This is a genomic window from Collinsella sp. AF23-2, assembly GCF_003459245.1.
In the GTDB taxonomy this organism is placed as follows: domain Bacteria; phylum Actinomycetota; class Coriobacteriia; order Coriobacteriales; family Coriobacteriaceae; genus Collinsella.
The window spans coordinates 1-57,671 of the sequence record NZ_QRVG01000003.1 but is presented as its reverse complement, the minus strand read 5'-3'; the positions used below and the strand labels follow the sequence as shown (position 1 = coordinate 57,671).

Sequence of the window (57,671 nt, the reverse complement as noted above, 5' to 3'; positions counted from 1 at the left end):
GCTGGGCATCGTTTCCATTCCGCGTGCGACCGATCGCCTCTATACCGCTGCGACGCGTTTTGGGCAGTATCCCATCCATAAAGAATATGTGCTCAAGACTATCGGCGTCATGCACGAGATTGTACGCGAAAACCCCGGCGAGCCCGATCATCCGCCGTATCGCCTGCTAACCGAGGAGTTTTTCGATGCAACGTTTACCGAGGTCATCGAGCTGACCGAGGCGGGATTTGCGGCTCGCGTTGCTGCTTCTGACGTTCCCGCAGTCCCCCTGATCGCTAGCTGCTAGCCGGCCGGCTTAACGGTGAACAGTTCATTCCAATTGACCAACGGCTCCCGTCGCAGGGCGTCTTCGGTGGTGCGCTCGGCATCGGAGAGGCTTGCGACTGAACACAAATCGATGATGCGGGGGTGCGGAGAAGGTCTAAAAAGGGCCCGGAAGGCAAAGCCTTCCGGGCCCTTTTGCAATGCAAGCGTGCTTGCAAGTGCGATTTAGCGCACCTGAGCGACGTAAGCGACGTTGGTCGAGGAGACCTTGTCCTCGAGCTGAACACTCATGCGGGGATCGCCGGCGGTAGCGACGGTCAGATCGCCGGCCTCGACGTAGCCGAGCTCCTTAGCGGTCTCGATCGCCTTGACGATCGTGCCGTTGACGGTGCCCTGGGTAATCTCGGCCTGGTGCGGGATAACGCCCCAGTACATGATCATCTGCTGGACGGCCCACTCGTGGCGGGAGAACGCGCAGATCGGCATGTTGGGACGGAAGTGCGAGATCAGGCGTGCGGTACGACCGGTGGTCGTCGGCACGGTGATGCACTTGGCGCCAACGGTGGTGGCCATGTTCACAGCGGACATACCCACAACGTTGTTGACGACGCGGGTGCCGTGAGCGTCGGCCGGAACCTCGAGCGGAGCGTGGGCCGGGAGGTACTTCTCGGTCTCGAGAGCAATGCTGGCCTGCATCTTAACGGCCTCGACCGGGTACTTACCGGCAGCGGACTCGCCAGAGAGCATAACGGCGTCGGTGCCGTCGTAGATGGCGTTAGCAACGTCGGCAACCTCGGCGCGCGTCGGGCGCGGGTTCTGCTGCATGGAGTCGAGCATCTGCGTAGCGGTGATAACGGGCTTGTAGGCCGCGTTGCACTTGGCGATGATCTCCTTCTGGATGTGCGGAACGAGCTCGGGCTTGATCTCGATACCCAGGTCGCCACGGGCGACCATGATGCCGTCGGAAGCCTCGAGGATCTCGTCGAAGTTCTCGACGCCCAGGGCGCACTCGATCTTCGGGAAGATCGTCACGTGCTCGCCACCGTTCTCGCGGCAAAGCTTGCGGATGCCGCGGACGGACTCGCCGTCACGGATGAAGGAAGCGGCGATGTAGTCGATGTTCTCGGTCAGGCCAAAGAGGATGTCCTGACGATCGCGCTCGGTGATGGCGGGCAGCGAGATGTTGACGTTGGGCATGTTGACGCCCTTGCGCTCGCCGATCAGGCCGTCGTTCTTAACGACGCAGGTCATGTCCTGGCCGCTGACGGACTCGACCTCGAGGGCAACCAGGCCGTCATCGATCAGGATGAGGGAGCCCTTCTCGACCTCGGAAGGCAGAGCCAGGTAGTCGAGGGAGATGTGCTCAGCGGTGCCGTGGAAATCCTCGGACGTGGGCTGAGCGGTGACGACGATCTTATCGCCGGTCTTGACGGCAACCTTCTTGCCGTCGACCAGAAGGCCGGTGCGGACCTCGGGGCCCTTGGTGTCGAGCAGGATGCCGACAGGCAGACCGAGCTCCTTGGAAATACGGCGGACGCGCTCGATGCGACCGTGGTGCTCGTCGTAGGAGCCGTGCGAGAAGTTAAAACGGGCGACGTTCATGCCCGCCTTGATCATCTCGCGGATGGTCTCGTCGCTATCGCAGGCGGGACCCATGGTGCATACAATCTTAGTGCGCTTGTACATTCAGACCTCCATCTGACATCGTCTTGCGCTGATAGATAAACCATAAGAAATAAAACCGAGATGATTATAACGAAATGCCGACCGAATACCCCAAAAAATCGACCGTATGCCGAAATGGAAGTTCATTTTTTGCGGGAAAAACGGTATATGAAAAATCTTTACCAACCACTCCAACCGCTGCTATCTGGGAGATATGTCAGTTTGGCGATGTGCCGAAGAAAAAACGTTTTACCAATGTTGAGCATCACACGGTCTGCACCGTTGCGTGCGGACCATATTTCCAAACCGATTGTTTTGGCTAGACGCGTCGCTTTGGGGTACCATAGCTCCACTATCAACTGCCGCTCAGCACGGCAGCCTTGATGAGCCCTTGCCCTTCTCCTGGGAATTATGATCGGGCATCAATCTGCTGAGTGGCCCGAATCCCAGGAGGGGACTCTATATGCAAAAGGAATACCTGTCCGCCGCGGCGGAGGTGCTCAGCGACCAAGGTGTCGATGAGAACCTCGGCCTGAGCAACGACGAGGCGTCTTCGCGCCTCGCCAAGACAGGCCCTAACAAGCTCGAGGAAGCCGAGAAGACACCGCTGTGGAAGCGTTTCTTTGAGCAGATGGCCGACCCCATGGTCATCATGCTGATCGTTGCCGCCGTCATCAGTGCGCTCACGGGCATGGTCAAGGGCGAGCCCGACTTTGCCGATGTTGCCATCATCATGTTCGTCGTTATCGTCAACTCGGTGCTGGGCGTGGTCCAGGAAGCCAAGAGCGAGGAGGCCCTCGAGGCCCTGCAGGAGATGAGTGCGGCGCAGTCCAAGGTGCTGCGCGACGGCAAGCTCGTGCACCTGCCGAGCGCCGAGCTCGTGCCCGGCGACGTGATCATGCTCGAGGCGGGCGACTCCGTCCCGGCCGACTGCCGCGTGCTCGAGAGCGCCACGATGAAGATCGAAGAGGCCGCGCTCACCGGCGAGTCCGTGCCCGTAGAGAAGCACGCCAACGTGATCGAGCTCGCTGCGGGCACCGATGACGTGCCGCTCGGCGACCGTAAGAACATGTGCTATATGGGCTCCACCGTCGTGTACGGCCGTGGTCGCGCCGTCGTGGTCGGCACCGGCATGAACACCGAGATGGGCAAGATCGCCGGCGCCCTGGCCGAGGCCAAGGAAGAGCTCACGCCGTTGCAAGTGAAGCTCGCCGAGCTCAGCCGCATCCTTACCATTATGGTTATCGTCATCTGCGTCGTCATCTTTGGCGTTGATATCATCCGCCACGGCGTGGGCAACGTTCTTACCGACCCGACCGCCCTGCTCGATACCTTTATGGTCGCCGTCTCGCTCGCCGTCGCTGCCATCCCCGAGGGCCTGGTCGCCGTCGTGACCATCGTGCTATCGCTTGGCGTGACCAAGATGGCTAAGCGCCAGGCAATCATCCGCAAGCTCTCTGCCGTCGAGACTCTCGGCTGCACGCAGACCATCTGCTCCGACAAGACCGGTACCCTTACCCAAAACAAGATGACCGTCGTCAAGCACGAGCTCGCTGCGCCCAAGGAGAAGTTCCTGGCCGGCATGGCGCTGTGCTCCGATGCTCAGTGGGACGAGGAGCTGGGCGAGGCCGTGGGCGAGCCGACTGAGTGCGCGCTCGTCAACGACGCCGGCAAGGCGGGCCTCACTGGCCTGACTGCCGAGCATCCGCGCGTGGGCGAGGCCCCGTTTGACTCGGGCCGCAAGATGATGTCCGTGGTCGTCGAGACCCTGGATGGCGAGTACGAGCAGTACACCAAGGGTGCGCCCGACGTGGTGATCGGCCTGTGCACCCATATCTACGAGGGCGATAAGGTCGTCCCCCTGACCGAGGAGCGCCGCGCCGAGCTCGTGGCGGCCAACAAGGCCATGGCCGACGAGGCCCTGCGCGTACTGGCGCTGGCAAGCCGCACCTACACCGAGGTTCCCGACGACTGCAGCCCCGCTGCGCTCGAGCATGACCTGGTCTTCTGTGGCCTGTCCGGCATGATCGACCCGGTCCGTCCCGAGGTGGCCGACGCTATCCACGAGGCGCACGACGCCGGTATCCGCACCGTCATGATCACGGGCGACCACATCGACACCGCCGTGGCCATCGCCAAGCAGCTGGGCATCGTCGCCGATCGCAGCCAGGCCATCACCGGTGCCGACCTCGATCGCATGAGCGACGAGGAACTCGACGCGCACATCGAGGACTACGGCGTGTACGCCCGCGTCCAGCCCGAGCACAAGACACGCATCGTCGAGGCTTGGAAGTCGCGCGACCAGATCGTGGCCATGACGGGCGATGGCGTCAACGACGCCCCGTCCATCAAGCGCGCCGACATTGGCGTTGGTATGGGCATCACCGGTACCGACGTCACCAAGAACGTCGCCGACATGGTACTTGCCGATGACAACTTCGCTACCATCATCGGCGCCTGCGAAGAGGGTCGTCGCATCTACGACAACATCCGCAAGGTCATCCAGTTCCTGCTTTCGGCCAACCTTGCCGAGGTGTTCTCGGTGTTTATCGCCACGCTCATCGGCTTTACCATCTTCCAGCCGGTGCAGCTGCTGTGGGTGAACCTGGTCACCGACTGCTTCCCCGCGCTTGCGCTGGGCATGGAGGATGCCGAGGGCGACATCATGAAGCGCAAGCCGCGCAACGCCAAGGACGGTGTCTTTGCCGGACATATGGGTCTGGACTGCGTGGTCCAGGGCCTAATCATCACCGCGCTGGTGCTGGCGAGCTTCTTTGTGGGCGTGTACTTTGACATGGGCTACATCCACATCGCCGATATGATCGCCGGCAATGCCGACGAGGAAGGCGTGATGATGGCGTTCATCACGCTCAACATGGTCGAGATTTTCCACTGCTTCAATATGCGCAGCCGTCGTGCGTCGCTGTTCACCATGAAGAAGCAGAACAAGTGGCTGTGGGCTTCCGCCGCGCTGGCACTGGTGCTGACGGTGATCGTGACCGTGCAGCCGACGCTTGCCGAGATGTTCTTTGGCCCCGTGACGCTTGAGCTCAAGGGCGTTGTCGCTGCCCTGGGCCTGGCCTTCCTGATCATCCCGCTGATGGAGATCTACAAGGCGATCATGCGCGCGGTCGAGAAGGAGTAAGTTAACCTGTCCGGGCCCGCCCCTGCGTGTTTTCTTCTTCGCTGGTCCTCGCGCTTCGCGCTGCGGGATCGCTCAGAAGAAAACACTCCCAGGGTGGGCCCTACGGTATCCTTACTGGCTTTTCTCCCGCGCGGATGAAAAAGGGCTGAGGGAAAGAAGGTGAGCGGCCGAGCAATTGCTCGGCCGCTCGTTTTGAATAAAGGATGTGCCCTTTGGAAACCCCTCTCGGCGGGCGGGCCCTGCGGTGACGTTGCTGACTTTTCTCCCGTGTGGATGATAAAGGCTGAGGGAAAGTGTGTGAGTCGGTCGAGCATTTGCTCGACCGACTCTTTTTTGTGGGAAAATACCTGCTCAGTTGTGATTTTTGGTGCTGGGAGGCGTTTGTGGCTAAGGCTAAGGCTAAGGCGAAGAAAAAGACGACGGGGGCGCGGGCTAAGCGCAATCGTCGTCGGAAGCTCGCGACCGAGGCTCCCGCACCTGCTGAGGAGCTGCTGGCAAGCGTGCCGGGGCTCGACGCGCTGCAGGATGTTCCGGCGTTTGATGACCTGCCGGTCGATGAAGCCCAGCAGGCTGCCTTTGATGATTTCTGCGCACATGCCGAGGAGCCCGAGCAGATGCAGCTTGGCGCCGTGGTGCGCTTGGATCGCGGGTTTCCACTGGTGGCGACTGCCGATGACACGTTTCGTGCCGAGCATGCTGTGGGGTTTGCCAAGTCACGCGGCGAGGACGAGGTCCTGCTGCCTGCCGTGGGCGATCGTGTGGCGGTGCGCCGCGCTCCCGGGCACGATATGGGCGTGATTGAGTGCGTGCTGCCGCGCCGTACGAGCTTTGAGCGTTGGCGCGGCCGTGCCCGCGGGGAGCGTCAGGTGCTCTGCTCCAACGTGGATAGCGTGCTAATCGTGCAGGCGCTCGGTGCCGGCGAGGTGCTGCTCGACCGCGTGGCGCGCTCGCTGGTGTTGGCGCTCGACTGCGATGCCGAACCGGTGGTGGTACTCACCAAAGCTGACCGCTGCGATGCCGAGGAACTCGAGCGCGATCTGGACCGCGTGCGCCGCCTGGTGGGTCCGGACGTGCGCGTGATCGTGACGTCCTCTGCCGAGGGCCGCGGCCTGGACGAGGTCCGTGCCTGCGTGCCCGCCGGGAGCTGCGCCATGATTCTGGGCGAGTCGGGTGCCGGCAAGTCGACGCTGCTCAATGCGCTGCTGGGCCACGATACGTTGGCGACCGGCGGTGTGCGCGAACGCGACGATCAGGGCCGTCACACTACCGTCGCGCGCGTGATGGTGGCACTGCCGGGCGACGCCGGCGTGATCGCCGATGCCCCGGGCCTGCGTAGCCTGCCGCTCGTGGGTCACGAGCGGGGTCTGGCGCGCGCTTTCCCCGAGATTGTCGAGGCATCGCGCGCGTGCCGGTTTGGCGATTGCACGCATGTCCATGAGCCGGGCTGCGCCGTTCGCGAGGCCGAGGACGCCGGGCAGATCGATAGCCTGCGTCTGGAAACGTTCCAAAACCTGGCGTCATCCATGCGCGTGAGTGCTCAAATGCTCGATCCCGATGTCCATCTGTAATTGATTTTTCCTATGACAGCCGTCTCCCAACTGTTCGGGAGACGGCTTTTTTGCTGTGGAAAAGCCTCGAAACATGCAGTTTGCTGACGTGCTGACCAAAACCTTGCCACGAGCTTGACGGGCTGGTCAGCTTTTGGTCAGCGATTGGTTTGACATCGAAAACCAAGATTGCGATTGCGCCGCTTTGCACTCTGACCGCCCAGACAATGGTGGTACGGGCATTCGCCCGGCACTGCCATGAGAGGAGCGGCCGTGAACAAGAGCAAGCGCATCGCCATCAGTCTGGTCGCGGGCGTGCTCGCTGCTCTGCTCTGCATGGTTTACGGCTCGTCGATCCGCTCGCAAGCCGAACAGGTCCAGGCTGAGACCTTGGCCAAGTACGGTGGCGATCGCGTCGAAGTTTGCGTCGCGGCGCGCGATATCGATGTGGGCGAGACCCTCGATGAGACCAATGTCATAACCCAGGAATGGCTGACGAGCCTGCTGCCGCGTGACGCAGCGACCGAGCTGCGCCAGGTGCGCGGCGACGTGACGACTTCGCGTATTCCCAAAAACGCCGTGATCTGCAATGTCTACACCAAGGCCGAGAGCCGCAAGCTCGAGGTGCCTAAGGGCAAGGTCGCCGTTTCGGTGGCGGTCGATGCCGAGCACTCGGTCGGCGGTGCTACGGGCGTGGGCAGCTACGTGGATGTGTATGTGCAAAAAGACGGCGTGACCGATCGGCTGTGCGGCGCGTACGTGATCGATACCAGTGAGGATTCCGGTGCCACGCGCGAGGGCAAGATCGAATGGGTGACGCTGGCGGCTGACCCCGAAGACGTCAAGGAACTGCTGGGAGCCTCGGGCAAGGGAACGGTCAGCTTGACGATTCCCGCCACGGCGCGCGGCAAAAAGAGCGGAGGCGACGAGTGATGAAGGCGATCTGGCTTGCGTGCTGCGCGTGCGGCGATTACGGGCTGTTGCAGCGGGAAGTCGAGGGCCGTGATGCGGGTGCACAGGTGCTTCGCGTGGGTGACCTGGACGGGCTGGTTTCCATGGCGCGGGCGTTTCCGTCGCGCCGCGGGGCTGCCATCATCGCGGCGTCTCTGTTTGATACCGAAGATGTGCGCAAGACTGTTGCGCGCCTGACGGCCGAAGGCCGCGTGAGTCGCGTGGTCGTGTTGATAGAAGCGCTCGATCCGTCGGATATCGAGGGGCTGTTTCGCGCGGGGGCGACCGAGGTCATCGCTGCACACAGTATATGCGGCAACGGGCGCGCGGGCGAGGGAGCGGTTGATTCCGATCGGCGCATGACGATTGAGCCCGATGCTTTTGTTGATAGGGAACCCGGGGCGCCTCGCGCTACAAGAGGCCCGCGTGTTGATGATTATGGAAAAGCGGAAGCCGAGCATGGTCGGCGCCCCCGGAACCCCCTTGTATACGATGACGCTGGAGGGCCGGCGCAGCATGCTGGCGACTCCCCGGCAGTAGATATGGGATACGTGCACGGCGTGAATCTGGCGGATGAACTCGACGAAGTTGAGGGCCTTGCCGGGTGCGGCGAGTTGTCGCTGATGCAGCATGAGCAGATTGCGCAGAACGAGCCTGCCTCGCAGACCGAACAAGCAGCCATGCCGGCTTGGACGCAGCACGTGGTTGCGGCGGGGGAGACGGGGACGCTGTCACCGACGCCCGCCCCGCCGCCTCCGATGCCGCCGGCAGACGCTACCGCTCCGCCGCATCGAGCTCCAGTCATCTGCGCTATTTCGGGTTCGGGCGGTTGCGGCAAGTCGACGATCGTTGCCGCCATGGCACACACATCGTCGCTGTTGGGCTTGCGTGCCGCCGTGCTCGACCTGGACCTGATGTTTGGAAACCTTTACGACTTGTTAGGCGTCGATGCTCCGCGCGATATGGCGGCACTTATCGAGCCATCGGCGGCGGGCGCGCTCACCGAGCCGGATATCGTAGCCACATCGATGCGCGTGGCGCCGGGCGTTACGCTCTGGGGTCCCGTCGCGGCGCCCGAGCAAGCCGAGCTCATGGCACGTCCGGTGGAGCTACTGCTTGATGTCCTGCGTCGCGAATCCGACGTGGTCTTTATCGATACCTCGGTCTTTTGGGGCGACGCCGTGGCGGCTGCGGTGGCGGCGAGCGACCGTTGCCTGGTCGTTGGCGATGCGGCGGTGTCGTCCGCGGCATCGGCGTCGCGCGTCATTGAACTGGCAAGTCGAGTAGGTGTGCCGCGCACGCGTATGAGCGCCGTGTTCAACCGGTTCGGTGCGCGCGGGGCAGACGAGGACGTCGCTATGCGCTTTGAGATTGCCTGTGCGTTGAGCTCCAAGATTCGTATCGCCGATGGCGGGCAGGATCTCGCCGCGCTCATGGCGTTTGGGCGTGCTGACGAGGCAGTGGGGCAGACCAGCGCTTTTGCGACCAGCGTGCGCGAGGCCACGCGCGAGATGCTCGTGGAACTGGGGTGCGCCGTCGGCCCTTGGAGCGATATGGTCGCCGACCGTGCAATGCGCACCGAACGCCCGCGTATCCGCCTTCCCTGGTCGCACGAGGGTGATCAGCGATGAGCCTGCAAACGAGGATTAAGGCTGCCGGCGCTGCGGCGGCGGCAGCGCCTGTAGATGCGGGGCGTCGCCGCGCCGTGAAACGACGCACCAAGCGCGCCGTGATGGACCGCATGGGTTACGACGAAGTGGCGCGTATCAGCGCCTATATCGACCCGGCACTTGCCCGCTCGGAATTGCGTCCTGCGGTGGAGGCGGCGCTCAATGTTGAGGAGCCGACCGATCTCGCGACGCCCGAGCGCGAGGCCATCATCGACGAGATTTTGGATGACGTGGTGGGCTTGGGGCCGTTGCAGCCGCTCATCGAGGACGACACCGTTACCGAGATCATGATCAACGGCTGCCGCTCGGCTTTCTTTGAACGCGGCGGCGTCTTGTACCCCATCGAGCATGCGTTTGAGGATGATGAGCAGATCCGTGTGCTTATCGACCGCATTATCTCGCCACTTGGCCGCCGTATCGACGAGCGCAGCCCCATCGTCAACGCCCGCCTTAAAACGGGCTATCGCGTCAACGCGGTGATTCCGCCTGTGGCGATTGACGGACCGATTCTCACCATCCGAAAGTTCTCGGACCGTATCTGCTCGCTGGACGAGCTCGTGGGGTTGGGATCGCTGCCGCTTTGGTATGCGCAGCTGCTGTCGTGTGCGGTGTCGCTGCGACAGGACTTGGCGGTTGCGGGAGGCACGGGATCTGGTAAGACCACCCTGCTCAACGCGTTGTCATGTGAGATTTCCACCGGCGAGCGCATCGTGACGATCGAGGACTCTGCCGAGCTCAAGTTTGCGCATCATCCGCACGTTGTGCGCCTAGAGGCGCGCGAGGCTTCAATTGAGGGCGAGGGCGCGGTGACGATCCGCGACCTGGTGACTAATGCCCTGCGCATGCGCCCCGACCGCATCGTGGTGGGCGAGGTGCGCGGTGCCGAGTGCTGCGACATGTTGCAGGCCATGAACACGGGCCACGACGGGTCGCTCACCACGCTTCATGCGGGTTCAGAACAGGAGACCGTGGTGCGTCTGACGTTGCTTGCACGTTATGGCATCGATCTGCCGAGCGAGCTCATCGAGGAGCAGATTGCCATGGCACTCGACGGTATCGTGATGTCCGAGCGCCACGCCGATGGCAGGCGCTTCGTCTCCTCGTATTCGGGGGTGCGACGCGCCGCATCGGGCGGCGTAGAGCTCGAGCGCTATGTGACGTTCGATGCCGCCGAGCGCACCTGGACGCTTGACCGCGAGCCGCCGTTTATCGCAGAAGGCCTGCGGTCGGGGACGCTCACACAAGAGGAGGTGGACGAATGGAGATCACTGTGCCCCTCGTCGTAGGGGGCTTGGCAGGGCTTTCTGTCGCGACGGCGTGCGGGGCGGAACCTCGTGTGCCGCAGGTACCGCCGGCGGAGCTGGCACGTCAGGCGCTCGAGACGGTGGCAGAGAAGCTGCCGCGTGAGCTGGTGGAAAACGATCTGCTGAAAAAGATCGCCCGTTCGTGGGCATCGCTGGCTCCGGCGCATCGCCTTGGCCTCGTGATCGAAGATGCTTCGGGACGTTTGGCGTTTCTGCTGCTATCGAGCGGTGTCTGCTGCGTTTTACTAACGATGGTGTCGTTATCGCCCCTCGGATTTGCCTTGGGACTTGTTGCTCCGTTTGCCGTTGGTGCCGCCCGGGATGGCTTTGAGAGCCGGCGCGAGCAACACGATGCAGAAGAGGCGATGCCCGAGGCGTTTACCGCACTTTCCATGTCGCTTGCCTCGGGACATTCGCTGGCCCAGGGCATGCGCTTTGTGGGCGCTCATGCGCAAGAGCCAGTGCATACCGAGTTTTTGCGGGTGGCGGCGGCGATCGATTGCGGCATCTCGGCGACCGACGCGCTCGATGACTTGCTCGTACGTATCGACGCCCCCGGTCTTTCGCTTGTGACCTTGGCGCTTAAGGTGTCTCAGCGCACCGGCGCTCCGCTTGCCGACTTACTGTCCGAGGCGTCGAGCATGGTGGGGGAGCGCATTGAGCTCAAGCGCCGCCTGGATGTTAAGACGTCGCAGGCTCGCATGTCTGCGCATATGGTCGCGGCGATGCCGGCGGGCATGTGCGCGGTGTTGGCGCTGCTTTCGGCAGATTTTCGTCGCGGTCTTGCGACGCCTGCCGGCGCGGGCGCTGTGGTGCTGGGTCTTGCCCTCAACGCCGTTGCCCTGGTGGTTATCCGGCGCATTATGCGGGTGGAGCTATGAGCGCCTCGGTTGCAGTTGCGGCTTGCCTGTGCGCCCTGAGTGTATTTGTCGCGACGGGTTTTGATCGGGCGGATGCACGCAAGATCGCAGGGGCCTGCAAGCGCGAGGCGGTGCTGGTCGCTGCCGCGGGTCGCTCGGTGGTCGATGCTCTGACCGCGCGAGTGAAGGGCGCGGTTGGAGCGGGCGGCCCGGCGCGAGTGTCGCTCGGCGAAGTGTCCGAGATGATCGATGTTGTGCGCTTGGGTCTTTCGGCCGGTCTTTCGTTTGATGCGGCGCTTGAGATTTTCTGCGCCAACCGCCGGTCAGTGCTGGCTCTTCGCCTTGAGCGCGCCTGCATGGCGTGGCAGGTGGGCGTGGGCACGCGTGAGGACGAGTTGTTGGCCGCCGCGCGCGACCTGGACGTGCGAGCGCTCGAGACCTTTGCCATCACGGTGGGGCAGGCGCTCGCCCTGGGTGCCCCACTTGCCGAGACGCTGGCCGCTCAAAGTCGCGAGATCCGTGCGGCTCATCGCGCCGCGGTCGAGCGCGAGATCGAGCGTGCGCCCGTCAAGCTGTTGATTCCCACCGGCACGCTCATCTTGCCGGCGTTGCTTCTGTCCATATTGGGCCCGCTGCTGGGAGCAGGCGGGATGATGTAGGGAGGAATACATGAACACGATGGTCGAAGTTGCTGACAAGGCTTGGAGCTGGGCTTTTTGCCGGGCGATTCACACTCGCCAGCATGCCAAGGAACTGTTGCAGGAGGAGAGCGCGCAGGGTACCACCGAGTACGCCATTTTAGTGGGCGTACTTGTGGTGATCGCGATTATTGCCATCGTTGCATTTAAAGGCAAGGTTAAAGAGCTATGGGATGCGATCAGCGAGGGCATCAACAGCCTGTAGAGGGCGAGCGCCCCATCGGGGTGCTGCTGGTGTTTGCTTGCCTGACCGTGGCGATAGCGGCGGTGCTTTGGGGGCTTAACGCCGCGCGGCAGCAGCGTCCTGGGACCGCCTCCGATTTGGGCTCAGATTCGGCGGTGGCGTCTCAAAAAGATGAGATGCGAGATGCGGACGATTCGGATGTCGCTGTCACGGCGCAAACCTTTCAGCGGACGCTCGACAAGCGGTCTGGCACTGCGACGGATTCGCCTGAGGGCAACGCGATTGCGGTCCGGCTTGCATGGTCCGAGGACCGACCGATGACCGAAGCGGCGGCGGATATGCTGCGTGCCTATCGCGAGGTACCCACGGCGCAACTTGCTCTGAGCGGCTATCTCGACATCAAGGGAAACGTGTGGGGCGCCATCGTGCGCGACGGACGCGGCTGGGTCGATATGGTGACAATTGCCGCGGATGCTGGCGATGCTTCGTGTCGTCTGCGCGCCGTGCGCCTGAGCCCGCAGGCAACGGACTCAAAGGAGGGATCGTGAAATGCATGATGTCCTGCGTGAGGAATCTGCCCAGGCGACGGTCGAATACGCCATCGTCACGGTGGCGCTGTTATCGATCGTGCTGGCGATCGCGGGACTTTGGCGTGCCGGCACCGATGGGCGCTTGGCGGCGCTGGTTGAGCGGGCGGCATCTCATGGCGTTGCCTCGACGTCGGTTATCGACGCCGCTGCGGCCGCTAAGGACATCGCGTTGTATTGATGCCGCGCGCGAGGACCGGGCGCAGTCTACGGTCGAGGCCGCTTTTTTGCTGCCGACGTTTCTGACACTCATCCTTCTCGCGCTGCAACCGGTGTGCCTGCTCTATACGCGCGCGGTCATGGAGTCTGCCGCCGCCGAGACCGCGCGGCTCATGACCACGACGACGGCGGAGGACGACGATCTTAAGGAGTTCGCCCGCCGCCGACTTGCCGCAGTGCCCAACGTTTCGATCTTTCATGCCGGCGGGCCGTTGTCGTGGGATATCGAGCTTGGCCGGGCCGGTGCGGGTGGCGTCTCGTCCGTGTCCGTTTCCGGCGAGGTCAAGCCGTTGCCTGTGATCGGTGCGTTTGCGCAGGCTATGGGTGGTACCGCCGAGGGCGGCTACGTTGAGCTCAAGGTCGATGTCTCGTATCAATCGCGTCCCGAATGGCTGGAGGGAGATTATGATTCGTGGATTGCTGCATGGGATTAAGCGTTTCTGGTCTAGACGCGTTTTGACGCACCGTCCGAGCTGCCATCGCAAGCGAGGCGGCTTTATGGGTCGAGCCGGTGTCGATCTGTTTATCGAAGACGGCGCCTATACCACGCTTTCTTCTGCCGTGGTCATCCTAGTGGTGCTCACATTGTTGTTTTCGTCGACCGCGGCGATATGGAGCATGTCGCGTGCCGGGGATACCCAGGTGGCGGCTGATAGTGGCGCGCTGGCGGGTGCCAACGTAGTGTCGTCCTATCACACGGCTGCCACGGTGGTTGATGCGAGCATCTTGAGTCTGGGGCTGGCGGGGTTTGCCACGATCGGGACGGGCCTGGTCGCCATCCTCATCCCGGGTGCCGAGCCGGTTGCCGGCAATATGGTCGACACCGGGATCGAGATCATTAAAACGCGCAACAAGTTTGCCAAAAGCGCATCGGAAGGCTTACAGAAAATCGAGACGGCCCTGCCGTATCTGATCGCCGCGCGTGCCACGCAGGCGGTGTCGGCGCAGGATACCGATAGTGTGACCTATACCGGTACGGCGCTTGCCGTGCCCAGGACATCCGAGTCTGACTTCGCTGCGCTCAAAGGGTCAGAGATCTCGACCGATACCATTAAAGACACATCAGATGATTTAGAGGGTGCGGCCGAGGAGCTGCGGAAGGCTTCTGAGGACACGGCGAAGGCTAAAGAGCGTGCTTGGCTGGCGGATTGTGGTGGGTCTGACAAGGGCTCGGTCGGCAGCTGTTCTTGCATGTGGGAGCGTGCGAAAAGCCTAACGGATCTCTCCGGTGTTCAAAATCCGCATTACTCATCGAGCGTTACGTGGGAGCCCCAAGTTGCCCTTGATCGCGCGAAGGACTACTACCATTGGCGTCTGACAAATGAGAAGCCCCACGGCTCGAGTGTCGAGATGAAGGCAGAGTCTGCGGCGCGTAAGGCGTTTTATACCTATGCGAGCGCGGAGGTCGATCGGGCACATATAACCGAGAACGGAGACAGGGTTTCCTCCTATATTCCGCTGCTGCCGCGCAACTCTGATGAGGTTCGGGCGACGGAGCTCTATACCGATGCGGTGTGGCCGACGAGCGTGAACGATGACAAGGCGTATCTGCATTACGGGACGACCTGCCCTAACTATAAGAAAGGGACGCCGAGCGGATTTGCTTCGGTTGCCGATTACGATGGACAGGATAAATGCAGCAAATGCCATTTTGGCGTTTCGTCGCTTGGTGCTGTTGCGGCGCCTTCAACCTCTATCGAAAACGGCTTCGAGTATCACTTTGACAAGTTTAAAGACGCCCTGGAAGGCTACGTCGAATGCCGCAACAAAGAGCTCGAGCTCGAACGTCAGACCGAAGACGAGACCGACCGTGCGAGCAATGCGTTTGACCAGGCCATCAAAGCGCTTTCGGGCGAGCGTCCGCGTATCGCTCCTCCCGGTCGCAACGGCGTGGTTGCCTTTGCGGTTTCGGGTGCCATCTCGAGCCCCGATGAGCTCAACTCTTCGTTTAACACGGCAGTCAGGCTTGGCGATCGCGGTGCCATCTCTGCCGCGGTGCTGGCGCCCGATGAGGCGACGGCGCAAAACAACGTGCTTTCGCGATTTTTCTCGACATTGAAGGAACGCTCGGGTGGCGTTGCCGGCGTACTCGATGGCGTCATGGATGTCTGGGGACGGCTGCTTGTGGGATACGGAGACATCCAAGGTTCGGCCGACGAACTTATGGACGAGATGATTAAAGGCCTAGGAGGGGGCAGCGGCGCGTTGGGCTCCATCGCATCGTGGCTCGGCGATACCGTTTCGGCGTCCGTGGCGGCGTTGGATCTGGAGCCGTGCGACTTGCGCCTGCGAAAGCCGGTGCTGACTGATTCCGCCAACGTCATTAAGAGCCCGGGGTCTGACATTGCCGGTCTCTCTCAAGCGCAAGACAAGCTGCGAAGTATTCCGTTGGGCGTGACCGATCCCAAGGCGCTTTGCGAAGCGCTGGAATATCAAGTCGAGCGCACCATCAGCGGCACGACGTTCACGCTTGCGGAGATTCCGCTGCCCGGCGGCGGTTCCATCCCACTTACCGTCGATGTCACCACACTGGCGGGTGCCCTGGGCGGTGGGTCGTAATGGGCATCCGCACGCGCCTGTGCGAGGAGTGCGCCCAGGCGACGGTCGAGATGGCCGTGGTCACGCCCGTCCTGCTGGTTCTGGCGCTTATCGTGTACAACGTCATGGTCTTTGCCGGTGCGGTCGCACGCTTCGATCGCGTGGTGCCCGATATCGTGCTAGCACATGCCGTGGCGCCGAGCGGGGAGGGCGATGGCAGCTCCATCGATGCTTCCGCGACCGTTCAGGCTCAGATCCAACATGCCATGGAAGGCTATGACTTGCTGATCGAGGTCTCGAGCGAACAGGGTGCGACGACATCGGATGGCGGTTTGCTTTCGCTTTCCGGCACGTTTAGGACCTACACCTGCACCATGCACTATGAGCCGTGGCCGACTTCTCTCAGCATCGCTGGCGTTCCGCTGGGGGCGCCGACAACGTTGTCGCACGAGCGCGCGGTGACGGTCGATCCATGGCGCCCGGGGGTGGTCATGTGACCGCGGTCTCGTCCTACATCGCCTACGCGCGGGCACTCAATAGGCTGGGTTGGACGCCGGCGGAGTTTGTGGTGGCGGAGTCGTTTGTCGTGCGCCTGCGCGGCATGCTGGGACGGCATCCGGTTGCCGCCAACGGCTTGCCGCTCGTCATGGCGTTTCCACGCTGCTCTTCGGTCCATACGTGTTTTATGGCCTATCCCATCGATATCGCCTTTATCGATGCACGTGGCTATGTCCTCGTATGCTACGAAAACGTACGTCCCTGGCGTATGTGCTCCTGCCCCGGCGCCTGGGCCGTACTAGAGCGTCCTTCAATCATTGTTTCGACCCCTGCTCTCCAACGCGTGCCGGCTTAAGAATTGGCGACAGCGGACTTTCGTCATACGAAATTGGGTAAGATGGAGGAGAAGATGCATGGATGTTGAGATCCATCCCAACGCTAAAAAGCACCTGACGGAAAAGCAGGTGCTTAGCGCTTGGCTTGCGGTTACTGAGTGCATTCGTCGCGAGCCGAAGGGCGAGCCGCTGAGATGGCTTGCGATTGGATGGCTCCCAGACGGACGAAGCGTGGAGCTTGTCGCGGTCGAGCTTGTCCGTGGGGGCTTATCATTCATGCCTTGTCTCCAGTCCAGAAGAAATTTTGGCAGGAGATTGAACGGGCTCGGCAAAGGGGTCGATGATGGGCAAGACGTATACGGCCGCTAATGGTCAGGTTGTAACGGATGAAATGATTGACGCGTGGTGCGAGTCGTACGAGCGCGGAGAGTTTCCGGATGGCGAACACACCGTTGGTGGGATCGTGCATGGACGGCCCCCACTCTCAGGTGAGGGGACGGCAACGCTGTCGGTCAAGATTCCTCTGGGAATGAAGGAGGCCATTCGTCGACGGGCGGCTGCCGAGGGGATGACTCCAAGTGAGTTTGCCCGTGCGGCTCTGAGCGAAAAACTTCTTGCTGCCGGCTGATGCCTCTGACGTGCCGATTTAAAGAACCGAGGCTGTGCTCAAAAACTTTTTTAAAATTCTCGGTTGACCGGAACGCGTCCTTGGTTATACTAATCAAGCCTTGAAACAAGGCACACCTCAAATGGCTGGGTAGCTCAGTTGGTAGAGCAGAGGACTGAAAATCCTCGTGTCAGGGGTTCGATTCCCTTCCCCGCCACCTTGAATTGACTAGGACCTCTGCAAAGGGGTCCTTTTCTTTTATGCAGCTCCCACATGGAATCGAACCCCGTGAGGGCGCGGAGCTGAGTAAACGCGTAAGCGTTTGCCAGCGCAGCTCGCAAGGCGCGTAAGCGCCGCAGCGGTCCGTCCGCGCAGCGCGCGGACGCGATTCCCTTCCCCGCCACCTTGAATTGACTAGGACCTCTGCAAAGGGGTCCTTTTCTTTTATGTAGGGTTCTGCGGAAACTGCGTCCCAGAATAAGGGCTCAGAACGGGACACACTTTCCGGTGCCTGCCTCCGGCGCGCGTACACACCTCGTCGCACCATTCCGAGCCCGCCCGCCCCAGACATTCCTCCCACTTTCGCGTCACTTTACAGACCGTTCGGTCGCCTGTCCGCACACGCGGGTATACTCAAAACGATACTTATCCTATGCAATACGATGCGGGTTCGACCTGCATGATCCGAAGGGGGCAGTGATGGAGAGGATACTCGGCGTTAATCTCTCTGGCTGGTTTATTCCCGAGCCTTGGGTGACCCCGTCGCTGTACGCGGCGACCGGTGCATCCAACGCGGCCGAGCTACAGGAGGCCATGGGTACCGCCGCCTATAACGAGCGCATGCGCCGCCATTACGAGACGTTTGTGAGCGAGGACGATTTTCGTCGCATGGCGCAGATCGGTCTCAATGCCGTGCGTCTGCCGGTGCCCTGGTATGCCTTTGGCTCACAGGAGTCCGATGCCTCCTACATATCGGTTGTCGATTACATCGACCGCGCAATTGAGTGGGCTGCCAAATACGACATCCGCGTGCTGCTCGATCTGGCAACCGTGCCCGGTGGCCAGGGCGATTCCAACGATTCGCCCACCACGCCGGAGGCTGTTGCCGAGTGGCATTCGTCCACCAACGGCCGTCATGTCGCACTCGACGTGCTCGAGCGCTTGGCCGATCGCTATGGCGAGGCCGAGAGCCTGCTGGGCATTGAGCTGCTGGACACGCCGCAGATGAGCGTTCGCAAGAGCCTCTTCACCATGACGGATGGCATTCCCGCTCACTACCTGCGCAATTTCTATCGCGATGCCTACGAGCTCGTCCGTTCGTATATGCCCGAGGATAAGATCGTCGTCTTCTCGTCGTCGGGGCATCCCAGCGAGTGGAAGCATTTTATGCGCGGCGCCAAGTACAAGAACGTCTACATGGACCTTCACCTGTACCATTACCGCGACGAGTATGCGCTCGACATCACGAGCCCCCGCGGGCTGACGACGGCGATTTCGCGTAACAAGCGCGAGCTTAAAGAGGCGATTTCGACTGGGTTCCCCGTGCTGGTGGGCGAATGGTCGGGCGCGGCGATCTTTGCTAACTCGTCGGTTACGCCCGAGGGCCGCAATGCCTACGAGCGCGTGTTTATCGCCAACCAGCTGGCTTCGTTTGCGCCGGCTGCCGGTTGGTTCTTCCAAACGTGGAAGACCGAGAAGCGCATTGCAGCATGGGACGCCCGCGCGGCGCTCGGTACGCTCGAGCGCGGCATGATTGAATAGGTTGATATGACGCAAAACAGCGCCCATACGGGCAAACTCTATGTGGTCGGCACGCCCATCGGCAACCTAGGCGACCTGTCCCCGCGCGTTGGCGAGGCTTTTGCCGCCGCCGATGCCATTTGCTGCGAAGACACGCGTGTGACGTCAAAGCTGCTGATGCACCTGGGTATTTCCAAGCCGCTTGTCCGTTGCGACGAGAATGTGATCGCTAGCCGCGCTGCCGGCCTGGTCGACCGTCTGCTGGCGGGGGAGACCCTCGCCTTTGCCTCGGACGCCGGCATGCCGAGCGTGTCCGATCCCGGCCAGGCGCTGGTCGAGGCGGCGCGTGAGGCCGATGTGCCTGTCGAAGTTATTCCCGGACCCTCTGCTTGCGTCACGGCACTCGTTTCGTCCGGCATTCCCTGCGAGCATTTTTTCTTCGAGGGCTTTTTGGGCCGAAAGCACGGCGACCGTGTGCGCCGTTTGCAGCGCCTTGCCGTGGTGCCCGGCGCACTCATCTTCTACGAGTCTCCACATCGCATCGTGGCGACGCTCGAGGCCGTGGCGGAGGTCTTTCCCCAGCGTGAGCTTGCCGTCTGCCGCGAACTCACCAAGCTGCACGAGGAGGTCTTGCGCGGGCTCGCTGACCAGCTTGCCGAGGAGCTGCGTGCTCGCGGCGAGGTAAAGGGCGAGATTGCGCTGGTCATCGCGCCGCCGAGCGAGGACGAGGAGGCCGGCATCGCGCCGGTTGGCGCTGCGGTAGCGGATCCCGACGATGCCCTGCGCGAGGATATCCGCACCGCGCTCGAGGAGGGGGAGCCCGCCTCTGCGGTGGCCAAGCGCCTGTCTCAGAAGTATTCGCGCCGCAAGCGCGATGTCTATGCCATGGTGCTCGATATGCAATAGATGGAGGATATCCAGCCCTTGCGCTAGAATCATCCCCTGTATGCAACGTTTTTCTGGAGGACAAACCCCATGGATCAAAGCAAGCCTTCGTTCTTTATCACGACGCCCATCTACTACGTCAACGCCGATCCGCACCTGGGCACGGCTTATTCCACCATCATCGCCGACGTTCAGGCTCGCTATCGCCGCTCCGCCGGCTATAACGTCAAGTTCCTGACCGGCATGGACGAGCACGGCGAGAAGGTCGCCGAGGCCGCAGCCAAGCATGGCATGACGCCGCAGGAGTGGACCGACAGCCAGGCTCCGCACTTCAAGGAGCTTTGGAGCAAGCTCGAGATCTCCAACGACGACTTCATCCGCACCACCGAGCCGCGCCAGCATCATGCCGTGCAGTACCTGTGGGAGCGCATGAAGGAGTCCGGCTATCTGTATAAGGGCAGCTACGACGGTTGGTATTGCGTGCCTGACGAGACCTACTTCACCGATACGCAGGTCCAGAAGGGCGACGAGGAGTACGGCAGCGTCGGCCAGCATCTATGCCCCGACTGCCACCGTCCGCTTGAGCGCGTCCAGGAGGAGTCCTACTTCTTTAAGCTTTCCGCCTTCCAGGACAAGCTTCTCAAGCTCTATGACGAGCACCCCGACTTTGTCGAGCCTGCGTTCCGCATGAACGAGGTTCGCAGCTTTGTCGAGGGCGGCCTCAACGACCTTTCCGTGAGTCGCACGAGCTTTGACTGGGGCATCCAGGTTCCGTTTGACGAGGGCCATGTGACCTATGTATGGTTTGACGCGCTGCTCAACTATATGACGGCCGTCGGCTACGGTGTCGACACCGACGAGGCGCGTGCCGAGCTGGCCTATCGCTGGCCCGCGCAGTTCCACATCGTGGGTAAGGACATCATCCGCTTCCACTGCGTCATTTGGCCCGCCATGCTCATGGCCATCGGCGAGGCCCTGCCCGAGCACGTCTTTGCCCACGGCTTCCTGACCGTGCGCAATGCCGAGACCGGCAAGGCCGAGAAGATGTCCAAGAGCCGCGGTAACGCCATCGCTCCGCAGGATGTTATCGACATGCTGGGCGTCGAGGGCTATCGCTACTACTTTATGACCGATGTCGTTCCCGGTACCGACGGCGCCATCAGCTTCGATCGCATGGAGCAGGTCTACAACGCCGACCTGGCCAACAGCTGGGGCAACCTTATCTCGCGTTCGCTCAACATGAGCGGCAAGTACTTTGACGGTTGCGCGCCCGCCAAGCCCGCATCGTTCGATGCGTTCGACAACCCGCTGGCAAAGATCGCCGATGGCCTGGTCGACCGCTACATGGCCAAGATGGACGTGCTCGATTACGGCGGAGCCAAGGATGAGGTCATGGAGCTCATCCACGCCGCCAACCACTACATCGAGGACTCCGAGCCCTGGGCACTTGCCAAGGACGAGGCCAAGGCTGACGAGCTGGCGTTTGTGATCTACAACCTGCTCGAGGCCATCCGCATTGCCGCTCACCTGCTGATGCCGCTCATGCCTCAGACCTCTGCCGAGGCCCTGCGCCGCCTGTCCTGCGAGAACGAGGCCGCGACCGACGACCTCAAGGGCATTTGCGCTTGGGGCCTGCTTGCTGGTGGTCAGCCCGTCGAGAAGGGCGATCCGCTGTTCCCGCGTCTGGCGTAGAGACCGCGCGAGCGCCATATCGGCAATTTGCTGTTTAGATGTAAGGGCATGGCCGCAACGGTCCATGCCCTTTCGTTTCAAGACGCCGCCATCATGCTAAGGAGGCAACTATGACAACTTCGCCTTTGGCAAACCCCACGGCAACAAGGGAGCTGCTGGAGGAGTTTGGCCTTGCGACCAAGCATCGCCTGGGCCAGAACTTTCTAATCGACAATCATGTGATCGAGCGTATCTGCGAGCTTGCCGAGCTTGCAGGTGACGAGCGCGTACTCGAGGTGGGTCCGGGTTGCGGTACGTTGACACTTGCGTTGCTGCAGGAAGCGGCGTGCGTTACGTCCATTGAGGCCGATCCTGAGCTCGAACCGGTGCTCGACGCCCACGCCGCCGACTATGCCAACTTCCGCTTTATCATGGGCGACGCGCTTAAGGTGGGCCCGGAGCAGATTGAGCAGGCTGCGGGCGGTGAGCCGACGGTATTTGTCGCGAACTTGCCCTATAACGTGGCGGCGACGATCATTTTGCAATTTTTCCAGACGATGCCGGCGCTCAAGCGCGCCGTCGTCATGGTGCAAAAGGAGGTTGCCGATCGCATTGCCGCAGTGCCGGGCAACAAGACCTATGGCGGCTATACGGCAAAGCTTGGCCTGTATGCGCAGGTAACGGGTCGCTTTGAGGTGCCGCCGCGTTGCTTTATGCCGGCGCCACACGTGGACTCGGCCGTCGTGCGTATCGACCGTGTTGACGGTGTGGTGCCCGAAGGACTCGATCGCGAATTTGTGGCCCGCGTGATTGATGCTGCATTTGCTCAGCGTCGCAAGACCATCCGCAATTCCATGAGCGCCAACGGCTTTGCCAAGGACGTGCTCGATGCCGCCTTTGAGGCTTGCGGTATCGCACCCACCACGCGCGCCGAGACGCTCGATGTTGCCGACTTTGTCCGTCTGGCCCGGGAGCTTTCCCATGACGCTTAATGCCGAACGCGTGACGTTTACCAAAAAAAAGAAGACGGTTGCTTGTCCCGTGCCCTTGGCACCGCTTGCCGACACACATGCGCATCTGCTTTCGTTCTGGGGCAAGGATGTGCCCGAGACACTCGTGCGTGCCAAGGCGGCAGGCATCGACCTGTTGGTGACGGTCTTCGATCCCATTGCCGATAAGCGCAGCGTGACGGACTATAGCGACTGGCTCGTGCGCGAGATTCTGCCGATGCAGGATATCCCGCAGATCAAGTATCTTGCCGGCGTGCATCCGTATGGCGCGCCGGACTATACCGACGACGTTCACGCACAGGTTGTTGCTGCGCTTGATGACCCTTTGTGCGCCGGTATTGGCGAAATCGGTCTGGACTACCACATGGACTATGACGACGATATCGCGCCGGCGCCCCACAGCGTGCAGATTGATTGCATGGCACGTCAGCTCGAAGTCGCCATGCGCTGCAATGTGCCGGTGGAGTTGCACCTGCGGCACGAGGACTCGGATGGGGAGCGCACCTCGCATATGGATGCGTACAACGTGCTTCGTGAGGTGGGCGTGCCCCAGGTCGGTTGTGTGCTGCACTGCTTTGGCGAGGACCGCGCCACGATGGAGCGCTTTGTGGAGCTGGGCTGCTATATCGCCTATGGTGGTGCGGCCACCTTTAAGCGCAACGAAGACGTGCGCGAGGCATTTGCGGCAACCCCACTCGATCGAATTTTGTTCGAGACGGATTGCCCGTATATGGCTCCGGAGCCCATCCGCGGTCTTGAATGCGAGCCCGCAATGATCTCCATTACGGCAAACGCGCTGGTTAACGACCGTGTCGATCGCACTGGTGAGGACGCCGAAACAATCGCGCATGCCGCTTGGGAAAATGCCTGCAAACTTTTTCAAAAATAGTTCTTGCGTTCGCGGTGACGCTCCGTTATTCTAATTCCTGCACGCGGGCGTGGCGGAATTGGCAGACGCGTACGGTTCAGGTCCGTATGGGGGCAACCCCATGAAGGTTCAAGTCCTTTCGCCCGCACCATTAAATGAAAGAGCTCCCAGCAATGGGAGCTTTTTTGTTATGTGCTCATCGCAGGGACTTGAGCCTGTGAAGGAGCGAGCGTAAAGAAAACGCGGAGCGTTTTTAGCGAGCTGGCGAGGACGCCGGCAGGCGGCCGAGGCCGGTGCGGATCCGCGAAGCGGATACGCGGACGTCCTTTCGCCCGCACCATGGATTGAAAGAGCTCCCAGCAATGGGAGCTTTTTTGTTATGCACGATCTCCTTGGACGGGTATCCTAATGCCAACGTGTGCCTATCAGAGGAGAGACCATGCTGTTTTCCGGTATCATCGCCGCCCTTACCAGCCTTTTGATTCCCATCATCATCCTGTTGTTGCTGCTCCCCAACGCCTGCTACGTCGTTGAGCAGCAGCACGCTGTGATCATCGAGCGCTTGGGTAAGTTCAATCGTATCGTCAACGCGGGCTTCCACGTGAAGGTGCCCGTGATCGACCGCAAGGCCGCCACGGTGAGTCTGCGCACCATGAAAAATGGTTTTGGCATCGACGTTAAGACCCAGGACAACGTGACCATTGGCCTTGAGGTCTCCGCTCAGTACCACGTGAGCTATGACATGGGCGCCGGCCCGGCAGATTCGGGCATCTACAAGAGCTACTATATGCTGCAGGAGCCCGTCGACCAGATGCGCGACTTCATCACCGACGCCCTGCGCTCCTCCATCCCCGTCTACACACTCGATGAGGTCTTTGCCAAGAAGGATGACATCGCCAAGGACGTCAATGCCACCGTGTCCGAGCAGATGGCTGCCTACGGCTTCACCCTCGTGTCGACACTCATCACCAAGATCGCGCTGCCGACCGAGGTCGAGAACTCCATGAACGACATCAACGCCGCCCAACGCAAGCGCGCTGCTGCGCAGGAGCTCGCCGAGGCCGACCGCATCAAGCGTGTCACCGAGGCGACCGCCGAGGCCGAGGCGATGGAAAAGGCAGGCGAAGGCATCGCCAACCAGCGCAAAGCCATCGCGCTGGGCATCAAGGATTCGCTCGAGATTATCCAGGAGACGGGCGTCGGCAACGACGAGGCTAACCAGCTGTTCATGTTTACGCAGTGGTCCGAGATGATGACGGAGTTCGCTCGCACGGGAAAAACCTCGACGGTCGTGCTGCCGAGCGATTTCTCGCAGTCGGCCTCGATGTTCGAGCAGATGCTGACCGCCGGCAAAGTTCAAAACGACTCGAAGGAGTAGACGCGCGTGAAATACACCGTCGTTTGCGTCGGTAAGCTCAAGGAGCGCTTTTGGAAGGACGCGTGCGCCGAGTACACCAAACGCCTGGGCGCCTATGCCAAGGTGGATATCCGCGAGGTGGCCGATATCGACCCGGCTAAGGCGGGCGGCGTGGATGCCGCGCGCGACAAGGAGGGGGCGGCGATCCTTGCAGCCCTGCCGCCTCGAGCGCATGTGATCCTGCTTGCCATTGAGGGCAAAGAGCGCTCGAGCGAGGAGCTTTCGGCGCGGCTCGACGATCTTATGCTGCGTGGTAACAGCGACATCGCCTTTGTGATTGGTGGATCGGACGGCGTGAGCGATGATGTGCGCACACGAGCCGACGAGATGCTCAGCTTTGGACGTATTACCTTGCCGCACAACTTGGCGCGCGTGGTGCTGCTGGAGCAAATCTACCGCGCCTGCAAGATCAGCCGTGGCGAGCCGTATCACAAATAGGTCGGCAATACGAAACAATGCCGTGGGACAATAGCCTTCGTTTTGAAGAGCGTGTCTGAGAGGACTATGAGATATGAAGATCGGATTTGTCGGTTTTGGCAATATGGCGAGCGCTATGGCCGATGGCTGGATCGCCGCCGGTGCGGCTGCGAGCGACATGTGTGCTTGCGCGGGCCGCTACAATGCCCTGGTCGAGCGCTGTGAGGCGCGTGGGATGGTTGCCTGTCGTGATGCGGCGGAGGTTGTCGCCGCATCTGATATCGTGGTCGCTGCGGTCAAGCCGTATATGATCGAGAAGGTCTTCGCTCCGCTCAAGGATGCCCTAGCCGACAAGGTTGTCCTTTCGGTCGCCTGGACTTGGGATAGCGCCAAGTGGGAAAAGGTCCTGCCGGGTGTCGCGCATATCTCGACGGTGCCCAACACGCCGGTTTCGGTGGGCGAGGGTGTTATCGCCTGCGAGAAGGCTTCCACGCTTAGCGATGAGCAGCGTGCCACGGTGCTCGGCCTGCTCGGAAAGCTTGGCACCGTCGTCGAGCTCGATTCGAGCCTGCTGTTTGTGGGCGGTACCGTGGGCGGTTGCGCACCGGCATTTGTTGCCATGGCGATTGAGGCCTTGGGCGATGCAGCCGTCAAGCACGGTATCCCGCGCGCCGATGCCTATCGCATTGTGAGCCAAATGGTGCTGGGCACGGCAAAGCTGCAGCTTGCGACTGGTCAGCATCCTGCGGCGATGAAGGATGCCGTATGCTCGCCCGGCGGCGCCACCATCAAGGGCGTCGTCGCGCTCGAGGACGCCGGTATGCGCAGTGCCCTGGTCAAGGCCGTCGACGCCACCCTCCAGTAAAACCTGCCATTTAGGGATAGGTTTATTTCGGCAGGTTTTTCCTGCGGTTTTGTCGTATATGCGAAAAGCGCCCCGCAACTGGCTCAATTCCAGTTGCGGGGCGCTTGCGTTTGCCCAGATAAAACCGACCAAAATAAACCTGTCCCTTTTTGGCGGGTTAGTCCCAGAAGCCGTCTTGATCGTCCTCGGATTTGGGTCCGCGGTCGACGTAGAGCTTATGGGTGCGCTTCTCCATTACAAAGGCAAGAATCGCAAACAGTAGGATGCCGCCGGCGAAAAGGATGGCAAAACCGGTGCGGGTGCCAAACAAAAAGGAAAAAACTGCGTCCATTGGGTGCCTTCTTGCGTAGTTGGGTTGGGTCGTAAACGCTCATAAGTATATACTTGCCCATACATGTACAAGGTTGCAACCTAAATGGAATGTATATCGCCGGAGGATCTAATGCTTGATATCAAGTTTGTTCGCGAGAACCCCGATGCCATCGATACCGCCATGGCCAACCGCCAGACGTCTTGGGATCGAGAGAAGTTCTTCGAGCTCGACGACGAGCGCCGTGCCGTCATCACCGAGGTCGAGGAGCTCCAGGCCACGCGTAATGCCGAGTCCAAGAAGATCGGCGCCCTGATGAAGGAGGGCAAGAAGGACGAGGCCGAGGCCGCCAAGGAGGCCGTGCGCACCGTCAACGAGAAGATTGACGGTCTGGCCGAGCGCCGCACCGCTCTCGAGCAGGAGCAGTACGACTTCATGGCTCACCTTCCCAACATCCCTTGCGAGGCCACGCCGTACGGCAAGGACGAGGACGAGAACATCGAGCGCCGTCGTTGGGGCACCCCGCGCGAGTTCGACTTCGACTTTAAGCCGCACTGGGACCTGGGCACCGACCTCGACATCCTCGATTTCGAGCGCGGCAACAAGCTCTCCGGTAGCCGCTTTACCGTTCTCGGTGGCGCCGGCGCCCGTCTTGAGCGCGCCCTCATCAACTTCTTCCTTGACACGCACACCAGCCGTGGCTTTAAGGAGTGGTGGCCGCCCATCGTCGTCAAGCGTCAGACCATGTTTGGCACGGGTCAGCTGCCCAAGTTCGAGGACGACGCCTATCACGTCTCGGGCGACAACTTCCTGATCCCCACCGCCGAGGTCGTGCTTACCAACCTGCACGCCGGCGAGGTTCTCGATGCTGATACCCTGCCGCGCCGCTACACCGCCTTCACCCCCTGCTTCCGCGAGGAGGCCGGCTCCGCTGGCCGCGACACCCGCGGTATCATCCGCCAGCACGAGTTCGACAAGGTCGAGATGGTCAAGTTTGCCAAGCCGGAGGAGTCCGACGAGGAGCTCGAGAGCATGACCGCCGAGGCCGAGTTCCTGCTTCAGCAGCTGGGCCTTCCGTATCGCGTGATTAGCCTGTGCACCGGCGACCTGGGCTTCTCTGCCCGTCAGACCTACGACATCGAGGTCTGGCTGCCGAGCTACAACGCCTACAAAGAGATCAGCTCCTGCTCTAACTGCGGCGATTTCCAGGCCCGTCGCGCCAACATCAAGTATCGCGACCCCGAGAACTTCAAGGGCTCGCGCTACCTGCACACCCTCAACGGTTCCGGCCTGCCGGCTGGCCGCACCATGGCCGCCATTCTGGAGAACTACCAGAACGCCGACGGCACCATCACGATCCCCGAGGTTCTGCGTCCCTACATGGGCGGCCTCGAGAAGATCGAGCCGGTCGCGTAGGTTGCCTGCATAAGCGATTTGCAAGGGCGCTCCTTTCTGGGGCGCCCTTTTTGTGTGCGGAGCTTTACCATATCGCGCGGACAGCTCAATAAAAAACACACGAACAAACGTTCTGTATACAGGCATCTACCTGCTATGCTTTTGTTAAATAGAAGCGAGAGGAAGGGGATGCGATGGAGCTGTTTGATGAGCGGGTAGTTTTGTTTGAGAGCGATGAAGGTGGGGAACGTCTCGCGGTTACGTGTGAGCCATCCGGTATGGGTGGCTTGGTGGTTCGGCAGACGAGTGAGGGGCCATTGACGCAATGGTGCTATGAGGAGTCGCCGCATGTGGTCGAGACGTTTGTGGCGCATGAGGCGCTTGTTGTCCTTGAGCACTTCTATGGTGTTGGAACTTCTAACCAGGTCGCGCGCATGTTGAGCATCTCGTTTGCCGATTATGACTGTGCCCAGCGGGTGCGCTCGCTTTTGAGGGAGCTCGGTGCTGGGTTCGATGTAGTTGAAAAACCGATTGATCGTATGGGGGACATTGGCGCATGCGGAGCTGCGTGAGGAACATATTCTCCAAAAAGTTTGAGATTGTGCTTGACTCCAACTAACTAAAGTGGTTTTATATGTCTTGCGCTGCGGCGTTACCTCAGCTGGATAGAGGGTCTGACTACGAATCAGAACGTCATAGGTTCGAATCCTATACGCCGCACCATTTGAACTTAAAGCCTCCGGCAACGGGGGCTTTTCTTTTACGCCGGCATCCCATGGATTCGAACCTCGGTCGAGGCGCGAGCGTGAAGCGGACGCGGAGCGTCCGTAGCGAGCGGGCGAGCGCGCCGGCAGGCGGGCGAAGCCGGCGCGGATCCGCGCAGCGGATGCGCGGAATCCTATACGCCGCACCAATCGAACTTGAAGCCTCCGGCAACGGGGGCTTTTCTTTTATGGCAACCATGCATGGATTCGAACCTCGGTCGGGGTGTGAACAGCCTAATCACCACTCCGTAAAATTTTTTCAAATTGTCGCTTGACCCATCGGGGGCTCGCGTGCATAATAATCCGTGCGTTGCGGCGTTACCTCAGCTGGATAGAGGGTCTGACTACGAATCAGAACGTCATAGGTTCGAATCCTATACGCCGCACCAATTGACTTTAAAGCTCCCGGCAACGGGGGCTTTTCTTATATGGGAGCATTGCGGAGATTCGAACCTCGGTCGAAGCCGGAGTGGATGCGCGGAATCCTATACGTCGCACCAATAGACTTTAAAGCTCCCAACAACGACTGCTCTTCTATATCGCGAGGCATCGAAGATCGCACCAAGCCCTCCAAATGAGTAAAAACTAAATTCAATAACTTTTTTTGAAAAAATGCTTGACCATTATTCAGTCCATGTGCATAATAATCAACAAGTCGCGGCGTTACCTCAGCTGGATAGAGGGTCTGACTACGAATCAGAACGTCATAGGTTCGAATCCTATACGCCGCACCATTTGAACTTAAAGCCTCCGGCAACGGGGGCTTTTCTTTTACGCCGGCATCCCATGGATTCGAACCTCGGTCGAGGCGCGAGCGTGAAGCGGACGCGGAGCGTCCGTAGCGAGCGGGCGAGCGCGCCGGCAGGCGGGCGAAGCCGGCGCGGATCCGCGCAGCGGATGCGCGGAATCCTATACGCCGCACCAATCGAACTTGAAGCCTCCGGCAACGGGGGCTTTTCTTTTATGGCAACCATGCATGGATTCGAACCTCGGTCGGGGTGTGAACAGCCTAATCACCACTCCGTAAAATTTTTTCAAATTGTCGCTTGACCCATCGGGGGCTCGCGTGCATAATAATCCGTGCGTTGCGGCGTTACCTCAGCTGGATAGAGGGTCTGACTACGAATCAGAACGTCATAGGTTCGAATCCTATACGCCGCACCAATTGACTTTAAAGCTCCCGGCAACGGGGGCTTTTCTTATATGGGAGCATTGCGGAGATTCGAACCTCGGTCGAAGCCGGAGTGGATGCGCGGAATCCTATACGTCGCACCAATAGACTTTAAAGCTCCCAACAACGACTGCTCTTCTATATCGCGAGGCATCGAAGATCGCACCAAGCCCTCCAAATGAGTAAAAACTAAATTCAATAACTTTTTTTGAAAAAATGCTTGACCATTATTCAGTCCATGTGCATAATAATCAACAAGTCGCGGCGTTACCTCAGCTGGATAGAGGGTCTGACTACGAATCAGAACGTCATAGGTTCGAATCCTATACGCCGCACCATTTGAACTTAAAGCCTCCGGCAACGGGGGCTTTTCTTTTACGCCGGCATCCCATGGATTCGAACCTCGGTCGAGGCGCGAGCGTGAAGCGGACGCGGAGCGTCCGTAGCGAGCGGGCGAGCGCGCCGGCAGGCGGGCGAAGCCGGTGCGGATCCGCGAAGCGGATGCGCGGAATCCTATACGCCGCACCAATTGAAATCGAAAGCCTCCGGTAACGGGGGCTTTTCTTTTATGGCGGCATTCGACACCAGAAGCTCGACTGGAATCGTGCGCCGCCGTCCGCGGGAGACTATTTCTTATCGACTCGTGTAAGATTCCGAGTAGGTGTCGCGGCCCATCCGCGACCACTCCTTCTTTCAACGACTGATCAGGGTGATATTTCGTGGCAGAGCGTCCGACATACAAGCTCAGGTTTCTCGACCCCAAAAAGCGTTTTCCATCGATGCCAGAGCAGCCTGCGGGGCGCTCATATGGTGTTGTCTGGAAAGTCTTTGGCGAGGACCCCAAAGAGTCGTGCTATGTCGTCGAATTCGTCGGCAAAACTCACATATCGCTCTTGGGCTACGTGAGCGTGTCGGGCAAGGTTTATAAGGTTGACCGCCCTGTTCGGGAAGTACCGTTGCCCGAGGACCCTGACATGGAGCTGGTCCTTCACGAGTCCGATTCCAGTATTGGCGAGATTATGGTGAGGGAAGCTAACGGTGCAATGCGCGCGTGTGCGCGAACTGCCGGCTCTCCCGAAGGCCCCATGCGCGAGCAGTCCGACCACGAGACATGGAATTCGACCCGCGCCCTTCCTTACGGCGAGTTCATGGCCTCGATGTTCTTGCGCTACGTGATATTTGCCAACTCCGAAAGCGCTCTTGCGAACACGACGGGCGTCGACGGTCTCGATGTAGACATGCAAAACGTTGTCGACAAGATCAAACTCGTAAAGTTGCCCGAGCCGGTCGAGGTGTTTTTGGGCTTTGACACGGCACCGCTCCCCGATGCTATCGAGACGCTGCTTTACCGTGTTGACCATGCCGAGAATCCGAGCGGTATCGAGCGCTATGCCGCCGCTCTTATGAGCGAGATCGACTTGCCCCGCCTGCGCACCATTGCTGCCAAGTCCGAAATGAGCCTAGCGCGCATCGACCGCTCAAAGCTGTTCTATCTCAATTTTGATCGTAGCCTGCTGGACCAGGACGAGATTGACATGCTGCTTGCCATCGAGTGCCGTCTCAACCGCCTCTCCGGCATCCTTGAGCGCATCGGGGCTGGATTGGTCCCCGCGGCATCCTCGCCGAGCCTTGAGGGCTGCGCGCTCTTTGATGCGTGGCATATCGCCAAGACAACCAACGATGTTCCCCGACTGCTCGATACGACCTCGAGCGACAACCCGTGGGGCAAACCCGGAACGGTAGCTTGCCAGCCGGGCGGTGAGTGGGATGTGCGTACCCGCTTCGCGCGTATCGTCGAGGCGCTTAACGTGGTCACACGGCTCGACTATACCTATCGGGCAAACGTTGCCGAGGGGATTATGCTCGTTCGGTTTGGGCACTCTGTCGTGGATGCCATGCCACAGCGTGAATACGACGCTCAGGAGGATGTCTGGCGCGAGTTGGACGAGAACGCGCGTGTGATTTGGGCCGCGGAGCACGACGCGCGCGTGGCGCTTACGCTGGCAGCGGCTTGCTTTGCCGCAGGTGCCTGCATTGCGCGCTGCTATGTTCAGATTGCGGCTCCCGACGGCGAGCAGGGCGAGCGCGTCATTGCAACATATTCCTTTGGGCGTGCGGCCTATCTGGCCAATTGCGTGCCTGTCGCCAAGGATCTTGAGAGCATGGATATGGACGATATGCCGTGCAAGCGCATGCTTGAGGCATATGAGTCGGATGCGCCGGATGCGATTGAGCCTGCGGAGGTTCACGTTCGCCCGCGTGACGACCACCGTTCGCTGCCGCCGGCGTTGCGCGACCTGCTGCTTGCCGATACGGCTGATGAGCTCGAGGTCATGGAGATGGACGATGACCCGTATGTGGCGCGCGTCGTTGAGTTGCGCGAGCAGGCAAAAGTTGACCGTGCAAGCGCGTTTGAGGGCTTCTCCCGTCTTGTTGAGGAGCTGGAGGCCAAGTGTGCCGTTGCCGAGCTTTTGGCAACGGGTCCGGTCCAGACGCAGTTTTGCGACAACCAGCTGGTACGCATGGTGCTGCCGGTAATGGAGGAAGACCGCTCCGTTCGTATTTTGCGTGCTCCCGATGCGCTGTACTTTGCCCAGCACGAGATCTGCAGTTATTACGCCGAGCAGGAGGATTTTGAACGGGCATTGCCCGAGGTGCGTCGTCTTTACGATCTGGCTCGCTCGTCCATGCAGTCGCACTTTGCGCTCATCAACGTGCTGGCGCGCCTGGAGCGCTTTGACGAGATTATCGAGGTGGCGCGCCACGGCCTGCGCATTGCCAGTGACCGTTCCGCAATCGGTTATCTGTTCTATCGTCTGGCGTTTGCCTATTGGAACTGCGACCAGCTCGAGCTCGCGTTGGCGTGCTACCGCCTCGTGCCGCGCGGCGAGGAGTCGGGTGGTAGCGCGCTGGAAGAAATGCAGGGCCTTATGAACGAGATGGGCGTCAATGAGCCGCCGACGTTCGAGGATGCGGTTGAGACCATCCGTAAGGCCGGGCTCGAGCTGCCTCCCGTGTCCGCCGTGACCAACCAGCTGGCGGATGCCGCCGTGCAGCTGGTCGATAACGGCTTCTTTTTCCTGGCGCGCGTCTGCATCTTCCAAATGTGGCGCACCATGGGCAACGATGAGCTCGGCTCCCTCAGTCGCTCGCTGGGGTAGGGGCGATATAGAGGGGCCGCACTGCGCTATTTGTATCGGCGCGGGCGGGAGGACCCGGCAGGATCGGTAAGGCATAAAGCCGCCGAGCCTGCTAAAACTGTTAAACTCTGCTAAAGTTGCTAAACTTTGTTAAAGTTGTTAAAACTAGCAGAGGAGGGCAGAATGACGAAAGCTGTTAACCCCTTTAAGCCAACGGCGGGCATGAATCCGCCTGAGCTTATCGGACGGGACACTGTTTTGGATGACTTTGCCGAGGCTCTTGAGAATGGTCCTGGTGCCCCCGATCGACTCATGCGCATCTCGGGCGTCCGAGGCACAGGTAAAACGGTGCTCCTTAATGCATTGGGTGACCTTGCACGCAAAAAAGGATTCGAGGTCGTTGACGTTGCCTCCAATGCTGGTTTTTGCAATAGAATCCTCGAGGCTCTGCAGCGAAACGTTCGTCTTGAATCAATCTCGATTTCCCCATCGATTTTAGGGGTCAGCCTTGGCTCCATGGAGATGTCGAAGTCGGCCTCTCATCTGGGCGAGGCGATGTACGATGCTGCGAAGCGCGGTGGTCTGCTCATTACGCTCGACGAGATCCAGGATGCCTCAACTGAGGAAATGCGCGAGCTAGGCAATGAGATGCAGCTCTTGATTCGCCAAGGAGCGAATGTCGCTTTCGCTTTCGCCGGGCTGCCGACATCGGTAGATGGCGTGGTGGTGGATGATACGTTGACGTTCCTTCAGCGAGCCAAACATGTTGAACTTACTCGGCTTTCCGATTTTGAAGTTGGCGGATCGTTTGAGGATACGATGAGACGAGCGGGCAAGGAGCTCGACAAAGGTGCCGCTGAGCTATTAACAAAAGCTTCGGCAGGCTATCCCTTTATGGTCCAGCTGGTCGGATATTACGCTTGGCAGGTTGCTGCGCGCAGTGGGGCGGAGAGTGTGAGCGAAGAGGCGGCTCGTAAGGGTATCCAGGCGGCTCTTGATAGCTTTAATGCTATGGTGATTGCCCCAGCGCTGCGCAGGGTGTCGGAACGGCAGTTTCAGTATCTCGCGGCGATGGCTCAATGCGAGGGCGTCGATATCGCCAACGGCGATATCGCCAAGAAGATGGGTTTGTCGGCGAACAAAGTTGGGTCATATCGCAAGCGTCTGATCGATGCGGGGTTGATTGAGCCCGCGGGCTATGGCTGCGTTTCGTTTGCAATTCCGTACATGCGCGATTATCTGTTGGAGACCGTTCGAGAGGACTAATAAAGAATGGGCTGTCCGCGCTGTCGCTGGGGCCGTCCTTGTATCTTTGTCTCAATCTGTAACATCTGGAGGGGATTACGGCCTGCAGATGTTACAGATTGAGATGATTGACTGAGACGTTTACTGGTAAAAGAGAGGTAAAAGAGGAAACGCCTCAAAATTCCCCTTGCCCAACTTCGGCTGTTTGGTTACTATAGAACGGCTGTTACGGAGAGCTGACCGAGAGGCCGAAGGTGCTCGCCTGCTAAGCGAGTATGCCCTAAAAGGGCATCTGGGGTTCGAATCCCCAGCTCTCCGCCAGTATGACTTTGAAGAAGGGTCCCATTTGGGGCCCTTTTTTATTATCAAGAATGGCGGCTGGGGATTAGAGTCCGAAAGGGCGTGAACATTAGGCAAACACGGGGCGCTTGAAAACGGGGAGACCCAGGCGTGCTCGTGCACCCCGGTGTGGGGTTCCGAGGGGATGGAGTAGAAATATGGTAAAGGTCGGGCTGCGTAAGCCGAATCTAAAGACATCACTCAAGGCAAGAACGACCGGCAGAGCGAAGCGCGCGGTAAGGCGGGCGATAATCCCCGGCTATGGTAAGAAGGGCATGGGGTGGATCAAAAATCCGAAGAAGGCTGCTTACAATGCCGTATACAGCAGAACGACCGTCGGAGTTGGGGATGTCGCTCGCGCCGTTGCTAAATCAGGCGCTCGGAGCTCGGCGTCAAGGACGTCCTCAATTACTGTTTCATCGCATGAAATTACACCTTTGGCGAAGCCTGAACAGAAATCTCTCACTCGAGAGATTACGTCGGTTGACAGGGCAAACAAGGCGCTTTTGCTATGCTTCCTTCTTGGGTGGTCGGGCGCTCATAGGGCGTATGCACGGATGTGGGGTAGCTTCTTTCTATATCTCTTTACCTTTGGCCTTTTTGGATTTGGTTGGCTGTTTGATATTGTGACACTACTGATGAGACGCTCCGAGCTAAGGCGTCTCGGCGACAGTGATCCGACTCAACAGCAAGCGCCATGTTCCGTTGATTCTACATTCGATCGAAATGTCGCCGACTCCGGAAATTGGGAACAGCGTGGAGATGGGGAGGCTGCGGCTCGGCTAGAGCTTCAACGTAAAAACCGTGCCTATATGGAAGAAAACGGCATCGACGTGGAGATGTTTACCGAGGAAAAGGTCGCGGCGGACGCCTTGCGAACCATTGAGTCGGTATGCCCGTGCATGCTTAGGTTTGACCGAGGCATGAGCGAAGAGGAGCCAAGCATCAGCTTTTGCTCTCCAACAAAGACGGGGAAAATGCCCAAGAATGTCGTCGAGGCCCGCATTTACCATCAGGATGTGAAGCTATTGATGGATTCCCACGGCTTCGAATTGCCGGAGTATGGTGACAGCATCAATGTCATGATTAGTTATCTAGCTGATGGGCGCATAAATAAAGTCGATATCCATGGGTTCCATAATGGCCGCTCCGTTAGTGTCTCCATTCGCAGGCGGAGCGACGATCTTGTTATGACGAGTGCGGGCACCATCGGAGAAACGGGTGCCTGGCAATCGCTGTGTCCTGGGGCAGACCCCTCAGCTGGGGATCTTTTCAGGGCCTTGACCAAGGAGGTCGAAAGGATCTACTAGCATGCCCGGTGGACCCGTTTTCAAGGTCCGAAAAGACACAGCGAAGGTAAACGGCTAGCAATGTCGCTTTGGTGATTCTGACGCATCCCGTTTAAGAGGTATTCAAAAAGAGGCGCCCCGTTGGACGCCTCTCCAATCTCAAATGTAATGTTCCCCCAGCCCTACACCTCGGGCGCCTTGGCGATGGTCTCGCTTTCTGCCGTAAGTGGGCGGTTGTCGATGCGGCGGCCCAAGCGGTCGAGTTTTACAAGGAGCCACTCAATGGGATTCGGCCCCGAGTCTTCCTCGTCGGCAACCAAATCCATGACGGCGATCTTGGTGCCGTCTTGCTTGAGCGTCACGCTGCCCACCTTGTCGCCCACATGCACCGTGCCCGAAAGGTCATCGTAGGTAACCTTCTCGGTCACCTCTCCAGCAAGCGAAAAGACGGTTGCCTGAGCTGCGGGGTCGGCGAGCGTGGCATCGATCGTCTTGTCCGTCCAATCGGTCTGGCTAATGCGCGCGATGAGCGGATTGCCGTTGGTGGTCTTTTCCTGCGTGTTGGCGATCGCAACCGTCACCTTGTGGCCGTAGTACCAGTTGGCAAGGGCGGCCGTGTCGGCAAAGCGCTGGTCGGTGGTGCTGGAGTTCAAAACGACGGTGTAGGTCTCGTCGCCATCGCGGTTGTAGGCTCCCGTAAAGCAATAGCCGGCATCGTCGGTGGTGCCGGTCTTACCGCCGATATTGCCGTCCTGCCCCAGCAGCTCATTGTGTGTATCCATGGAATGAGAATGGTCGGAACCGTCGGCGCCCGTAACCTCAATCCAGGAATCATCGCTCGCCACGATTTCGCGGAACGTATCGCTCTTCATTGCCTCCTGCATCATCAGGGCTACATCGTGCGCGGTAGAGTGCATGTCGCCGGTCCACTCATCAAAGTCCAGACCGTGCGGATTCTCAAAAAGCGTTCCCGTGCAGCCGAGCTTTTTAGCGCGCTCGTTCATGGCCTTTACAAAGGTGGCCACGGCGTCCTTGGTCTTGGGGTCGATCTTTTTGCCCACGTGCTCGGCAAGCGCGATGGCGGCATCGTTGCCCGAGGGGATCATCAGACCGCGCAGAGCTTGCTCCACGGTGAGCTCGTCGCCTTCGAGCAGGCCGGCGGTCGAGTTGCCTACGGTGGCGGCAGCATTGCTCACCGTGATCTTCTCGTCCATCTTGCAATTCTCGACGGTTAGGATTGCGGTCATGACCTTGGTGATCGAGGCAATCTTGACCTGTTTGTCAGCGTCGCGGGCATAGTAGACGGTGCCGTCTTTGCCCATGACGAGGGCATTGGTCGCATCGATATCGGGCAGGTTTTCGGCCGTGATGCCGCGCGCATCGGCGGTTTTGCCGCAAACATTGTCGGTCGTGAGCACTTGGGCGCCGGCGACGGTGGGCGCGCCAGCGGCAAGGGCGATAGCGCAGACAAAGCCGGCGGCAAGCTGGGCTGAGCGCTGTGCAAAAGAGGTGAGGGGCTTCACAGATTTCGCTTTCGACGGGATGGTCTCTTCTGGAACTAGAGTATATCGTTTGCCGGCGTCGGCAATCATCGCGTGCGTGCGTGGCCCACATCCGCGCCCGAACGGGCACAAGGGTGCTTAAGGCCGACTTAATCACCCACGCTTGTTGTGTGTGGCGTGCGTCGACTCGGGCATAATGGAGCGCGAGAGGAGCACGCATGAATGAGCGCATTTTGGTAGTTGATGACGAGAAGGCCATCGCCGACTTGGTTGGTATCTACCTTACAAAAGAGGGCTTTGATGTCCAGATTGCCTATAGCGGGGCCGATGCTGCCAAGGCAATCTTGGAGCAGGAGTTCGATCTGGCGCTGCTGGATGTCATGCTGCCCGATATCGATGGTTTTGAGTTGCTGCGTACGATCCGTTCCAGCCATACCTATCCCGTGATCATGCTGACGGCGCGTGATGCCCAGCAAGACAAGATCGAGGGCCTTTCGCTTGGCGCGGACGATTACGTGGTTAAGCCGTTCCGTCCGCTGGAGCTCATCGCGCGCGTGCACGCTCAGCTTCGCCGCTACACCAGCTACGGTAGCCGCTCGCAGGCGGCCGAGTCGCCGACCATCCAGCTCGACGGCCTGGAGATCAACCGCGATGCTCGTTCCGTGGCAGTGGACGGTTCGCCGGTTCGCCTCACGCCCATCGAGTATTCCATCTTGCTGTATCTGGCCGAGCATCGCGGCAGTGTGGTGGCCGTGGAGGATCTGTTCCGCGCGGTATGGAACGAGGATTTTATGCCCGGCTCCAACAATACGGTGATGGTGCACATTCGCCACCTGCGCGAAAAGATCGGTGACGACGCTCAAAAGCCGCGCTTTATCAAAAACGTCTGGGGCGTCGGCTACATAATCGAACAACGCCTTTGATGGTGGGGAAGTGGATATGACAAAAGACGATAGGCAGGCATTCGAGGTGCCCAATCGACTCTTTGAATACGTGAGGTCGGTCGTCGACAACCGCGCGCTTGCAACGGTGCTGCTCTTTTTGCTGAGCCTGCTGCTGATTGGCATCGATAACATCGCTGGAATCTTGGCGGTGCTGCTTGTCGGCTTTTTGCTGATCGATCGATTTGAAATCGTACGCCGCTGCGTGGTGATTGGCGGTACCGCGTGGGCCATGACGTTGGCGATTGGCGCCATGGCACTCGGCGGCATCGAAGGGCCGGTGCTGTTCGATGCCGGCTTTGTATTCAACATGCTTGGCTTTGTGCTGGCGCTTGCCGTGTGCGTGCTGTTCTTTTGCGGCCGCGCCCTGTACTACCAGGGCTATGAGCAGGGCGAGCAGCATGCCGATTGTGTGCTGGCCGCTCGTATTCAAGATCGCCTGATCGATCACCCCGACACCTGGGACAACATCGACGGCGACTTCCTGGAGGTCGAGGGCGCACTCAACCGTGTGCGCGATCGCGAGCGCAAGGTGCAACAGGCCTTGCGTGACGAGTCTCATCGCAAGGACGATCTGGTCACGTACTTGGCACATGACCTACGCACCCCGCTTGCCAGTGTGGTGGGCTATCTTTCGCTGCTGCAAGAGGCTCCTGAGCTGCCGGTTGAGCAACGTGCGCACTTTACGGGCGTGGCGCTCGACAAGGCGCACCGGCTCGATGCACTCATCGAAGAGTTCTTCGATATCACGCGCTTTGACTTCCACGATATCGTGCTCACGCGCGGCTATGTTGATCTGGGGTTGCTGCTGGCTCAGGTGGCTGACGAGTTCTATCCCATCCTCAACGAGCAACATAAGGAAGCCCAGGTTGATATTCGCGAGGACCTGACGGTGCTCGTGGATGGCGATAAGATGGCCCGCGTGTTTAACAACATCATGAAAAACGCCGTCGCCTATAGCTATGAGGGCTCGACTATCACGATTGAGGCCAGGCGCCAAGACGATGGCGGCGTGCGCGTGCGCTTTATCAATCAGGGCGATCCTATCCCTGCGGCTAAGCTCAAGGTGATCTTTGAGAAGTTCTATCGCCTGGATGCGGCGCGTGCGACCAATCGCGGTGGTGCCGGTTTGGGCCTTGCTATTGCCAAGGAGATCATCGCGGCACACGGCGGTACCGTTGCATGTGAATCGACGCCCGAACACACGATATTCACCATCGAGCTGCCCGCCGCATAGCTAGCGTGCCCTTACAAACACTTGACAATGTGCTCACGTGCGTATGAGCCGCGATTCCTACTATCGATACTGCTGAATTGATATCGATATGGAGGTGTGCGGTATGACGGCTGCTGCGGCTGTGGAGCCCACGGAGCTTGAAGAACTCATGGAAGCGCAGGCCGAGGCCGCGCATGAGCGCGAGGTTGGGGATGCGACTCGCCCCACGGCAGAGGATCTTGCCGCCTCGCCGACGCGCATCGACGTCGAGGGCCTCGACCTGTTCTATGGCGACCACCATGCGCTCAAGGACGTGAATATCAAGATCCGCGACAAGCAGATCACCTCGTTCATCGGGCCTTCGGGCTGCGGAAAGTCCACGTTGCTGCGCTGCTTTAACCGCATGAACGACGGCATCAAGGATTGCCGCATCGAGGGCAAGATTGCGCTCGATGGTCAAGATATCCTGGGCGATTGCGACATCTGCCGTTTGCGCCAGCGCGTGGGCATGGTGTTCCAACGCCCCAACCCATTTCCCATGAGCATCTACGACAACGTCGCCTACGGTCCTCGCGGTATGGGTGTGCGCGACCGCGCCGTGCTCGATGAGCTGGTCGAGGACTCCCTGCGTCGCGCTGCCCTGTGGGACGAGGTCAAGGACAAGCTCAAAGAGTCGGGCCTGGGTCTTTCGGGTGGACAGCAGCAGCGCCTGTGCATCGCCCGCGCACTTGCCGTGCAGCCCGACATTCTGCTGATGGACGAGCCGACTTCGGCACTCGACCCTGTGTCGACGTTGGTGGTGGAGCAGCTGGCCTGCGGGCTCAAGGAGACCTGCACGCTGGTGGTCGTGACGCACAACATGCAGCAGGCCGCGCGTATTTCCGATTCGGTTGCGTTCTTTTTGCTGGGTGAGCTGGTGGAGCACGCGCCCACCGCGCAACTCTTTAAGAATCCGTCCGATCCGCGCACCGCGGATTATTTGACGGGGCGTTTTGGCTGACGCTGTCTTTTACAGGTGCCTTTAGGGTTAAGATGCGGTCATATCGGCCGCAAAGGGGTTCAACATGATCTATTACGTCGAGGACGATGACAACATCAGGGATTTGACAGTCTACGCGCTGCGCAAGCAGGGAATCGAGGCCGAGGGCTTTTCGTGTGATGGCGAGTTTAAAGCTGCCGTGGCGCGACGGGTGCCCGATGCTGTGCTGCTCGATATCATGCTGCCCGACACCGATGGCTTGGCGATTATGCGTCGCCTGCGTGCCGATCGCCTGACGGCGACGGTGCCCATCATGATGCTTACCGCCAAAGACACCGAACTCGACAAGGTGATGGCGCTCGATGGCGGTGCCGACGATTACCTGACTAAGCCGTTTTCGCTCATGGAGCTTGCGAGCCGCTGCCGCGCACTGCTGCGTCGCGGCGGCATGGTCAAGCAGGCGAGCGATGTGCTCAGCGTGGGCGACATCGTGCTTTCGCCTAGCCATCGCGAGGTGACCGTTGCCGGCGAGCCGCTTAAGCTCACCCTGCGCGAGTTCGACCTGCTCGAGTACCTCATGCGCAAGCCCGGCGTGGTCTTTACCCGCGAGTCGTTGCTGCAGAGCGTGTGGGGCTGGGACTTCGACGGCGGTTCGCGCACCGTTGACGTGCACGTGCAGACGCTTCGCCAAAAACTGGGCGAGCATGCCAGCGCCATCGAGACCGTGCGCGGCGTGGGTTATCGCCTGGCCGAGCCTTCTGCCGGTGATGGTGCCGAAGGCGACGACACCGCGGCCACCGCATCGGAGGAGTAACCCGTGGTCTTCGCCCCCCAGGGAAAACATACGCTGTCGCACCGCGTTTTTGTGACGATCTTTGTCTGCGCCATGGCGGTTATCGTGGCGTTTACGGTGCTGGGTGCGTTCTTTGTGCAAAACACTTTGGCGGATGCCACGAGTGCCAATCTGGCGCAGGAAACCGAGCTCATTGCTGCCGCCCTCGACGAGCAGCAGGAGCCCATTCCGTTCTTGCGAAGCCTCGATCGCGAGGATCTTCGTATCACGCTGATCAATAAGGACGGATCTGTTGCCTACGACAACGAGGCGTCGCCTTCCACACTGCCCAACCATGGCGATCGCCCCGAGGTCATCGAGGCCTTTGAGAGTGGTTCGGGTTCCGCGGAGCGCGCAAGCTCTACACTCGACGAGATTATGCTGTATCGCGCCGTCACCCTTGATAACGGCCAGGTCGTTCGCTTGGCGCAGGCCCAGCCTGGCGTTGCGGCGATTTTGCTGTCGATGCTGGCGCCGATGCTGCTTATCGCAGCAGCGGGTGCAGTACTCTCGTTTTTTATGGCGCGCCGTGAGTCCCGTGCCATCATCGCGCCGTTGCAAGAGGTGGATTTGGATCACCCACGCCGTAGCTATGAGCACGCCTATGCCGAGATGGTCCCCATGCTTGAGCGCATCGAGTCGCAGCGCCAGGAACTCAAGCGCCAAATGGCGGTGCTAGCGGACAACGACCGTATGCGCCGCGAGTTCACGGCGAATATCACCCATGAGCTCAAGACGCCGCTTACGGCGATTTCGGGCTATGCCGAGCTCATCGCAAATGGCATGGTCGAGGGCGAGGACGACCTGCGCAACTTTGGCGGTCGCATCTATCGTGAGGCGGGCCGCTTGGCAGCGCTTGTCAACGACATCCTTACGCTGTCTAACTTGGACGAGGCCGAACGTGCAACTGAAGGCGAGGCAGTGCCCATTGGGTCCACGGAGCCTATTGAGCTCTCGCGTGCGATCTACGCGGTTGAGCAGCGTCTTGAACAGGTCGCCCGTCAGGTGAATGTGACGATAAGTCATGAGACCAAGCCTGTGGTCATCGAAGGCGTGTCGCGCTTGGTCGACGAGCTCATCTATAATCTGGCAAGCAACGCCATCCGCTACAATCGGCCCGGCGGTACGGTTACGCTGCAGTGCGGCACCAACGACAAAGGCCATCCGTTCCTCGCTGTCGCCGACACGGGAATCGGTATCGCGCCTGAAGAACAGGGCAAGGTATTTGAGCGGTTCTATCGCGTGGACAAGAGTAGGTCCAAGGCACGCGGCGGAACCGGCCTGGGGCTTGCCATTGTCAAGCATGCGGCCCTGTATCATCACGCCACGCTCGATCTATCGAGCGAGTTGGGCGTGGGAACCACCATTACGGTGGCGTTTCCCATACAGCAGGACGAGCCATTCGCATAGCGATACAACATAGATAATGATGTAGACGCCGCATTTGACTTTCGGGTGCGGCGTTGTTGTGCAATTTTACGATTGCTTCCGACATTTTTACAGGAGAGCCTGTTTCTTATGTATAGAGTTTGGTCTCGGTAAAAAGATGCGATAACATACGGACAGTTTTGTCAATCCGAACTGGGGAAATGAAAGGCAAGCTGCATGACCCTTCTCGAACTGTTCCAGCTGCTGAAGAAGCACCTCAAGCTGGTCATCACCCTTCCGGTGGTCTGCGCGATCGCCATGGGCATCGTGTCCTTCGTTGCGATGGACAACACCTATACCGCGACGACGAGCATGTACATTCTCGCCAAGACCGACGATAGCGGTCAGATGAGCTACAACGATCTCTCGGCGAGCCAGATGCTTTCCAACGATATCGCCACGCTGCTGGATAGCGATAGCGTTAAGAGCGGCGCCGCCAAAGAACTGGGCCTCACCGATTTGGATGACTACAAGGTGTCTGTTTCCTCCGAGACCACCACGCGTGTCATTACGCTTTCGGTTACCGGCACCGATGCCAAGGAGACGGCTGAGGTCGCAAAGGCCATTGCCAGCTCGGTGAGTACGGTCGCTCAGAACGTCGGCGCTGCCCAGAGCATCAACGTTATCGACGAGGCTAAGACCCCCGAAGCCCCCAGCGGCCCCAAGCGCACGCTGTATATTGCCGTCGCGTTCCTCGCCGGTATCTTTATCGCAGTTGCCTATGTCGTTTTGGCAGACATGCTCAATACCCGCATCCGCGGTGCCGAAGAGGCAGAAGAGCTCCTGGGTATTCCCGTTGTTGGCCGAATTCCGGCTATGAAAGGTGGTAAATAGGCATGGCTAAGGCAAAGAACACCGATAAGCTCGTTGTGCAGAATGCCGCCAAGACCCTTCTGGCCAACATCCGCTTTGCGAGCGTGGACGACCCCATTCGCACCATCACCGTTACCTCCTCGATTCCCAACGAGGGCAAGTCTACGGTTTCCATTAATCTTGCTCAGGCAATCGCCACGAGCGGCAAGAGTGTCCTGCTGGTCGAGGCTGATATGCGTCGCAGGTCCCTTGCCGATATGCTCGGCGTCCGCTCCCGCGGCGGACTCTATGCAGTCCTGTCCGAGCAGGTTTCTATCGACCAGGCGATTGTCGAGACAGGTCAGAAGAATTTCTACTTCCTCGATGCCGAGCCGCATATTCCCAATCCTGCCGACATCATCGTCTCCCATCGCTTTGCCAAGCTGGTCAAGGCACTGTCTGCTAAGTTCCAGTACGTCATCTTCGATGCTCCTCCGGTCGGCACCTTCATCGATGCTGCCGAGATTGCCAGCCTGACCGACGGCGCGCTGTTCGTGGTGCGCGAGGACTTTACCAAGCGCGAAGAGGCGCTCAACGCTATCGCCCAGCTTAAGAAGTCCGAGAAGGTCAAGCTCATCGGTACCGTCATGAATTACTGTGAGACCGAGACCAGCGAGTACTACTATTCTTACTACACCAAGGACGGTAAGAAGGTTAAGAAGGGCTCCGACGATCAGGGCACTTCCAAAAAGGGCATCTTCACCAACCGAGCAAACGTTTAGTTGATTAAGGCTGACCTATGCGTGACATTCATTGCCATATCTTGCCGGGTGTAGACGACGGCGCCGCCGATCTCGAAGAGAGCTTGGCGATGCTCGAGGCTGCCAAGCGGGCCGGTGTAACCAGAATCGTTTGCACTCCTCACTGCCGTGATCCCTATTTTGATTACGACAAGATGTGGGATGCCTTTGAGCTGCTGCGCGATAACGCTGACGGTTTTCCGCTCCAGATGGGCTTCGAGGTCAACCATCGAAAGCTCGTTGAGCTTGGTATCGATGCCGCGGATCACTTGCATTTCGATGGGACCAACGAGTTTCTGCTCGAGCTTTCGACGCATGCCGATGCGTATGCGTTTAGAGAGTACGAGAACACGATTTACGATTTGCAGTGCCGTGGCTACCAGGTGATCATCGCTCATCCTGAGCGCTATCGTGCGGTTCAAAAGGATGTAAGCGTGGCGGAGCGCCTGGTCGATATGGGCTGCAAGCTGCAGGCTTCGGCGGACTTTATTGCCGGCGGTCGCTTTGGTCGCGAGAAAAAGCCGGCACAGCGCCTGTTCGATCAGAACCTGTACAGCTTCATCGCGAGCGATGCCCATAACGTGGGTCATTACGACTGCCTGGCGAAGGCTCGCGCGAAGTTTAGCGTGCGCGGAGCTCATTTTCGCTAAAATCTGTCCCTAACGTTCGCATTGAATGAAAGGGCAGCCATGGATATCCAACTTAAGACGGGATGCTTTGATGACGCGGCGTTGGTGCGCCGCGTCGTTTTTATGGACGAGCAGGGCTACGAGAACGAGTTTGACGCTATCGACGAGGATCCGAACTGCATTCATGTGACGCTCTATGTAGACGGCGAGCTTGCCGGTTGCTCGCGCGTGTTTCCCGAAGAGCTTGAGCGTGCGGCTGACGCGGAGGCTCCGGTGTCGCCGGCGTGCGACTTGGACGAAGGCGTCGCGGCGGGGGAGACCTACATTATGGGGCGCGTGGCTGTGCTGCCGAGCATGCGCCGTCGCGGTCTGGCGAGCAAGATTGTCGAGGCCAGTGATACGCGCGCGCGTGATGCCGGCGCCAAGCTCATTAAGCTGCATGCGCAGGAATACGTGCTGCCGCTCTATGCCAAGGCGGGCTACACGCAGATTGCCCCGGTGGACTACGAAGACGAGGGCCAGCCCCATGCTTGGATGGCCAAGCGCGTAGATGGCAGATAGGGACGTTCCTTTCCTGCCGGCAGTCGGGGACACTCCTTGGCAATTGGCGTATCAGAGCGTTTGGACATACAGTTTTTCGATTCCGTATGTATATATGCGCGCTAATGGGTTATAAAATCTAAGTCTGGACATAGCAGGTCTGCGATGCGGCTCGGGCAACCGGGCCGTTTTTGCGGACGGGGGTAGCGCGAAAGGACTGCACATGCGTCAATTTAAGACCGAGAGCAAAAAACTGCTCGACCTCATGATCAACTCCATCTACACCAATAAGGAAATCTTCCTGCGCGAGCTTATCTCTAATGCGAGCGACGCCGTCGACAAGCTCAACTTTAAGAGCCTGCAGGACCCGAGTGTCAAACTCGACCAGGGCGACCTGGCTATTCGCGTCTCTTTTGATAAAGACGCCCGCACCATTACCATCTCGGATAACGGCATTGGCATGACCGCCGAGGAGCTCGAGCGCAATCTGGGCACCATCGCCCATTCCGGCTCCGAGGAGTTTAAGACCGAGAACGCCGAGCAACAGGGCTCCGATGTCGACATCATCGGCCAGTTTGGCGTGGGCTTCTACTCCGCCTTTATGGTCGCCAGCCACGTAAAGGTCGTCAGCCGCGCTTATGGCGAGGACACCGCTCACGTGTGGGAGTCTGATGGTCTTGAGGGTTACACCATCGAAGACGGCGAGCGCGCCGAGCACGGCACCGATGTCATCCTGACGCTGCGCGAGAACGAGAAGCTCGACGCCGACGGCGAGGCCGAGACCTACGATCGCTTCCTGACCGAGTGGGGCCTCAAGAGCCTGATTCAGCAGTACAGCAACTATGTGCGCTACCCGATTCAGATGATGGTGAGCAAGAGCCGCCAGAAACCCAAGCCCGAGGACGCCGGCGACGACTACAAGCCCGAGTACGAGGACTACCAGGAGCTCGAGACCATCAACTCCATGACGCCGATCTGGAAAAAGCGCAGCTCCGACGTTGAGCAGAAGGATTACAACGAGTTCTACAAGTCCACGTTCCACGACTTTGACGATCCCGCGCGCACTATCAGCTTCCATGCCGAGGGTACGCTTGAGTACGATGCGCTGCTGTTTGTGCCGGGTCGCGCCCCGTTCGATCTGTACAGCAAGGACTACGAGAAGGGCCTGGCGCTCTACAGTTCCAACGTGCTGATTATGGAGAAGTGCGACGACCTGCTGCCCGACTACTACAACTTTGTGCGCGGTGTCGTGGACTCTGCCGACGTGACGCTCAACATCTCGCGTGAGACGCTGCAACAGAACCGTCAGCTCAAGGCCATTGCCAAGCGTGTCGAGAAGAAGATCACTGCCGATCTTGAGGACATGCGCGACAACGACCGCGAGGCATACGAGAAGTTCTTTGAGAACTTTGGTCGCGGTCTGAAGTACGGCATCTACTCGAGTTACGGCATGAAGGCCGACGAGCTCGCCGACCTGCTGCTGTTCTGGTCTGCCAAGGAGCAGAAGATGATCACCCTGGCCGAGTATGCCAAGGGCATGCCCGAGGATCAGAAGGCCATCTACTACGCCGCCGGCGACTCGCGTGAGCGCTTGGCCAAGATGCCCGTGGTAAAGGGCGTGCTCGAGCGCGGCTATGACGTGCTGTTGCTGACGCAGGATGTGGATGAGTTCACGTTCCAGGCTATGCGTGAGTACGTGGCCGCCGATATGCCCAAGATCTACGAGGACGACGCCGCCCGCGAGGCTGCCGAAAAGGCCGTTGCCGACGGTGCCGAGCCCGAGGTCGAGGATCGTCACCTGGAGCTCAAGAACGTTGCGACTGGCGATCTTGATCTGGCGACCGAGGACGAGAAGAAGGAGGCCGAGGACGCCACCAAGGAAAACGAGGACCTCTTTAGCGCTATGAAGGAGGCGCTCGGTGACAAGGTCGAGAAAGTTGCCGTCTCCGCGCGCCTGACCGATGCCCCCGCTTGCATCACCACCGAGGGTCCGCTTTCGCTCGAGATGGAGAAGGTGCTCCAGAAGGGGCCCGAGGGCGCGCCCGACGGCATGCCCAAGAGCCAGCGCGTGCTCGAGCTCAACGCCAAGCACCCGGTCTTTGACAAGCTTGTCGCTGCCCAGAAGGCAGGTGACGCCGACAAGATCAAGCAGTACTCCGGCCTGCTCTACGATCAGGCCCTGCTGGTCGAGGGCATTCTACCCGAGGACCCCGTGGCCTTCGCGGCGGCTGTCTGCAACTTGATGTAGTTAGGTAGTTACGCGGTTTTACCAAACCGCGTAACAGCTCGACGCTGCAAACGCCCCTAAGCGGCAATCTGACGTTCAATCGTCGGTCGCGTACCGAAGTACGCTTCCCTCCTCTTTCGCGTCACCTTGCTCGCTTAGGGGCGTTTTCGCTTACTTATGCTCAACCAGCGACGCTTTCGTGGTCCTAAGTAGTCATTGGGGGCGTTTTTGTTTGACTAGTCGTTTAAGAACGTCCCCGATGCTATTTGAATTGCTAATTTGTGCGGGTTGTGGTTTTGTGACCTGCTGAAATTTAAGATACTGTACAACTGTACGTTAATTCGTCTTCGTAGTATATTGCTACCCGCAAAACTCAATACCATTGTGCCCTGAGACGCTAAAGCGCCTACGTACAATGGTTGTCGATAGTACGATTTGATTCAACGACAGGATGGATGGCCCAAGCGTGAGTCTCGGCAGCAAACTATCCGATGCAAAGGTCTCCTTTGCGATATTCAAGCGCGACATTAAGCGACTACTTGTGAACCCCGTCGCCTTGGTGGTTACCCTCGGCGTGTGCGTTATTCCCTCGCTGTATGCCTGGTACAACATCGTGGCAAACTGGGATCCGTACGGGAACACTCAGGGTATCAAGATTGCCATCGCCAACAACGATCAGGGCACCCAAAACGACCTGGTGGGTGAGCTCAACGCGGGTGATAAGGTCGTCGATCAGCTCAAGGAGAACGATCAGTTGGGCTGGACCTTCGTCGATTCGGCGGCCGACGCCAAGGAGGGCGTCGAGAGCGGTGAGTACTATGCGGCCATCGTAATCCCCAAGAACTTCTCGGATAACCTGGTCTCGATGCTCGACGGCAACTACCATCAGCCCAAGCTTACGTACTACGTCAATGAGAAAAAGAGCGCTATTGCACCCAAGGTTACCGACACCGGTGCAAACACCATCGAGCAGCAGATTAACTCGGAGTTCGTCTCCACGGTGGGTGAGACCGTTGCCAGTATTGCCAAGGATGCCGGAGTCGATTTAAAGGACAAGGCAACCCAGGCTCAGGATTCGTTGGCCGGTTCGGTATCAGAGGCTTCTGACACGTTGGGCGAAGTGCGCGATTCGATTGACGACATGAATGCCGCCATCGATAAGACGAGTGGTTCCATTGCCTCGGCAGATGCAGCACTTGCCGGTCTGCAGGGTCAGGCGCCGTCGCTGACGCAGGCGATCTCCCAGGGCAACGACCTGCTGGGCGAGGCTCGCGCCACGGCGGGTAACTCTGTCGCCTCGCTCTCCAAGGCGCTCTCGGAAGGCAGCCTTGCGCTCACCAAGACGTCAGCCTCCGCGAACGCTGCGATTGGCAAGCTGACGGGCACGATCACATCTACGACCACCCGCATCGACAACTCGCTCGAGTCTCTCCAGGCGACGATCGACCACAATAAGGCCGTTATCGGGCACTTGGAAATTCTCGTCAATGACACGTCGACAGGTTCCAAGGAAATTGACGCGCGCATTGTATCGACCATCGATTTGCTCCGCAAGCAGAATGAAAAGCTTCAGAGCATCAAGGACGGTCTGTCTGCACAGTCGAGCGCCATGGCGAATGACGCCGCGGCTGTCTCGGGTGCCAGCGACGCTATCAATAACGCAATCCAGACCGGTGCGACCAACCTTGGCCAGGCCCAGACGGACCTGGGTCAAAACGCGCTGCCGAAGGCCTCGAGCGCGCTTGATTCATTTGCCGCCGTCTCGGGTGATCTGACGGGAATCGTGTCTGGCCTCACGCCTACTATTGCAAGTGCGCGCGGTACACTTTCGCAACTCAACGCTACGCTCGGTCAGGCCAAGACCACGCTGTCCCGGACCGACGCCTCGCTTGCCAAGGTCCAGGACAAGCTCGCCACCGCCGCCAACGACATCGAGGCGCTGCAGACCTCCGAGTCCATGGGCGAGCTGGCCGACCTGATGGGCGTCGACGTCGATGACGTTGCTGACTTCATGGCATCTCCGGTCGAGCTGACCTCCAAGTCGATCTATCCGGTTAAGAGCTTCGGCTCGGGCATTGCTCCTTTCTACACCAATCTGGCGCTTTGGGTGGGCGGCTACGTGCTCATCGCCATTTACAAGCTCGAGGTCGATCGCGAAGGCGTTGGCAGCTTTACCGCGCGTCAGGGCTACTTTGGCCGCTGGTTGCTCCTGGTGATCCTGGGCGCGTTGCAGGCCATTATCGTTACGGTGGGAGATCTTGTCATTGGTGTACAGTGCGTCAGTCCGCTCCTATTTGTGCTGGGCGGCATCGCCATCTCATTTACGTACGTCAACATCATTTACGCGTTGTCCACTACGTTTAAGCATATCGGCAAGGCAATCGGCGTCATTCTTGTCATCGTGCAGATCCCGGGTTCGTCGGGCATGTACCCCATCGAGATGATGCCCGGCTTCTTCCAGTGGCTGCACCCGCTGCTGCCCTTTACCTATGGCATCAATCTGCTGCGTGAGACGGTCGGCGGCATGTATTCGTTCAACTACCTGTTTAACCTGTGCATTCTGGGCGTGTTCTTGATCGTGGCGCTCTTTATCGGCCTGCAGCTGCGTCCGCTGCTGCTCAACCTCAACCTGCTCTTTGATAAACAGCTTTCCACGACCGGTATGATGATTTGCGAGTCTAACGACCTGCCGCGCGAGCGCTACTCCTTGCGAACGGCCATGCGCGTCGTGCTCGATTCCGATTCGTACCGTCGCGAACTGCTCGATCATGCGGTCGCCTTTGAACATCGCTACCCGTACTACATCAAGGGCGGTTTTGCCGCCGTGGTGGGCGTTCAGGTCCTGCTCTTTGTCCTGTCGACGGTTCTCGATATCGACAATAACGGCAAGATCATCCTGCTTGTCATTTGGATCATCTCGGTTATTGCCATCTGCGGCTGGCTTATCAATATCGAATATATCCGCGCGAGCCTCAATACCCAGATGCGCATCTCGGCGCTTTCCGATGAGGACCTGCGTCGCGAGATGCGCGAGCACACGGCCGCCATTCCTGCCGCCCGCCGCATGTTTGGCCTCAACGCCAGCGAGCGTGATGCCAAGGGTGGCGATCAGTCCACGGGCCGCTTGCCGCATATAGGCTCGCACCATAAATCTCAGGGCAGCGACAGCACAGCCACAAATGATGGAGATACCACCCCGCTTGGCAAGCACTCCAAAGGAGGTGAGGCATAAATGAAGAACATCCTGCATCTGTTTAAGCGCGATGTCCAAAACGTGTCTCGCTCCGTAATCGGCTTGGTTGTCGTGATGGGCCTCATTATCGTGCCGTGTCTGTACGCGTGGTTTAACATCGCCGGCAGCTGGGATCCGTACGGCAACACCGGCAACCTCAAGATCGCCGTGGTCAACACCGATGAGGGTTACGAGAGCGATCTGATCCCCGTCGAGGTTAACGTGGGCGAAAACGTGACCGCCACCCTACGCGGCAACGAGAGCTTCGATTGGGTTGTGCTTAACGATCGCGATAAAGCTATCGAGGGCGTAAAGTCGGGTGCGTACTATGCGGCCGTCGTTATCCCCAAAACGTTTAGCGCTGACATGATGACGCTTTTCTCGACCGACGTGAAGCACGCCGATATCGAGTTTTACGAGAACCAGAAGGCCAACGCCATCGCGCAGATCGTGACCGAGAAGGGTTCGAGCGCCGTTCAGAACCAGGTTAACGAATCTTTTACCGAGACCATTACGAGCGTCGGTCTTAAGACGGTGTCCAGCCTGCTCGATTACATGAGCACCGACCAGGTCAGCAACTTTATCGCCAACCTGTCCTCGACGCTCGGCGATTCGGTCCAGGACCTGCAGGACGTTCAGGCCAGCGCAACGTCGCTTGCGGGCATTTTGAGCTCCACGGCCGATTCGCTGACGTCGGCGGGCGGCATGCTCAAGCAGTCCGGATCGACCGAGGAGTCGGTGAAGCAGCTCATGCAGCATGCCGAGAGCGGTATTGCCGATTCCGAGCAAGCGCTCAAGTCCGCCAGCGATGCGATCGATGCCGCTATTGATGGGAGCGCGGGTTCGTTCGATAACGTTTCTACCGAGCTCGCAAAGGCATTCGACGCTGCAAACCAGCACGTCGATCTTACGGTGTCTCAGCTCAACGATGGCGCAGCGTCACTCAATAAACGTGCCGACGAGATTGATGACACGGCGAATGAGCTCCGTAGTCTTGCTGGCCAGGTGAGTAACGATAAGCTCAAGGCAGGGCTTGAGGACGCGGCTGCCGAGCTTGATAAAACCGCAACGGAGTACCGCAACAATGCCAATGAGCTGACGAATATCGCGACGTCGCTCACGAAGAGTATGGCAGAGGTTAACAAATCGCGTGCCGAGGTCGATCAGGCCATCGCCGATGCCAAGGCTGGTATCTCGGGCGCCAAGATTGACTACGACTCTACGTTTTCGGTCAAGGCCAAAGAGCTCAAGAAGACCGTCTCGGGGGTTCTGGATTCACTGAATGGTATTTCGGGCGATCTGGATAGTGCCGTAGACGACCTGACCGACGCATCCGGTTCGCTGGCAAAGGGCCTCTCTAAGGCTGCAAAGCTGGTCAACAAGGCTTCCGATCAGCTGGGCGAGGCGTCGGGCAAGATCAGCGCGTTTAAGGACGAGCTCGACGGTGCCCTTATGTCTGATGATCTAGCCACGATCAAGACGATGATCGGCAATGATCCCGAGGGTCTGGCCGTGTCGCTTTCCGGCCCTGTCGCACTCGACCGTAAGCCGGTCTATCCGATCCGCAACTACGGTTCGGCCATGGCGCCGTTCTACACGATTCTGTCGCTCTGGGTCGGCTCGATCGTACTGGCGGCCATGATGAAGGTCTCGGTTGACGATGAGCTTATCAACGAGCTCATCCCCGTGCGCCTGCACGAGATCTATCTGGGTCGTTACCTGTTCTTTGGCGGTTTGGCTCTGCTGCAGGCAACGCTCGTGTGCGCGGGCGACATTCTGTTCTTTGGCATTCAGTGCGACAACCCGCTGCAGTTTGTGCTAGCGGGCTGGGTCGCGAGTCTCGTGTTCTCCAATATCGTCTACACGTTTACGGTTTCGTTTGGCGATATCGGCAAGGCGCTTGCAGTCGTGCTGTTGGTCATGCAGGTCGGCGGTTCGGGCGGCACGTTCCCCATCGAGATGACCGGCCCTGTGTTCCAGGCGATCTATCCGTTCTTGCCGTTCACTCACGGCATCAACGCCATGCATGCCGCCATGGCTGGCGCCTACCATATGGAGTACTGGGTTGAGCTGGGTATTCTGGCGAGCTATCTGATTCCGTCGCTGGCCCTGGGCGTCATCTTCCGCCGCCCGGTCATCAAAGCCAACGACTGGATCATCGAAAAGCTTGAAAGCACGAAACTTATTTAGTGCAACAGCGTGACATCGACGAAACATCGAGGTTTACTCTGCCGACGCTTTAGTGGGCTGGATTGCGTGGGCTGCTTGGTTGTTGCTACAGTAGCGGGGCGTGCCGGGGGTCCGGTGCGCCCCGTTTTTATTTGACCATGAGGCGGCACGCAGCCATACGCGTGCGGACACCACGCCCAGATTGAGTGTGAGGATGTTCCATGGCCCAATACGCTGCCAACGAAATCGAAAACATGCCCGATAGCCCTGTGGCCCGTGAGGATTTGGGCGCGGGCGGTATTCCCAGGGGCGCCGGCGCACGCTCCCCGCTGTTCTGGAAAGTTTTGCTACTTTCGGTGGCGGTCATCTGGGGCTACTCCTTTACCACTATGAAGGACGCACTCGGCACCATTCCGGTGTTCGAGCTGCTCTATGTACGCTTTCTGCCTGCAGCGTTGGTCATGTTTGCCGTCTTCCACAAGCGCATCACTGCACATTTCAACGCTCGCAATCTGATCGTTGGCCTGAGTATGGGCGTGCTCATGTGGGCGGCCTATGCGTTGCAGACGGTCGGTCTGGCATATACTACGGCGGGCAAGAATGCTTTTTTGACGGGCACGTATTGCATCCTCGTGCCGTTCGCGAGCTATTTTCTGAGCGGAGAAAAACTCACCCGCTATAACCTGGGCGCGGCACTGCTGTGCTTGGCGGGCATTGGCTTGGTGGCGCTCGATAGCGTCGAGTTCAACATCGGTGACGTCATTACGCTGGCAGGCGCGGTCTTCTTCGCCATCCAGATGGCGGTGACCGCCAAGTACGGTCGCAAAATGGACATCAACGTTATCACGTTTTGGATGTTTGTGGGCAACGGCGTGCTGAGCCTGGTTTCGTCGCTGTTATTCGAGACCCAGGCGCCTCTGTCCGTGTGGACGCCGAACTTTATCGGTGTGATGGCGTTTCTCTCGGTGGGCTGCACATGCGTGGCTCTGCTCATCCAAAACGTCGGCCTGGCGCATGTCCCGGCTTCGACGGGCTCACTGCTCCTTTCGATGGAGTCGCCTTCGGGCGTGTTGTTTTCGGTGCTGCTGATGGGGGAGGCGCTCACCTCGCGCCTGCTCGCCGGCTTCGTGCTTATCTTCCTGTCGATTATCTTGAGTGAGACTCACTTCGATTTTTTGCGCAAAAAGCCGCGCCCGCAATTGTAAACAACTTGTTGCGCCGCCCTCCCGGGGCGGCATTTTTTATGCGTCGCCCTTAAAGTTGTACCTTGCACTTTATGCTATCAAAGTGCTTGCTGCAAAAACGTTACTGGAGGGCATCTATGGCACCAGCTTTGTCCGATTTTCAACCGCAACCAGCGCCCAAGGCTACCGCAGCGGCGCAGGCCGCTATCGGTGACGGTCTTGTTGCAGAAGCTCAGACTTTTGCAGACGAGCTTGCTGTGTGGCGACACGATCTACACCAGATGCCCGAGCTGGGTAACAACCTTCCGCAGACGTCCGCCTTTATCCAGGCGCGTCTGGACGAGATGGATATTCCCTATGCCGTGCTTGTCGACGGCTCCTGTGTCGTTGGCCTTATCGGTGCCGGCGCGGCAGCTGCTGCTCGGGGTAACGGTACGTGCACGGACAAGCAGGCCGGTACGGTCATCATGCTCCGCGGCGACATGGATGCCCTTCCCGTTGCCGAGGAATCCGGCGAGCCCTTTGCATCCACCAATGGCTGCATGCATGCTTGCGGTCACGATATGCACGCGACGGCGCTGCTTGGTGCGGCTCGTATGCTCAAGGCCCGCGAGTCCGAGCTTCTCGACGCCAACGCCACGGTTAAGTTGCTGTTCCAGCCGGGCGAGGAAACCTTTGAGGGTGCCCGTGCTGCCATCGTCGACGGTTTGCTGCAGAGCCCACGCCCCCAGGCCGCCTTTGCCATGCATGTCAATAGCCAGTCGCCGCTTGGCCTGGTGCTCTACGGCAGCCCGGCGCTCTCGGGCGTGTACGGTTTTCGCGTCACGCTTCAGGGCAAGGGCGGCCATGGCTCGAGCCCCGAGATCTGCATCGACCCCATCACGGCCGGCGTCCATGTGCATCTGGCGCTTCAGGAGCTCATCTCCCGCGAGGTGCCGGCGGCCAAGGAGGTCGCGCTTACCGTTGGCAAGTTCGCCGGCGGTCAGGCCGCAAATGTCATCCCCGACACTTGTGTGCTCGAGGGAACGCTGCGTGGCTTCGACGTCAAGCTCATGGAGCACCTCAAGACCCGCATCGCGGAGGTCGTCAAAGGCGTTGCCACGACCTATCGTACGCCGGCGACTATCGAGACGCTCTCGGATGTTCCACCGCTGGTACTCGATGACAATATGACCCAGGCTTCACTTGGCTATGTGGGTGCGACACTGCCCAAGGCCACCTTCCTGCCGCTGTTCCACGCCATGGCGAGTGAGGACTTCGCGTTGATCTCGAGTGAGATCCCGAGTGCGTACTTTACCGTGGGCGCTGCCGTGACTGATACGGACGAGCATTTTGCTCAGCATCATCCCAAGGCACGTTTTAGCGATGCCGAGCTTCCCCTTGGCGCCGCGGCTTATGCGGCAGTCGCTTTGGGCTACATCGCCGACCACCGGTAGCACCCAATCTTGCTACTCGTTTGTTTAAAAAGGAGCAGTATGTCCCAGCAGCGTAAGTTCTTCCCCGGCTGGCTCGTGGTGGCTTCCGGCTTTGTCATCATGGCCACGTGCTACACGATTTTCGTTAACTGCATGAGCCTGTTTCAGCCGCTCGTCGTCAGCGACCTGGGCATCACGCTTGCGCAGTACAACATCTCCAACGCCATCTCCACCGTGGTGAGCGTTATCGGCTCACTTGTGATCGGTCATGTTGCCGATAAAGTAAGCGGTCGCGTTTTGGGCTCCCTCACTGTAATCGCCACCTCTGCCGTTCTTGCCGGCATGAGCCTTGTCGGTGAACTGTGGCAGGTCTACGTGCTCTTTTCTGTTTGCCCCGTTCTGTTTGTGGCCGCCCTGGAAGCCGAATAGATGCTCGTACCATCATTCGGTTTCCAAGGCGGTTACGGGCCTACGAAATGATCCGCTTTCCTCCGTCCCCAACAGATCACGTGATCCGAAGGGGACGGAGGAAAGCGGATCGCAAACAGCGGCGGTGCGTCAGGCCGAACGAGTCCCCATACCCTCGTTCGGTCAGACGCACCGCCGCTGTTTGTGTTTGTGCCGTATAATGTCCACTACCTATGACGCGATACAAAAGAAAGGTGTTTGCCCATGCAGGCACAGAAGGCGGAGGGAACCCGCGACCTTATCGGCGCCGAGATGCGCGCCTGGCAAAAGATGCAGCAGATTGCTGCCGGCGTGTTCGAGCCGTTTGGCTTTAAGCCCATTGAGACGCCCGCGATCGAGCAGGTTGACGTGTTTGTCCACGGTATCGGCCAGTCGACCGACGTCGTGCGCAAGGAGATGTTCCGCGTGTTTAGCGGCGCCAACCTGGAGCGCGTCTTTACCGAGGGCACCGACACCAAGCTTAAGCCCAAGCAGCGCCTGGCCCTTCGTCCCGAGGGCACGGCCGGTGTGGTGCGCGCCGTCGTGGAGAACAACCTAGTGCCCCAGGGCTCCACGCCGTTTAAGGCGTACTATGCCGAGGCCATGTTCCGTGGCGAGCGTCCCCAGAAGGGTCGCCTGCGCCAGTTTCACCAGGTGGGCATCGAGTGGCTCGGCGCTCCCGATCCGGCGGCAGACGCCGAGTGCATCATCATGCTCATGGAGTTCTACAAGCGCCTGGGCTTCGATCTTTCCAAGCTCCGTCTGCTCATTAACTCGATGGGCGATGCGCAGTGCCGTCCGGCCTATCGCGAGCAGGTTAAGCAGTTCATTCTCGACCACGCCGACGAGATGTGCGACGAGTGCCGCGAGCGCGCCGAGCTCAACCCGCTGCGCGCCTTCGACTGCAAGAACGACCATTGCCGCGAGATCATGGCCAACGCTCCGCTGATGGGCGACAACCTGTGCGACGAGTGCCGCGAGCACTACGAGCAAGTCAAGCGCTATCTGGATGCCGCCGGTATCGAGTATGTCGAGGATCCCACCTTGGTGCGCGGCCTGGACTACTACACCCGTACTGTCTTTGAGGTCGAGGCCCCTGGCGCCGGCGTCGGCTCCATCGGCGGCGGCGGCCGCTACGACGGCCTGGTCGAGCTCGAGGGTGGCAAGCCCACGGCAGGCGTCGGCTTTGCCGTCGGTTTTGAGCGCGCCCTGCTGGCCCTGCAGGCCTTTGGCAGCGATCTGGGTGCCGAGGAGGCCCCGTGCGTCTATGTCGCCAACGCAGGCAAGGAGCTGCGCCAGAACGTCTTTGCCATTACGCAGGAGCTTCGCGCCGCAGGTATCGTGACCGAGGCCGACTATCAGGGTCGTTCGCTCAAGGCCCAGTTTAAGCAAGCCGATAAGGTAGGCGCCAAGCTCATCTTGGTCCTGGGTGGCGACGAGCTTGCCGCCGGCAAGGTCAAAGTGCGCGACATGCAGAGCCATGACGAGGTGCTCGCCGATCTGGACAACGTCGTCGAGGCGGTTCGCGAGCGCCTGTAGCGCATCTTTTTGAGCTTCGGGCCTGCTAACGTGCCCTGCTCATGGAGAGCGATTGTTACGGGGGTGTTTCGCTTTTATGCGGAATGCCCCCGTTTACGTATGCCGCCCACCGAGAAATACGACCATTTAGGGCAAAAACCTTTGCAATGCAGAAAATACTGGTTGATTTTCAATCTCAGCGCAACAGCCTGAACGGGCCCC

Annotated in this window: 49 protein-coding genes and 8 tRNA genes (1 of these 57 running past the window's edge); 54 read left to right on the top strand and 3 right to left on the bottom strand. The window is 59.5% G+C overall.

The genetic code is table 11. The features are described 5' to 3' along the window. A protein-coding gene (locus tag DWY03_RS02520) for a hypothetical protein (RefSeq protein WP_117736236.1) crosses the window boundary here: on the top strand, nucleotides 1-286 show its final stretch. It extends 563 nt beyond the left edge of the window; only the last 286 of its 849 coding nucleotides appear in the window; the start codon falls outside the window, past its left edge; its stop codon occupies nucleotides 284-286. A 203-nt stretch (nucleotides 287-489) separates the two neighbouring features. Here DWY03_RS02520 and pyk read toward each other — a convergent pair whose 3' ends face one another. Next, a complete protein-coding gene (pyk, locus tag DWY03_RS02515) occupies nucleotides 490-1,950 on the bottom strand; it encodes a pyruvate kinase (RefSeq protein ID WP_117637393.1) in 1,461 nt (486 codons plus the stop codon). Between the two features lie 442 nt (nucleotides 1,951-2,392). Here pyk and DWY03_RS02510 point away from each other — a divergent pair, with 442 nt between their 5' ends. The 26 genes from DWY03_RS02510 to proC all read left to right on the top strand — a co-directional run bounded on the left by DWY03_RS02510 (nucleotide 2,393) and on the right by proC (nucleotide 25,945). Further along, a complete protein-coding gene (locus DWY03_RS02510) occupies nucleotides 2,393-5,074 on the top strand; it encodes a cation-translocating P-type ATPase (protein ID WP_117773233.1) in 2,682 nt (893 codons plus the stop codon). A 383-nt stretch (nucleotides 5,075-5,457) separates the two neighbouring features. Continuing rightward, nucleotides 5,458-6,642, top strand: a complete 1,185-nt coding sequence (rsgA, locus tag DWY03_RS02505; protein ID WP_370446041.1) for a ribosome small subunit-dependent GTPase A — start codon at nucleotides 5,458-5,460, stop codon at nucleotides 6,640-6,642. 252 nt (nucleotides 6,643-6,894) lie between these two features. Next, nucleotides 6,895-7,554: a Flp pilus assembly protein CpaB gene (gene cpaB, locus DWY03_RS02500; RefSeq protein WP_231500753.1), complete on the top strand. Its 660-nt coding sequence runs from the start codon at nucleotides 6,895-6,897 to the stop codon at nucleotides 7,552-7,554. After that, nucleotides 7,554-9,203: a P-loop NTPase gene (locus DWY03_RS02495; RefSeq protein ID WP_117839816.1), complete on the top strand. Its 1,650-nt coding sequence runs from the start codon at nucleotides 7,554-7,556 to the stop codon at nucleotides 9,201-9,203. The genes cpaB and DWY03_RS02495 overlap by 1 nt, the downstream gene beginning before the upstream one ends. Then, nucleotides 9,200-10,528 (top strand): CpaF family protein, encoded by a 1,329-nt coding sequence (locus DWY03_RS02490; protein ID WP_117839815.1) that lies wholly within the window; start codon nucleotides 9,200-9,202, stop codon nucleotides 10,526-10,528. The genes DWY03_RS02495 and DWY03_RS02490 overlap by 4 nt, the downstream gene beginning before the upstream one ends. Then, entirely contained in the window at nucleotides 10,501-11,427 is a 927-nt protein-coding gene (locus DWY03_RS02485) for a type II secretion system F family protein (protein WP_117563706.1), read from the top strand. Before DWY03_RS02490 ends, DWY03_RS02485 begins: the two co-directional genes overlap by 28 nt. Then, the gene (locus DWY03_RS02480; protein WP_117759583.1) at nucleotides 11,424-12,065 is read left to right on the top strand and encodes a type II secretion system F family protein; all 642 of its coding nucleotides are present in this window, start codon (nucleotides 11,424-11,426) and stop codon (nucleotides 12,063-12,065) included. Before DWY03_RS02485 ends, DWY03_RS02480 begins: the two co-directional genes overlap by 4 nt. 10 nt (nucleotides 12,066-12,075) lie before the next feature. Further along, nucleotides 12,076-12,309 carry a hypothetical protein gene (locus tag DWY03_RS02475; protein WP_117583818.1) on the top strand — a complete coding sequence of 78 codons (234 nt, stop codon included), beginning with the start codon at nucleotides 12,076-12,078 and terminating at the stop codon, nucleotides 12,307-12,309. Next, on the top strand, nucleotides 12,273-12,836 hold the full coding sequence (locus DWY03_RS02470; protein ID WP_147334497.1) for a hypothetical protein: 564 nt from the start codon (nucleotides 12,273-12,275) through the stop codon (nucleotides 12,834-12,836). The genes DWY03_RS02475 and DWY03_RS02470 overlap by 37 nt, the downstream gene beginning before the upstream one ends. A 1-nt stretch (nucleotide 12,837) precedes the next feature. Then, complete coding sequence (locus DWY03_RS02465) at nucleotides 12,838-13,056, top strand: hypothetical protein (protein WP_117563704.1); 219 nt, start codon at nucleotides 12,838-12,840, stop codon at nucleotides 13,054-13,056. After that, entirely contained in the window at nucleotides 12,992-13,528 is a 537-nt protein-coding gene (locus tag DWY03_RS02460) for a TadE/TadG family type IV pilus assembly protein (protein ID WP_117839813.1), read from the top strand. The genes DWY03_RS02465 and DWY03_RS02460 overlap by 65 nt, the downstream gene beginning before the upstream one ends. Nucleotides 13,529-13,592: 64 nt before the next feature. Further along, nucleotides 13,593-15,653 carry a hypothetical protein gene (locus tag DWY03_RS02455; RefSeq protein ID WP_117839812.1) on the top strand — a complete coding sequence of 687 codons (2,061 nt, stop codon included), beginning with the start codon at nucleotides 13,593-13,595 and terminating at the stop codon, nucleotides 15,651-15,653. Next, nucleotides 15,653-16,129: a hypothetical protein gene (locus DWY03_RS02450; protein WP_117773223.1), complete on the top strand. Its 477-nt coding sequence runs from the start codon at nucleotides 15,653-15,655 to the stop codon at nucleotides 16,127-16,129. Before DWY03_RS02455 ends, DWY03_RS02450 begins: the two co-directional genes overlap by 1 nt. Then, the gene (locus DWY03_RS02445; protein WP_231500755.1) at nucleotides 16,126-16,485 is read left to right on the top strand and encodes a DUF192 domain-containing protein; all 360 of its coding nucleotides are present in this window, start codon (nucleotides 16,126-16,128) and stop codon (nucleotides 16,483-16,485) included. The genes DWY03_RS02450 and DWY03_RS02445 overlap by 4 nt, the downstream gene beginning before the upstream one ends. Nucleotides 16,486-16,543: 58 nt before the next feature. Next, a complete protein-coding gene (locus DWY03_RS02440; protein WP_117773219.1) occupies nucleotides 16,544-16,834 on the top strand; it encodes a hypothetical protein in 291 nt (96 codons plus the stop codon). Further along, the gene (locus tag DWY03_RS02435) at nucleotides 16,809-17,093 is read left to right on the top strand and encodes a ribbon-helix-helix domain-containing protein (RefSeq protein ID WP_035137167.1); all 285 of its coding nucleotides are present in this window, start codon (nucleotides 16,809-16,811) and stop codon (nucleotides 17,091-17,093) included. Before DWY03_RS02440 ends, DWY03_RS02435 begins: the two co-directional genes overlap by 26 nt. A gap of 123 nt (nucleotides 17,094-17,216) precedes the next feature. Further along, a tRNA-Phe gene (locus DWY03_RS02430) sits at nucleotides 17,217-17,289 on the top strand. Nucleotides 17,290-17,771: 482 nt separating this feature from the next. Next, nucleotides 17,772-18,833 carry a glycoside hydrolase family 5 protein gene (locus tag DWY03_RS02425; protein WP_055309641.1) on the top strand — a complete coding sequence of 354 codons (1,062 nt, stop codon included), beginning with the start codon at nucleotides 17,772-17,774 and terminating at the stop codon, nucleotides 18,831-18,833. 6 nt (nucleotides 18,834-18,839) lie between these two features. After that, the gene (gene rsmI, locus DWY03_RS02420; protein WP_117773215.1) at nucleotides 18,840-19,718 is read left to right on the top strand and encodes a 16S rRNA (cytidine(1402)-2'-O)-methyltransferase; all 879 of its coding nucleotides are present in this window, start codon (nucleotides 18,840-18,842) and stop codon (nucleotides 19,716-19,718) included. A 69-nt stretch (nucleotides 19,719-19,787) separates the two neighbouring features. Further along, nucleotides 19,788-21,389, top strand: coding sequence for a methionine--tRNA ligase (gene metG, locus DWY03_RS02415; RefSeq protein WP_089572678.1), 1,602 nt, complete (start codon nucleotides 19,788-19,790; stop codon nucleotides 21,387-21,389). A 110-nt stretch (nucleotides 21,390-21,499) separates the two neighbouring features. After that, nucleotides 21,500-22,360: a 16S rRNA (adenine(1518)-N(6)/adenine(1519)-N(6))-dimethyltransferase RsmA gene (gene rsmA / locus DWY03_RS02410; RefSeq protein ID WP_117628985.1), complete on the top strand. Its 861-nt coding sequence runs from the start codon at nucleotides 21,500-21,502 to the stop codon at nucleotides 22,358-22,360. Further along, nucleotides 22,350-23,267, top strand: a complete 918-nt coding sequence (locus DWY03_RS02405) for a TatD family hydrolase (RefSeq protein ID WP_117773213.1) — start codon at nucleotides 22,350-22,352, stop codon at nucleotides 23,265-23,267. Before rsmA ends, DWY03_RS02405 begins: the two co-directional genes overlap by 11 nt. A 43-nt stretch (nucleotides 23,268-23,310) precedes the next feature. Next, a tRNA-Leu gene (locus DWY03_RS02400) sits at nucleotides 23,311-23,397 on the top strand. 288 nt (nucleotides 23,398-23,685) lie between these two features. Further along, entirely contained in the window at nucleotides 23,686-24,624 is a 939-nt protein-coding gene (locus tag DWY03_RS02395) for an SPFH domain-containing protein (protein ID WP_117839811.1), read from the top strand. A 6-nt stretch (nucleotides 24,625-24,630) separates the two neighbouring features. After that, nucleotides 24,631-25,101, top strand: coding sequence for a 23S rRNA (pseudouridine(1915)-N(3))-methyltransferase RlmH (rlmH, locus tag DWY03_RS02390; protein ID WP_117839810.1), 471 nt, complete (start codon nucleotides 24,631-24,633; stop codon nucleotides 25,099-25,101). Nucleotides 25,102-25,174: 73 nt separating this feature from the next. Then, the gene (gene proC / locus DWY03_RS02385; RefSeq protein WP_117839809.1) at nucleotides 25,175-25,945 is read left to right on the top strand and encodes a pyrroline-5-carboxylate reductase; all 771 of its coding nucleotides are present in this window, start codon (nucleotides 25,175-25,177) and stop codon (nucleotides 25,943-25,945) included. Nucleotides 25,946-26,102: 157 nt separating this feature from the next. Here the strand turns inward: proC and DWY03_RS10120 are convergent, their stop codons facing one another. Further along, a complete protein-coding gene (locus DWY03_RS10120) occupies nucleotides 26,103-26,276 on the bottom strand; it encodes a DUF6724 family protein (protein ID WP_197032773.1) in 174 nt (57 codons plus the stop codon). A gap of 111 nt (nucleotides 26,277-26,387) precedes the next feature. Here DWY03_RS10120 and serS point away from each other — a divergent pair, with 111 nt between their 5' ends. The 11 genes from serS (at nucleotide 26,388) to DWY03_RS02325 (ending at nucleotide 35,619) form a co-directional block, all read left to right on the top strand. After that, nucleotides 26,388-27,671, top strand: coding sequence for a serine--tRNA ligase (serS, locus tag DWY03_RS02380; protein WP_117839808.1), 1,284 nt, complete (start codon nucleotides 26,388-26,390; stop codon nucleotides 27,669-27,671). A 173-nt stretch (nucleotides 27,672-27,844) separates the two neighbouring features. Then, nucleotides 27,845-28,222, top strand: coding sequence for a hypothetical protein (locus DWY03_RS02375; protein WP_117839807.1), 378 nt, complete (start codon nucleotides 27,845-27,847; stop codon nucleotides 28,220-28,222). A gap of 74 nt (nucleotides 28,223-28,296) precedes the next feature. Beyond that, nucleotides 28,297-28,373, top strand: a tRNA-Arg gene (locus DWY03_RS02370). Between the two features lie 353 nt (nucleotides 28,374-28,726). Beyond that, nucleotides 28,727-28,803: transfer RNA gene (locus tag DWY03_RS02365), tRNA-Arg, on the top strand. A 268-nt stretch (nucleotides 28,804-29,071) separates the two neighbouring features. Beyond that, a tRNA-Arg gene (locus tag DWY03_RS02360) sits at nucleotides 29,072-29,148 on the top strand. Nucleotides 29,149-29,501: 353 nt separating this feature from the next. Then, nucleotides 29,502-29,578: transfer RNA gene (locus DWY03_RS02355), tRNA-Arg, on the top strand. Between the two features lie 268 nt (nucleotides 29,579-29,846). Further along, nucleotides 29,847-29,923: transfer RNA gene (locus DWY03_RS02350), tRNA-Arg, on the top strand. 381 nt (nucleotides 29,924-30,304) lie between these two features. Further along, nucleotides 30,305-32,746, top strand: a complete 2,442-nt coding sequence (locus DWY03_RS02340) for a lipopolysaccharide assembly protein LapB (protein ID WP_158558604.1) — start codon at nucleotides 30,305-30,307, stop codon at nucleotides 32,744-32,746. Between the two features lie 162 nt (nucleotides 32,747-32,908). Further along, nucleotides 32,909-33,991 carry an AAA family ATPase gene (locus DWY03_RS02335; RefSeq protein ID WP_055285935.1) on the top strand — a complete coding sequence of 361 codons (1,083 nt, stop codon included), beginning with the start codon at nucleotides 32,909-32,911 and terminating at the stop codon, nucleotides 33,989-33,991. 209 nt (nucleotides 33,992-34,200) lie between these two features. After that, nucleotides 34,201-34,291: transfer RNA gene (locus DWY03_RS02330), tRNA-Ser, on the top strand. Nucleotides 34,292-34,467: 176 nt separating this feature from the next. Continuing rightward, the gene (locus DWY03_RS02325) at nucleotides 34,468-35,619 is read left to right on the top strand and encodes a TM2 domain-containing protein (RefSeq protein ID WP_117839804.1); all 1,152 of its coding nucleotides are present in this window, start codon (nucleotides 34,468-34,470) and stop codon (nucleotides 35,617-35,619) included. 161 nt (nucleotides 35,620-35,780) lie between these two features. On the opposite strand, the gene DWY03_RS02320 is transcribed toward DWY03_RS02325, so the two are convergent. After that, nucleotides 35,781-37,121: a D-alanyl-D-alanine carboxypeptidase family protein gene (locus DWY03_RS02320; RefSeq protein ID WP_158558603.1), complete on the bottom strand. Its 1,341-nt coding sequence runs from the start codon at nucleotides 37,119-37,121 to the stop codon at nucleotides 35,781-35,783. 197 nt (nucleotides 37,122-37,318) lie between these two features. Between DWY03_RS02320 and DWY03_RS02315 the strand changes: the two genes are divergently transcribed. The 16 genes from DWY03_RS02315 to hisS all read left to right on the top strand — a co-directional run bounded on the left by DWY03_RS02315 (nucleotide 37,319) and on the right by hisS (nucleotide 57,470). Then, nucleotides 37,319-38,023, top strand: a complete 705-nt coding sequence (locus tag DWY03_RS02315) for a response regulator transcription factor (protein ID WP_117839802.1) — start codon at nucleotides 37,319-37,321, stop codon at nucleotides 38,021-38,023. Nucleotides 38,024-38,039: 16 nt separating this feature from the next. Beyond that, complete coding sequence (locus DWY03_RS02310) at nucleotides 38,040-39,278, top strand: sensor histidine kinase KdpD (protein WP_117839801.1); 1,239 nt, start codon at nucleotides 38,040-38,042, stop codon at nucleotides 39,276-39,278. A gap of 103 nt (nucleotides 39,279-39,381) precedes the next feature. After that, nucleotides 39,382-40,257 (top strand): phosphate ABC transporter ATP-binding protein PstB, encoded by an 876-nt coding sequence (gene pstB / locus DWY03_RS02305; RefSeq protein ID WP_197032774.1) that lies wholly within the window; start codon nucleotides 39,382-39,384, stop codon nucleotides 40,255-40,257. Nucleotides 40,258-40,321: 64 nt separating this feature from the next. Next, complete coding sequence (locus DWY03_RS02300) at nucleotides 40,322-41,050, top strand: response regulator transcription factor (RefSeq protein ID WP_089572665.1); 729 nt, start codon at nucleotides 40,322-40,324, stop codon at nucleotides 41,048-41,050. Nucleotides 41,051-41,053: 3 nt separating this feature from the next. Further along, on the top strand, nucleotides 41,054-42,478 hold the full coding sequence (locus DWY03_RS02295) for a cell wall metabolism sensor histidine kinase WalK (RefSeq protein WP_117839800.1): 1,425 nt from the start codon (nucleotides 41,054-41,056) through the stop codon (nucleotides 42,476-42,478). Between the two features lie 195 nt (nucleotides 42,479-42,673). Beyond that, nucleotides 42,674-43,330, top strand: coding sequence for a YveK family protein (locus DWY03_RS02290; protein WP_055250503.1), 657 nt, complete (start codon nucleotides 42,674-42,676; stop codon nucleotides 43,328-43,330). 2 nt (nucleotides 43,331-43,332) lie between these two features. After that, entirely contained in the window at nucleotides 43,333-44,070 is a 738-nt protein-coding gene (locus tag DWY03_RS02285; RefSeq protein ID WP_117736214.1) for a CpsD/CapB family tyrosine-protein kinase, read from the top strand. Nucleotides 44,071-44,087: 17 nt separating this feature from the next. Further along, nucleotides 44,088-44,738: a tyrosine-protein phosphatase gene (locus tag DWY03_RS02280; protein WP_055250497.1), complete on the top strand. Its 651-nt coding sequence runs from the start codon at nucleotides 44,088-44,090 to the stop codon at nucleotides 44,736-44,738. Nucleotides 44,739-44,777: 39 nt separating this feature from the next. Further along, a complete protein-coding gene (locus DWY03_RS02275) occupies nucleotides 44,778-45,278 on the top strand; it encodes a GNAT family N-acetyltransferase (RefSeq protein WP_117839799.1) in 501 nt (166 codons plus the stop codon). A gap of 202 nt (nucleotides 45,279-45,480) precedes the next feature. After that, nucleotides 45,481-47,505, top strand: coding sequence for a molecular chaperone HtpG (gene htpG / locus DWY03_RS02270; RefSeq protein ID WP_055250494.1), 2,025 nt, complete (start codon nucleotides 45,481-45,483; stop codon nucleotides 47,503-47,505). A gap of 445 nt (nucleotides 47,506-47,950) precedes the next feature. Beyond that, a complete protein-coding gene (locus DWY03_RS02265) occupies nucleotides 47,951-50,716 on the top strand; it encodes a YhgE/Pip domain-containing protein (protein WP_231500756.1) in 2,766 nt (921 codons plus the stop codon). Further along, nucleotides 50,717-52,906, top strand: coding sequence for a YhgE/Pip domain-containing protein (locus DWY03_RS02260; protein WP_117839797.1), 2,190 nt, complete (start codon nucleotides 50,717-50,719; stop codon nucleotides 52,904-52,906). It begins immediately after the preceding gene. A gap of 200 nt (nucleotides 52,907-53,106) precedes the next feature. Continuing rightward, nucleotides 53,107-54,090 (top strand): DMT family transporter, encoded by a 984-nt coding sequence (locus tag DWY03_RS02255; RefSeq protein WP_117839796.1) that lies wholly within the window; start codon nucleotides 53,107-53,109, stop codon nucleotides 54,088-54,090. A gap of 116 nt (nucleotides 54,091-54,206) precedes the next feature. Further along, nucleotides 54,207-55,505, top strand: a complete 1,299-nt coding sequence (locus DWY03_RS02250) for a M20 family metallopeptidase (protein ID WP_117839795.1) — start codon at nucleotides 54,207-54,209, stop codon at nucleotides 55,503-55,505. Between the two features lie 39 nt (nucleotides 55,506-55,544). Continuing rightward, on the top strand, nucleotides 55,545-55,913 hold the full coding sequence (locus DWY03_RS02245; protein ID WP_196026407.1) for a hypothetical protein: 369 nt from the start codon (nucleotides 55,545-55,547) through the stop codon (nucleotides 55,911-55,913). Nucleotides 55,914-56,156: 243 nt separating this feature from the next. Beyond that, nucleotides 56,157-57,470 carry a histidine--tRNA ligase gene (gene hisS / locus DWY03_RS02240; RefSeq protein WP_117839794.1) on the top strand — a complete coding sequence of 438 codons (1,314 nt, stop codon included), beginning with the start codon at nucleotides 56,157-56,159 and terminating at the stop codon, nucleotides 57,468-57,470. Nucleotides 57,471-57,671: the final 201 nt, after the last annotated feature.

Coding starts and splice junctions, on each gene's coding strand:
- DWY03_RS02325 (WP_117839804.1), top strand. CDS start 34,468: ATGGTAAAGGTCGGGCTGCGTAAGCCGAATCTAAAGACATCACTCAAG.
- DWY03_RS02315 (WP_117839802.1), top strand. CDS start 37,319: ATGAATGAGCGCATTTTGGTAGTTGATGACGAGAAGGCCATCGCCGAC.
- DWY03_RS02255 (WP_117839796.1), top strand. CDS start 53,107: ATGGCCCAATACGCTGCCAACGAAATCGAAAACATGCCCGATAGCCCT.
- DWY03_RS02425 (WP_055309641.1), top strand. CDS start 17,772: ATGGAGAGGATACTCGGCGTTAATCTCTCTGGCTGGTTTATTCCCGAG.
- DWY03_RS10120 (WP_197032773.1), bottom strand. CDS start 26,276: ATGGACGCAGTTTTTTCCTTTTTGTTTGGCACCCGCACCGGTTTTGCC.
- DWY03_RS02250 (WP_117839795.1), top strand. CDS start 54,207: ATGGCACCAGCTTTGTCCGATTTTCAACCGCAACCAGCGCCCAAGGCT.
- pstB (WP_197032774.1), top strand. CDS start 39,382: ATGACGGCTGCTGCGGCTGTGGAGCCCACGGAGCTTGAAGAACTCATG.
- DWY03_RS02290 (WP_055250503.1), top strand. CDS start 42,674: ATGACCCTTCTCGAACTGTTCCAGCTGCTGAAGAAGCACCTCAAGCTG.
- proC (WP_117839809.1), top strand. CDS start 25,175: ATGAAGATCGGATTTGTCGGTTTTGGCAATATGGCGAGCGCTATGGCC.
- DWY03_RS02485 (WP_117563706.1), top strand. CDS start 10,501: ATGGAGATCACTGTGCCCCTCGTCGTAGGGGGCTTGGCAGGGCTTTCT.
- pyk (WP_117637393.1), bottom strand. CDS start 1,950: ATGTACAAGCGCACTAAGATTGTATGCACCATGGGTCCCGCCTGCGAT.
- DWY03_RS02455 (WP_117839812.1), top strand. CDS start 13,593: ATGGGTCGAGCCGGTGTCGATCTGTTTATCGAAGACGGCGCCTATACC.
- DWY03_RS02245 (WP_196026407.1), top strand. CDS start 55,545: ATGTCCCAGCAGCGTAAGTTCTTCCCCGGCTGGCTCGTGGTGGCTTCC.
- htpG (WP_055250494.1), top strand. CDS start 45,481: ATGCGTCAATTTAAGACCGAGAGCAAAAAACTGCTCGACCTCATGATC.
- DWY03_RS02300 (WP_089572665.1), top strand. CDS start 40,322: ATGATCTATTACGTCGAGGACGATGACAACATCAGGGATTTGACAGTC.
- DWY03_RS02490 (WP_117839815.1), top strand. CDS start 9,200: ATGAGCCTGCAAACGAGGATTAAGGCTGCCGGCGCTGCGGCGGCGGCA.
- DWY03_RS02275 (WP_117839799.1), top strand. CDS start 44,778: ATGGATATCCAACTTAAGACGGGATGCTTTGATGACGCGGCGTTGGTG.
- DWY03_RS02375 (WP_117839807.1), top strand. CDS start 27,845: ATGGAGCTGTTTGATGAGCGGGTAGTTTTGTTTGAGAGCGATGAAGGT.
- DWY03_RS02260 (WP_117839797.1), top strand. CDS start 50,717: ATGAAGAACATCCTGCATCTGTTTAAGCGCGATGTCCAAAACGTGTCT.
- DWY03_RS02335 (WP_055285935.1), top strand. CDS start 32,909: ATGACGAAAGCTGTTAACCCCTTTAAGCCAACGGCGGGCATGAATCCG.
- DWY03_RS02280 (WP_055250497.1), top strand. CDS start 44,088: ATGCGTGACATTCATTGCCATATCTTGCCGGGTGTAGACGACGGCGCC.
- DWY03_RS02405 (WP_117773213.1), top strand. CDS start 22,350: ATGACGCTTAATGCCGAACGCGTGACGTTTACCAAAAAAAAGAAGACG.
- DWY03_RS02470 (WP_147334497.1), top strand. CDS start 12,273: ATGGGATGCGATCAGCGAGGGCATCAACAGCCTGTAGAGGGCGAGCGC.
- DWY03_RS02435 (WP_035137167.1), top strand. CDS start 16,809: ATGGGCAAGACGTATACGGCCGCTAATGGTCAGGTTGTAACGGATGAA.
- rsmA (WP_117628985.1), top strand. CDS start 21,500: ATGACAACTTCGCCTTTGGCAAACCCCACGGCAACAAGGGAGCTGCTG.
- DWY03_RS02475 (WP_117583818.1), top strand. CDS start 12,076: ATGAACACGATGGTCGAAGTTGCTGACAAGGCTTGGAGCTGGGCTTTT.
- hisS (WP_117839794.1), top strand. CDS start 56,157: ATGCAGGCACAGAAGGCGGAGGGAACCCGCGACCTTATCGGCGCCGAG.
- DWY03_RS02395 (WP_117839811.1), top strand. CDS start 23,686: ATGCTGTTTTCCGGTATCATCGCCGCCCTTACCAGCCTTTTGATTCCC.
- rsmI (WP_117773215.1), top strand. CDS start 18,840: ATGACGCAAAACAGCGCCCATACGGGCAAACTCTATGTGGTCGGCACG.
- DWY03_RS02480 (WP_117759583.1), top strand. CDS start 11,424: ATGAGCGCCTCGGTTGCAGTTGCGGCTTGCCTGTGCGCCCTGAGTGTA.
- DWY03_RS02465 (WP_117563704.1), top strand. CDS start 12,838: ATGCATGATGTCCTGCGTGAGGAATCTGCCCAGGCGACGGTCGAATAC.
- metG (WP_089572678.1), top strand. CDS start 19,788: ATGGATCAAAGCAAGCCTTCGTTCTTTATCACGACGCCCATCTACTAC.
- DWY03_RS02510 (WP_117773233.1), top strand. CDS start 2,393: ATGCAAAAGGAATACCTGTCCGCCGCGGCGGAGGTGCTCAGCGACCAA.
- DWY03_RS02285 (WP_117736214.1), top strand. CDS start 43,333: ATGGCTAAGGCAAAGAACACCGATAAGCTCGTTGTGCAGAATGCCGCC.
- DWY03_RS02310 (WP_117839801.1), top strand. CDS start 38,040: ATGACAAAAGACGATAGGCAGGCATTCGAGGTGCCCAATCGACTCTTT.
- DWY03_RS02495 (WP_117839816.1), top strand. CDS start 7,554: ATGAAGGCGATCTGGCTTGCGTGCTGCGCGTGCGGCGATTACGGGCTG.
- DWY03_RS02440 (WP_117773219.1), top strand. CDS start 16,544: ATGGATGTTGAGATCCATCCCAACGCTAAAAAGCACCTGACGGAAAAG.
- serS (WP_117839808.1), top strand. CDS start 26,388: ATGCTTGATATCAAGTTTGTTCGCGAGAACCCCGATGCCATCGATACC.
- DWY03_RS02450 (WP_117773223.1), top strand. CDS start 15,653: ATGGGCATCCGCACGCGCCTGTGCGAGGAGTGCGCCCAGGCGACGGTC.
- DWY03_RS02460 (WP_117839813.1), top strand. CDS start 12,992: ATGGCGTTGCCTCGACGTCGGTTATCGACGCCGCTGCGGCCGCTAAGG.